Source organism: Psychrobacter sp. CAM01, from assembly GCF_032842965.1.
Lineage (GTDB): Bacteria > Pseudomonadota > Gammaproteobacteria > Pseudomonadales > Moraxellaceae > Psychrobacter > Psychrobacter celer.
In genome coordinates this window covers 1-57,671 of the sequence record NZ_JAWJBL010000003.1, presented here as the reverse complement: position 1 = coordinate 57,671, position 57,671 = coordinate 1, and the positions used below count along the sequence as shown (strand labels likewise).

48 protein-coding genes are annotated in these 57,671 nt (G+C 48.2%); 23 read left to right on the top strand and 25 right to left on the bottom strand.

Features of this window, described 5'->3' with window-relative positions:
* Window positions 1–131 precede the first annotated feature (131 nt).
* Window positions 132–1,766, top strand: a complete 1,635-nt coding sequence (locus R0I52_RS01435) for a DUF4139 domain-containing protein (protein WP_317052852.1) — start codon at window positions 132–134, stop codon at window positions 1,764–1,766.
* Window positions 1,767–1,863: 97 nt separating this feature from the next.
* Window positions 1,864–2,691, top strand: coding sequence for an NRDE family protein (locus R0I52_RS01430; RefSeq protein WP_317052851.1), 828 nt, complete (start codon window positions 1,864–1,866; stop codon window positions 2,689–2,691).
* Between the two features lie 98 nt (window positions 2,692–2,789).
* On the opposite strand, the gene R0I52_RS01425 is transcribed toward R0I52_RS01430, so the two are convergent.
* Window positions 2,790–3,308 carry an RNA pyrophosphohydrolase gene (locus tag R0I52_RS01425; protein ID WP_075101928.1) on the bottom strand — a complete coding sequence of 173 codons (519 nt, stop codon included), beginning with the start codon at window positions 3,306–3,308 and terminating at the stop codon, window positions 2,790–2,792.
* 464 nt (window positions 3,309–3,772) lie between these two features.
* On the opposite strand from R0I52_RS01425, the gene R0I52_RS01420 reads away from it, so the two are divergent.
* Together R0I52_RS01420 and R0I52_RS01415 are read left to right on the top strand one after the other, a co-directional pair.
* Window positions 3,773–4,186, top strand: coding sequence for an OsmC family protein (locus tag R0I52_RS01420; protein WP_317052850.1), 414 nt, complete (start codon window positions 3,773–3,775; stop codon window positions 4,184–4,186).
* Window positions 4,187–4,200: 14 nt separating this feature from the next.
* Window positions 4,201–4,626: an MAPEG family protein gene (locus R0I52_RS01415; protein ID WP_317052849.1), complete on the top strand. Its 426-nt coding sequence runs from the start codon at window positions 4,201–4,203 to the stop codon at window positions 4,624–4,626.
* Between the two features lie 80 nt (window positions 4,627–4,706).
* Here the strand turns inward: R0I52_RS01415 and R0I52_RS01410 are convergent, their stop codons facing one another.
* The 7 genes from R0I52_RS01410 to R0I52_RS01380 all read right to left on the bottom strand — a co-directional run bounded on the left by R0I52_RS01410 (window position 4,707) and on the right by R0I52_RS01380 (window position 11,213).
* The gene (locus R0I52_RS01410; RefSeq protein WP_317052848.1) at window positions 4,707–5,759 is read right to left on the bottom strand and encodes a tRNA dihydrouridine synthase; all 1,053 of its coding nucleotides are present in this window, start codon (window positions 5,757–5,759) and stop codon (window positions 4,707–4,709) included.
* 71 nt (window positions 5,760–5,830) lie between these two features.
* Window positions 5,831–7,330, bottom strand: coding sequence for a UvrD-helicase domain-containing protein (locus R0I52_RS01405; RefSeq protein WP_317052847.1), 1,500 nt, complete (start codon window positions 7,328–7,330; stop codon window positions 5,831–5,833).
* Window positions 7,331–7,583: 253 nt separating this feature from the next.
* Window positions 7,584–8,456, bottom strand: a complete 873-nt coding sequence (gene tatC, locus R0I52_RS01400; RefSeq protein WP_317052846.1) for a twin-arginine translocase subunit TatC — start codon at window positions 8,454–8,456, stop codon at window positions 7,584–7,586.
* On the bottom strand, window positions 8,456–9,079 hold the full coding sequence (gene tatB / locus R0I52_RS01395; RefSeq protein ID WP_317052845.1) for a Sec-independent protein translocase protein TatB: 624 nt from the start codon (window positions 9,077–9,079) through the stop codon (window positions 8,456–8,458). Before tatB ends, tatC begins: the two co-directional genes overlap by 1 nt.
* Before the next feature lie 62 nt (window positions 9,080–9,141).
* Window positions 9,142–9,408, bottom strand: a complete 267-nt coding sequence (gene tatA / locus R0I52_RS01390) for a Sec-independent protein translocase subunit TatA (RefSeq protein ID WP_317052844.1) — start codon at window positions 9,406–9,408, stop codon at window positions 9,142–9,144.
* A 400-nt stretch (window positions 9,409–9,808) separates the two neighbouring features.
* Window positions 9,809–10,651 (bottom strand): bifunctional phosphoribosyl-AMP cyclohydrolase/phosphoribosyl-ATP diphosphatase HisIE, encoded by an 843-nt coding sequence (gene hisIE, locus R0I52_RS01385; RefSeq protein ID WP_317052843.1) that lies wholly within the window; start codon window positions 10,649–10,651, stop codon window positions 9,809–9,811.
* A gap of 130 nt (window positions 10,652–10,781) precedes the next feature.
* Window positions 10,782–11,213 (bottom strand): thioesterase family protein, encoded by a 432-nt coding sequence (locus R0I52_RS01380; protein ID WP_317052842.1) that lies wholly within the window; start codon window positions 11,211–11,213, stop codon window positions 10,782–10,784.
* 497 nt (window positions 11,214–11,710) lie between these two features.
* Here R0I52_RS01380 and rpmI point away from each other — a divergent pair, with 497 nt between their 5' ends.
* The 5 genes from rpmI to R0I52_RS01355 all read left to right on the top strand — a co-directional run bounded on the left by rpmI (window position 11,711) and on the right by R0I52_RS01355 (window position 16,860).
* Window positions 11,711–11,908 carry a 50S ribosomal protein L35 gene (rpmI, locus tag R0I52_RS01375; protein ID WP_011281253.1) on the top strand — a complete coding sequence of 66 codons (198 nt, stop codon included), beginning with the start codon at window positions 11,711–11,713 and terminating at the stop codon, window positions 11,906–11,908.
* 131 nt (window positions 11,909–12,039) lie between these two features.
* Window positions 12,040–12,396 carry a 50S ribosomal protein L20 gene (gene rplT, locus R0I52_RS01370; RefSeq protein WP_075101938.1) on the top strand — a complete coding sequence of 119 codons (357 nt, stop codon included), beginning with the start codon at window positions 12,040–12,042 and terminating at the stop codon, window positions 12,394–12,396.
* A 340-nt stretch (window positions 12,397–12,736) separates the two neighbouring features.
* Window positions 12,737–13,792: a phenylalanine--tRNA ligase subunit alpha gene (pheS, locus tag R0I52_RS01365; RefSeq protein WP_317052841.1), complete on the top strand. Its 1,056-nt coding sequence runs from the start codon at window positions 12,737–12,739 to the stop codon at window positions 13,790–13,792.
* 102 nt (window positions 13,793–13,894) lie between these two features.
* On the top strand, window positions 13,895–16,312 hold the full coding sequence (gene pheT / locus R0I52_RS01360) for a phenylalanine--tRNA ligase subunit beta (RefSeq protein ID WP_317052840.1): 2,418 nt from the start codon (window positions 13,895–13,897) through the stop codon (window positions 16,310–16,312).
* 248 nt (window positions 16,313–16,560) lie between these two features.
* Window positions 16,561–16,860: an integration host factor subunit alpha gene (locus tag R0I52_RS01355; protein ID WP_317052839.1), complete on the top strand. Its 300-nt coding sequence runs from the start codon at window positions 16,561–16,563 to the stop codon at window positions 16,858–16,860.
* 214 nt (window positions 16,861–17,074) lie between these two features.
* On the opposite strand, the gene R0I52_RS01350 is transcribed toward R0I52_RS01355, so the two are convergent.
* A complete protein-coding gene (locus tag R0I52_RS01350; RefSeq protein ID WP_317052838.1) occupies window positions 17,075–17,434 on the bottom strand; it encodes a hypothetical protein in 360 nt (119 codons plus the stop codon).
* A 579-nt stretch (window positions 17,435–18,013) separates the two neighbouring features.
* Here R0I52_RS01350 and R0I52_RS01345 point away from each other — a divergent pair.
* Window positions 18,014–18,901 (top strand): neutral zinc metallopeptidase, encoded by an 888-nt coding sequence (locus tag R0I52_RS01345; protein WP_317052837.1) that lies wholly within the window; start codon window positions 18,014–18,016, stop codon window positions 18,899–18,901.
* A gap of 465 nt (window positions 18,902–19,366) precedes the next feature.
* Here R0I52_RS01345 and R0I52_RS01340 read toward each other — a convergent pair whose 3' ends face one another.
* From R0I52_RS01340 to trxA, 3 genes are all read right to left on the bottom strand, one after another.
* Window positions 19,367–19,606 (bottom strand): hypothetical protein, encoded by a 240-nt coding sequence (locus R0I52_RS01340; protein WP_075101944.1) that lies wholly within the window; start codon window positions 19,604–19,606, stop codon window positions 19,367–19,369.
* Between the two features lie 618 nt (window positions 19,607–20,224).
* Window positions 20,225–21,493: a transcription termination factor Rho gene (gene rho / locus R0I52_RS01335; RefSeq protein WP_093071228.1), complete on the bottom strand. Its 1,269-nt coding sequence runs from the start codon at window positions 21,491–21,493 to the stop codon at window positions 20,225–20,227.
* Window positions 21,494–22,045: 552 nt separating this feature from the next.
* On the bottom strand, window positions 22,046–22,411 hold the full coding sequence (trxA, locus tag R0I52_RS01330) for a thioredoxin (protein ID WP_256713761.1): 366 nt from the start codon (window positions 22,409–22,411) through the stop codon (window positions 22,046–22,048).
* 288 nt (window positions 22,412–22,699) lie between these two features.
* On the opposite strand from trxA, the gene R0I52_RS01325 reads away from it, so the two are divergent.
* Window positions 22,700–23,413 carry an RluA family pseudouridine synthase gene (locus tag R0I52_RS01325; protein ID WP_317052836.1) on the top strand — a complete coding sequence of 238 codons (714 nt, stop codon included), beginning with the start codon at window positions 22,700–22,702 and terminating at the stop codon, window positions 23,411–23,413.
* Between the two features lie 193 nt (window positions 23,414–23,606).
* Here R0I52_RS01325 and R0I52_RS01320 read toward each other — a convergent pair whose 3' ends face one another.
* Window positions 23,607–24,557, bottom strand: a complete 951-nt coding sequence (locus tag R0I52_RS01320; protein WP_317052835.1) for a D-2-hydroxyacid dehydrogenase — start codon at window positions 24,555–24,557, stop codon at window positions 23,607–23,609.
* A 310-nt stretch (window positions 24,558–24,867) separates the two neighbouring features.
* Between R0I52_RS01320 and rapA the strand changes: the two genes are divergently transcribed.
* A complete protein-coding gene (gene rapA, locus R0I52_RS01315; protein ID WP_317052834.1) occupies window positions 24,868–27,756 on the top strand; it encodes an RNA polymerase-associated protein RapA in 2,889 nt (962 codons plus the stop codon).
* A 439-nt stretch (window positions 27,757–28,195) separates the two neighbouring features.
* Window positions 28,196–29,098 (top strand): acyl-CoA thioesterase, encoded by a 903-nt coding sequence (locus tag R0I52_RS01310; protein ID WP_075101950.1) that lies wholly within the window; start codon window positions 28,196–28,198, stop codon window positions 29,096–29,098.
* 96 nt (window positions 29,099–29,194) lie between these two features.
* On the opposite strand, the gene mutY is transcribed toward R0I52_RS01310, so the two are convergent.
* From mutY to R0I52_RS01285, 5 genes are all read right to left on the bottom strand, one after another.
* Window positions 29,195–30,460, bottom strand: coding sequence for an A/G-specific adenine glycosylase (mutY, locus tag R0I52_RS01305; RefSeq protein ID WP_317052833.1), 1,266 nt, complete (start codon window positions 30,458–30,460; stop codon window positions 29,195–29,197).
* A gap of 91 nt (window positions 30,461–30,551) precedes the next feature.
* Window positions 30,552–31,481, bottom strand: coding sequence for a GIY-YIG nuclease family protein (locus tag R0I52_RS01300; RefSeq protein ID WP_317052832.1), 930 nt, complete (start codon window positions 31,479–31,481; stop codon window positions 30,552–30,554).
* A gap of 23 nt (window positions 31,482–31,504) precedes the next feature.
* Complete coding sequence (gene ylqF / locus R0I52_RS01295) at window positions 31,505–32,461, bottom strand: ribosome biogenesis GTPase YlqF (protein WP_317052831.1); 957 nt, start codon at window positions 32,459–32,461, stop codon at window positions 31,505–31,507.
* A gap of 228 nt (window positions 32,462–32,689) precedes the next feature.
* Window positions 32,690–35,764: a DUF2339 domain-containing protein gene (locus R0I52_RS01290; protein ID WP_317052830.1), complete on the bottom strand. Its 3,075-nt coding sequence runs from the start codon at window positions 35,762–35,764 to the stop codon at window positions 32,690–32,692.
* 184 nt (window positions 35,765–35,948) lie between these two features.
* Window positions 35,949–36,686, bottom strand: coding sequence for a dienelactone hydrolase family protein (locus R0I52_RS01285; RefSeq protein WP_317052829.1), 738 nt, complete (start codon window positions 36,684–36,686; stop codon window positions 35,949–35,951).
* A 267-nt stretch (window positions 36,687–36,953) separates the two neighbouring features.
* On the opposite strand from R0I52_RS01285, the gene R0I52_RS01280 reads away from it, so the two are divergent.
* Window positions 36,954–37,427, top strand: a complete 474-nt coding sequence (locus tag R0I52_RS01280; protein WP_317052881.1) for a YcgN family cysteine cluster protein — start codon at window positions 36,954–36,956, stop codon at window positions 37,425–37,427.
* Window positions 37,428–37,474: 47 nt separating this feature from the next.
* Here the strand turns inward: R0I52_RS01280 and R0I52_RS01275 are convergent, their stop codons facing one another.
* On the bottom strand, window positions 37,475–38,653 hold the full coding sequence (locus R0I52_RS01275) for a DUF4105 domain-containing protein (RefSeq protein ID WP_317052828.1): 1,179 nt from the start codon (window positions 38,651–38,653) through the stop codon (window positions 37,475–37,477).
* Between the two features lie 355 nt (window positions 38,654–39,008).
* Here R0I52_RS01275 and R0I52_RS01270 point away from each other — a divergent pair, with 355 nt between their 5' ends.
* The 5 genes from R0I52_RS01270 (at window position 39,009) to R0I52_RS01250 (ending at window position 46,681) form a co-directional block, all read left to right on the top strand.
* Window positions 39,009–39,908 (top strand): HlyC/CorC family transporter, encoded by a 900-nt coding sequence (locus R0I52_RS01270; protein WP_317052827.1) that lies wholly within the window; start codon window positions 39,009–39,011, stop codon window positions 39,906–39,908.
* 350 nt (window positions 39,909–40,258) lie between these two features.
* A complete protein-coding gene (gene lnt / locus R0I52_RS01265; RefSeq protein WP_317052826.1) occupies window positions 40,259–41,833 on the top strand; it encodes an apolipoprotein N-acyltransferase in 1,575 nt (524 codons plus the stop codon).
* Between the two features lie 180 nt (window positions 41,834–42,013).
* Window positions 42,014–42,439 (top strand): hypothetical protein, encoded by a 426-nt coding sequence (locus R0I52_RS01260; RefSeq protein ID WP_317052825.1) that lies wholly within the window; start codon window positions 42,014–42,016, stop codon window positions 42,437–42,439.
* Window positions 42,440–42,882: 443 nt separating this feature from the next.
* On the top strand, window positions 42,883–44,445 hold the full coding sequence (locus tag R0I52_RS01255) for a peptide MFS transporter (RefSeq protein WP_317052824.1): 1,563 nt from the start codon (window positions 42,883–42,885) through the stop codon (window positions 44,443–44,445).
* A 418-nt stretch (window positions 44,446–44,863) separates the two neighbouring features.
* Window positions 44,864–46,681, top strand: coding sequence for an aminopeptidase P family protein (locus tag R0I52_RS01250; protein ID WP_317052823.1), 1,818 nt, complete (start codon window positions 44,864–44,866; stop codon window positions 46,679–46,681).
* Between the two features lie 222 nt (window positions 46,682–46,903).
* On the opposite strand, the gene R0I52_RS01245 is transcribed toward R0I52_RS01250, so the two are convergent.
* The 3 genes from R0I52_RS01245 to R0I52_RS01235 all read right to left on the bottom strand — a co-directional run bounded on the left by R0I52_RS01245 (window position 46,904) and on the right by R0I52_RS01235 (window position 50,731).
* Window positions 46,904–47,746 carry a hypothetical protein gene (locus R0I52_RS01245; protein ID WP_317052822.1) on the bottom strand — a complete coding sequence of 281 codons (843 nt, stop codon included), beginning with the start codon at window positions 47,744–47,746 and terminating at the stop codon, window positions 46,904–46,906.
* A gap of 124 nt (window positions 47,747–47,870) precedes the next feature.
* The gene (gene fabF, locus R0I52_RS01240; RefSeq protein WP_317052880.1) at window positions 47,871–49,142 is read right to left on the bottom strand and encodes a beta-ketoacyl-ACP synthase II; all 1,272 of its coding nucleotides are present in this window, start codon (window positions 49,140–49,142) and stop codon (window positions 47,871–47,873) included.
* 203 nt (window positions 49,143–49,345) lie between these two features.
* Window positions 49,346–50,731, bottom strand: a complete 1,386-nt coding sequence (locus R0I52_RS01235) for an anhydro-N-acetylmuramic acid kinase (protein ID WP_317052821.1) — start codon at window positions 50,729–50,731, stop codon at window positions 49,346–49,348.
* 239 nt (window positions 50,732–50,970) lie between these two features.
* Here R0I52_RS01235 and tyrS point away from each other — a divergent pair, with 239 nt between their 5' ends.
* Complete coding sequence (gene tyrS / locus R0I52_RS01230; RefSeq protein WP_317052820.1) at window positions 50,971–52,182, top strand: tyrosine--tRNA ligase; 1,212 nt, start codon at window positions 50,971–50,973, stop codon at window positions 52,180–52,182.
* A gap of 263 nt (window positions 52,183–52,445) precedes the next feature.
* The gene (locus R0I52_RS01225) at window positions 52,446–52,676 is read left to right on the top strand and encodes a DUF1653 domain-containing protein (RefSeq protein ID WP_317052819.1); all 231 of its coding nucleotides are present in this window, start codon (window positions 52,446–52,448) and stop codon (window positions 52,674–52,676) included.
* 80 nt (window positions 52,677–52,756) lie between these two features.
* Here R0I52_RS01225 and R0I52_RS01220 read toward each other — a convergent pair whose 3' ends face one another.
* Window positions 52,757–53,734, bottom strand: coding sequence for an alpha/beta hydrolase (locus R0I52_RS01220; RefSeq protein WP_317052818.1), 978 nt, complete (start codon window positions 53,732–53,734; stop codon window positions 52,757–52,759).
* Between the two features lie 187 nt (window positions 53,735–53,921).
* On the opposite strand from R0I52_RS01220, the gene R0I52_RS01215 reads away from it, so the two are divergent.
* Window positions 53,922–54,572, top strand: a complete 651-nt coding sequence (locus tag R0I52_RS01215; RefSeq protein WP_317052817.1) for a hypothetical protein — start codon at window positions 53,922–53,924, stop codon at window positions 54,570–54,572.
* Window positions 54,573–54,596: 24 nt separating this feature from the next.
* Here R0I52_RS01215 and R0I52_RS01210 read toward each other — a convergent pair whose 3' ends face one another.
* Together R0I52_RS01210 and upp are read right to left on the bottom strand one after the other, a co-directional pair.
* Entirely contained in the window at window positions 54,597–55,349 is a 753-nt protein-coding gene (locus R0I52_RS01210; RefSeq protein ID WP_317052816.1) for an SDR family NAD(P)-dependent oxidoreductase, read from the bottom strand.
* Window positions 55,350–55,423: 74 nt separating this feature from the next.
* On the bottom strand, window positions 55,424–56,071 hold the full coding sequence (gene upp / locus R0I52_RS01205) for a uracil phosphoribosyltransferase (protein ID WP_317052815.1): 648 nt from the start codon (window positions 56,069–56,071) through the stop codon (window positions 55,424–55,426).
* Between the two features lie 446 nt (window positions 56,072–56,517).
* Here upp and R0I52_RS01200 point away from each other — a divergent pair, with 446 nt between their 5' ends.
* Window positions 56,518–57,180 (top strand): DNA glycosylase, encoded by a 663-nt coding sequence (locus R0I52_RS01200; RefSeq protein ID WP_243456383.1) that lies wholly within the window; start codon window positions 56,518–56,520, stop codon window positions 57,178–57,180.
* Window positions 57,181–57,671 lie beyond the last annotated feature (491 nt).

The window sequence follows — 57,671 nt, the reverse complement described above, 5'->3', positions numbered from 1 at the left end:
ACGACAGAAAACCGCTAAGATATAAAAAAGCTGCTAATGATACATACCTCAATATTTTCAGAAGCATGAGCGGATATGGGCTGGCGCTAATAAGCCGTATGAATGGATAAACCGTATTTTAAGGATAGATTATGCAAGCTGATGTATCAAAAGTAGAAGCAGCCACTGAGTACCGTTGGGCAAAAAAAGGCCCGATCTTGCTCAGTCTACCCAGTCTGCTGGCACTATCCCTGACGCCTGCATATGCAGCAAGTAGCAGTATCGAGCAAGTCACCATTTATCAAGGCTTGGCCAGTGTCACCCGCGCGCTACCTGTCAAGGGTAATGGAGAGCAGACGCTGGTGTTTTCTTGCTTGTCTCCTTATATCGACAAAGACAGCGTGAGCGTGCAGGCCGTCACAGGCGTCAATCTCGGTGAAGTCAGTATCGAGACGCTAAGCGGTGAGCAAGCAGCGCAGTGTCAGTATGAGGGCGATGCCAACGTACAATCGCAACAAGCCGCGCTTGCTAAAATCAATGCCGAGCTAGAAGCCGCCAATCTGGCAAAAGCCTATCTACAAAACCTCACCAAGGTCAGTCAACTCAGTACAGAGGGCACAGTGGCCAATAACGCCCGTGATATAGAAACACAAGCGGCAAGTATCAATAAACGCATATGGGATATCAAGCAGCGGCAAGCGCGGGCACAGGCCGCGCTTAATCAAACGATGGCGGGCAGTAGCACATCGACGCAAAGTCGCGTGACACAGGTCAGTGTGCGTACTGCCAGCCGCAAGCCTGCCGCGGTAAAGCTCCATTATCAAGTGCGCGGCGCAGGTTGGCAGCCGACTTATCAGGCGCGTCTGGATACCAATACCGAGCAGCTTAGCATCACCGCATCAGCCATCATCGCCCAGCAGACCGGAGAGAATTGGCAAAACGTCCCTGTCGTACTCAGCTCAGTCAACCCCAATCAACGCACCACAGGCCAGCTGCCAAATGTGGCGCGCCTGTCTTTGTATGAAAAAGAGCCAGCATCACGTGCTAGGGTTGCATCATCCATGATGGAGCCTGCTCCCATCGTCGTCTCAGAAAGAAGTGGCGATGACAGAAAAGCAGCGGCACCGACGACGGCATCGCTGCCAAGCTTTAGCGTGAGTCGTCAAAACAAAAACGGCATCATTGAGTACCGGTTGCCGCAGCGCGTGAGCCTGCCAAGCGATGGCAGGCATGTGCGTACGGTCATCGATGAGCAGTCTGGGCGTAGCAAGCTTTGGATCCGCAGTACGCCAAGTGTTGAGCAAACGGCTTATTGGTATGCATCGGCACCATTTTTGACACCTGCATGGGCCGAGGGAGCGCTTCAGCTCTACCGTGATGATAACTATATTGGTCAAGCGCGCTATCAGTATCAAACGCTCAAAGAGCAGGGTATCGGCTTTGGCGTTGATCCAAATATCCTCATCAAACAAATAACCGACGAAGATAAGCAAGGCGATAAGGGCGCGTTTAATCGTAAGCAAACCTTAAGTCGCACCCAAGCTTATCAATTGACCAATCAGCATAGCCGCACCAGACGCTTGCAGGTACTGGGCAGTGAGCCTATCAGCCGTGATGACAGTCTTAAAGTAACCACTGTGCATACCCCGCCCGTCACTGAACGCGACTGGAATGACAATACTGGCATGGTCGCTTGGGAGTTTGATTTGCCAAGTAAACAATCAAAAGTGATTCAATCGACCACACAGATTAGCTATCCTGCTGATAAAAAGCTCCGCACCAATTGATATAAGAATAGAAAGATGCAGGCCATTTTGAACGACGCTTTTTTATCTTAAAAAGATTACCTATTAAAAAGACTATCAATCCCATAAAAGGAAAACTATGTGTATCGTCGCCATCGCTTGGCAGTTGTTTGATGAGATGCCGCTGGTGCTCTTATCCAACCGAGATGAGTTTTTGCAGCGTCCGACTGAGCCACTGCACCAGTGGCCTGATAAGCCGATTTATGCAGGTCGCGATCAGCAAAGTGGCGGTACTTGGCTGGGTATTCACCAAGTCATGCACGACGGTCTTTATGAGCAAAATGGACGCTGGGCGGCGGTGCTAAATTTTCGTGATGGCGTGCAGGCAGGGGCAGATGAGCGCTCGCGCGGGGCACTGGTTACAGATTTTTTGACCAGTGATAGAAGCCCGATGGACTTTGCGCGGCAAATTGAGTTGCAAGACTATGCAGGTTTTAACCTAATCATTGGCGATGCGCTGCAAGCAGTGATGGTCAATAATCGCGGCCATGCGCCCGCGCCACTGTATGCAGGATTGCATGTGGTCTCAAACGGTCAGCCAGACGATGGCTGGTTCAAAACCGAAAAACTGCGTGGTAGGCTGCGTCAGGAAGTCCTGCCACTTATCGCCGAAGACAGCTCGCCTGCTTACTGGCAGGACGCTGCCTATGCGGTGCTATCTGATAACCGACAAGCCCCCGCCGATCAGCTACCCGATACCGGCATGAGTAGGGAGGTTGAGCAGATGCTGTCCTCTATCTATATCGAGCCTGTGGCATTTGATCAGCGGCAGGCATCTCTTCCTATTTATGGTACCCGTACTCAAAGCATCTTAACCTTGCGCCAAGACAAGCATAAAGGGGCAAGTAGTAAAACCACCGCCACACTCGTTAGCCGCGAAGCAAGCGCGGCTGCAACCGGCGCATAAAAATGCTCACGGTGATTCCATAACAGTATCACGGTGAGCATATTGAGCATATGATAGTTAATTAGCGATGCCTAAATCACACCAAAACTATGTCAAAGTCATGCCAGCAAATGGTTGTCCTGTTCCGGAAGGATCAGCTCTTGTTTTAGGGGAAGCTCGCGCACCAGCTCTTGCAAGGCGCGGCGATATACCCCACGTTTAAAATGAATCACTTGTCCCAGAGGGTACCAATAACTGACCCATTGCCAATGGTCAAATTCTGGTTTACCTTCATCAAAGCGAATGTGTTGAGTATTTGGCTCATCTAAGCGCAGCAAAAACCATTTTTGTTTTTGCCCAATACACAAAGGGTGCTGTCCATGGCGTACATAACGCTTAGGCAGACGATAGCGCAGCCAATCTTGAGTGACGGCCAATAAGTCTACATGACGCGGATGTAGGCCGACCTCTTCCCAGAGCTCGCGATACATCGCATCCATCGGCGTCTCCCCGCGGTCGATACCGCCTTGCGGAAACTGCCAAGCGTTGTGACCAATGCGTTTTGCCCACAGTACTTGCCCTTGTGTATTTGCCAAGATGATGCCGACATTGGCGCGAAAGCCGTCTGCATCTATCATGACTAACCCTTTTAATTTGTTTAAAAATAGCTTATTTCAAACCGATACTATGATGACTATCTTAATTATTATAAGTCGATTGTCACCTATATTTGGCCAAAATAAGATTCATTACCGTTATTAAACCAAGAAACAAGCAAAATGTGTAACAGTATTTTGCTATAAAATGTTTCACGAGTTTTACCTATTAAAATCAATGGCTTATAAATAGACTTTTGTAAGTTTTTTTTCTTAAGGTAATTTTGATAAACATGACCAAACACGGGTTGGGTTTGTTAACTATTGCTTAATAACAAGGTACGTAAGGTTATGACGGTACGTTGCCGCCAAATAAATACAGATGATTGCTGCTTTACCAGGTCTTTATAAAATCTGGTTTTGGCTTGTGCTACACTAACCATATTGTGTGTATTATTGAAAATAATAATCAGATCATTTGCCAATCAAAATAAGGAAAAACCAACATGTCAGAATCAAAAGCAAGTGTCACGTGGCAAGAGAAAAAAGCGTTTTTGGGCGTCTCACCCTCAGGGCATAATGTGCAAATCGACGCCGACAAAGAAAATGGCGCAAGCCCGATGGAGCTGATCTTACTCGGCTTGGGCGGCTGTGCCAGCTATGATGTGGTGTCTATCTTACAAAAATCACGTCAGGAGGTCACGGATGTACGTTGTGAGCTGACCGCAAACCGCGCTGAGACCGTCCCTGCTGTCTATACCGACATTCATATGCACTTCATCGTGACCGGTCAAGACATCAAGGACAAACAGGTAGAAAAAGCGGTGAACCTATCAGCAGAAAAATACTGCTCGGCCAGTCGTATGCTGGTACAGGGCGGGGTGAATGTCACGCATGATTTTGAAGTGGTTGCAGGGTAGAGGCGAGAGCGCGCATGAATGTATTTTTTGGATTGATTCCTGATACCGCCGCATCTGCGATTTGGGCGATGGTGGTGGCAAGTTTACTGCCACTGTTGATGGCGCTGAGTGCAAAAGCCCTTGGCGGCTTTCGACTGGCTGACAACGCCCATCCGCGCCGTTTTTTGCAAGAGACAACGGGCGCCGCCGCGCGCGCCAATGCCGCTCAGCAAAACAGCTATGAGACGTTGCCGGTATTTTTGGCAGCAGTGCTGGTGGCGATGTTGTTTTTTGTGCCTCAGCTGATTGTCAACGTGTTGGCTTGGTTGTACGTACTGACTCGTATTGGCTTTTGCATCGCTTATATCAGCAATTTAGCGACGTTTCGTTCGATACTGTGGACGCTGTCGATGGCGTGTCCACTCATGCTGTTTTATTTAGCAATACGTGTGAGCGTCTAGCGCTAGGGCTTATAAACAATTAGCCGCCGCGGCGAGCTTCTGTTTTATGATAAAAGACGAGCCGTTATTGTCTTTGCTGTTTATGCCGTCGCTGATGAGACGCTGATGATAAGAGCATCGATGATGACGGCTTTGTCTTTTTCACGCTTGATGCGCTCCCACACCGGCTGCGCCTCATCATAGCCTTTGGTCAGCATCCCCAGCCACTGTTTATAGCGGCCCACCAGTACCACATCGTTTTTTGCTGCCCCTTCCAAAAACTTAATTTGATGCGGTATGAGCGCGTGCCACGTCAAGATCTGGCTATCTGCTCTAACGCTGGCCGCCGCTCTCTCATCATCATAGCCACTATCGACACGGGCAATCAAGTCAGGACGGGTCACAGCGCCGCGTCCTAGCATCAGGTGCGGCGTGCCTGCCTGCCTCATGCATTGCTGTGCTTGCTCACTGTTCCAAATCTCGCCATTGGCAATCACTGGGATATCAAGCTTATTAAAATTTTGGATTTTGTCCCAATAAGCGGGCGGCTTGTAGCCTTGGGTTTTGGTGCGGGCATGAATGGTCAGCCAGTCTGCGCCACTAGCCCCAATCGCACCTCGGATATCGTCCATACGGTTGGTATCTGTGTAGCCCAAGCGAATCTTTGCTGAGACGGCAATATGGGCAGGCACTGCGCGGCGTACGGCACTGATAATATCATACATGACCTCTGGCTCATCGAGCAGTACTGAGCCGCCGCGGTGGCTATTGACGGTCTTAGCAGGGCAGCCAAAATTGATATCAATCGCTGGCGCGCCAAGCTCACAGGCGTACGCGGCGTTTTCTGCCATTAGGCTAGCGTCACTGCCGAGTAGCTGGATATGTATGGGCGTACCAGCAGTCGTTTTGGTGTCTTGATGTAGCTCTGGCACATATTTATAAAACACATGTGCGGGCAGTAGCGTTTGAGTCACCCGTATAAACTCACTGACTGACCAATCATAAGGGCGACCTAAGTCGGCGGCAATTTGCGTTAAGATTTGCCGCATTAACGGATCGGTCAAGCCCTCCATTGGAGCGAGTAGGCGCACAGGATGGGCAAATAGTTGCTGCAGGGTACGCTGGCGTATTTCGAGAGATGAATGTTGAGTCATGATTGAGGCTTAGTATCTAAATAAAAGGCGATATGAAGGGCGATAACGTGATCGAATAGAGCGGGGCGGTGTTAGGTATTGCCAAAGATGACCTTTTTCCCCGTTTGCAATCCGATGATCAAGTCTTTGATATGATGAATGTCGAGATTGCTTTGCGCGCGTGTACAGGCAACGTAGAGCAAGCGCAGCTCCTCTGGACTGATCTTGACTGCATTGGTGGTCACGTCGTAATAAAAATCGTCATCGAGCTGTACGCGCCCCCATTCAAGCCCTTTGGCTTTGTGCGCGGTAGAGATGACATAATCGGCGTTATCGATGCTGGTCAAACTGTTGACCGCTTGGCTTAAGACGTTGGTACCGTGATCATCGACCAGCTTGACCAATGTTTTAAGGTCGCTGCCTTCATTGGTTTCAGAGTACTCTTGCACATCACCCCAATTATAAAAATACGCCAGCTCTGGTACGCCGTAAGCTGATTTGCCGTTTTTTAAGTTCTCAGCCGCTTGGCAGAATTTCAGCATACGATCGGTATCGGCTTGCAGAGCCACGCGGTGCCCAAGCTTGAGTCCCGTCAATAGCTGCGCCATGGCGGCGGCATTGGTGCGACAGAGGATGGCGTCTTTTTTACTATGGACCATGCCTTTATCGGTAGAGGACTGCTTAGCAGGATTGCCCTTTAGTGGTACTTCTTCTTGTAAAGCTTTGAGTAGGGTGTTGGCCACCTCAGCGATAGGCTCGCCAAAGCGAAACGATTGTGTCAATAGGGTTTGCGGTAGTGGTAGTTTTTTCATCGCGTTCACCGCACCGCGCCATTCATAAATCTGCTGATGAGCGTCGCCCACATAGATGACTTGCCGTGGCTGCTGGGTCAAAATTCCCATCATCAACGGATCAGCATCCTGCGCCTCATCAAACAAGATAAAATCCGCTGGGATACTGGGCTTGGAGAGTGCCCATAATTTGAGATAAATATCATGGCCGATACCAGCAGGATGGCGGGCATCGATAGACTGTAGCCAGCGCTGCTCGACGGCAGGGTAGAGCATCTCACGCAGCTGCTCGCTATCTGACGCATCGAGCCAGCTAGGAAATAATAGATGCCTAGGCGCAGGGTAGCTGGCATGGGTGCTACAAAAATGACTGACTGCATCGCTGACAAACCGCGCAAGGCGGGCTGGGGTCAAAGTGATGTATTTATTTATCCCATCCATTTGCCGACGTACTTGCACCGCTTGTAGCCCCAAATCATCGCCCAAACGCTTGGGTGAAAACCGTGGCAAGGACAATTTGGCAGTGATATCACGCGCGACATGGCGATAAGCAAGTGAGTGAAATGTACGGCAGTCCACGTGACTGGGGAATTTTTGCCGAGCATCATTGGCGATCGCTTTGTTGAAGGCCAAATACAAGCCGCGCCCGCGCAGACGCTCACCGATGAGCTTGAGCGTTGTGGTTTTACCCGCGCCAGCATACGCCACCACTTTAAACGACTTGTGGTCCATCGCCATATTTAGCGCATTTAGCTGCTCATCGGTGGGGTCGCTCATATAAGCGGGCATAGATGCGGACATAAAAGCTACCTAAAATACTAACGGTATCAGCATCTGCTGACACGATGGATGAGTAAAAAGTGATCGAAAAATATGCGGACAAATAAGACAGGACAACAGCTCTAAGAGCAAAGCCATAGGGTCAAAAACCATAAAGGCAAAAAAAGCCACTGCATAAACAATGGCTGGCGATGAGGTCGATGGCGCTTGTCAAATACCGATAGTTGTCAGGGGCGTAGCTTATCGTCAACGGCGTTGTTTGTTGCCTAAGGTATTACTTTTTATCAAGTTGACTCTCATTTGCCAGAGCAGGGCGGCGCTCTTCTTTAATCAAAATCTTCGCCAAAAACAGCCCCAGCTCAAACAGCAGCCACATCGGAAAAGCCAGCATCAACATCGACACCCCATCCGGCGGTGTCACCACGGCCGCGATTGCAAAGCAGCCAACGATGATATAACGGCGTTTATCCTCTAGGCTATCAATGGAGACGATGCCGGCCAATATCAACAGTAAGGTGACGACTGGTATCTCAAAGGTCAAGCCAAATACCATAAAAAGCTTTAATGCAAAGCTCAAATAACTGTCGATATCTGTCATGGGTAAGACGTTTTGCGGCGCAAAGGTAATAAAGAATTTCAAAACTCCTTTGAGCACAATAAAATAAGAAAACGCCACCCCAGCATAAAACAATACGATAGAAGACATCAGCACTGGAATGGCGACTTTTTTTTCTTTTTTGTACAGACCTGGGGCGACAAATGACCAAATTTGATACAAGATATAAGGCATGGCCACAAAGGCGGCGACAAAGATACTCAAGCGTATCGGCGCCATGAAGTTTGAGGTGATATCGGTGGCAATCATTGTCGAGTTGGCAGGTAACTGCGCGACCAATGGGTCCGATAACAGGTTATAAAGCTCGCGTGAAAACCCAACCAAGGCCAAAAATACCACCAGCACCGCCACGCATATTTTGATCAGATGACGGCGTAAATCAATGAGATGCTCGGTGATGGGCATATCGCCAAGCGAGCTTAACATATCTCCATCATCGCTATCATAAGCCATATCGACTGAGCGGGTTTTTTCTGTTCCTGTATCACCGATTTTTTCTTGTCGGCTTTTTTTGCGTTCAAACAAATCCATCAGTCGGCCTCCTGCATCTGGGCAGATGCTTGTGAGGCGATAGGATTGGCAGGTGTGCTATTTAATAGAATGTCTGCTTGATAATTGGGGAGATAGGGGGCAGCGGGTAGGCGCCGCGCTTTATCATAATCACCGAGGCGAAACCACATGTTTTCCCAAGGTTTGGTCATGAGGGGCGGCGCTGCTTGCTGATCGATGCCGTCAGAGGGCTCATTACGCTCATAGGCGTGCGCAAATGCGGTTGCCGCCTCAGGCTGCTCGTTTACGGTATTGCGCGCAGTATCATCCTTAATCACAGGCTGATGCTCTGCATGCGGATCGACTGTTAGAGCGCGATTCTGTGACGACTCAAACTCTTGCATACTGCCGCGCATCTCTGCCATTTCACGTCTCATCTCCGCCTCTGTCTGACGGATTTTTGCCAGCTCTTTTTGCATTTGTTGCCGAGTCTCGGCCAAGTCTAGCTCAGCCTCTATTTCCGATTGTAGGGTAGAGACAGTACGGCGAATTTTGGCATACCACTGCCCAGCCGTGCGCGCCGCTTGCGGCAGCTTTTCGGGGCCCAAGACGATCAAAGCAATCACGCCAAAGAGCAGTAATTCAGAAAACCCAATATCAAACATAATGGTGGATTGTCACTATCTGGATGCTAGTGGCATTATACCTAGCATGGTATTTGCTATGATCAATGATGCTTATCGTCAGTAGGGAGCGTGTTGCTATGCTCATCGACTTTATTAGGTGCTCGGCGCTCTGCTGGATGAGCTGCGTCGTCGTGATCGAGTACCACTTGCTTTTTGGCATGCTCAGCATTTTCGTCTTTGACTGCGTCTTTAAAGCCTTTGACCGCACCGCCCAAGTCTTTGCCGGCATTTCTAAGCTTTGAGGTGCCAAATACCACCACCACCACCACCAGTAATATCAGCCAATGCGTAATAGAAAAACTGCCCATAATGATATCCTTAATGTCTGAGACCTCATGTCTGAGATTTCTGAGTGTGAATGCTGCTCTTTAGTTGTTGGCATCAGTATTGCCGCCACCGCCCTACTGTTATTTTATAGAATATTGATCTATTTGACAAAAATACAGACATAACGCTGACGTAAAAATACTATTATACCTTGCCGTTATGACAAAAAGGTGAAAGTCGCAGCAATCACACAGAGTAAATAGGTAGTGGCACTTTTATTTTCGACATATAGTCGATTCTAAATAAAACAGATACATTATATATCAACGTGAAACTGGTCTAAATTTTCCTTGCGTGCTGTGCCTATGCAGACAGAGGCTGCGAAAAATTTATCCCAGTCCCACTGTATCGTTTTTTATACTGAACTTACTATATGATAGGTTATCTTGACGCTTTTTCATCGATGCCTGAGAGACCAAAGCGCCGGCCCAGCTCGTGTAAGATGGCGTCTGACTCGATATCAAACCATGCCAGCCCGACCAACGTATGAAACCACACGTCAGCCACTTCATAGATAAACTCATGACGTGCGTCGTTATAGTGTGCTTGGTCGCCAGAAACGTCGCAGATGGCCAAGTCCTTGGCGGCGATGATGCTCTCGGTGCTCTCTTCGCCCACTTTTTCTAATATCTTGTTTAGGCCTTTTGCATACAAGCTTGCCACATAAGAGCTGTCAGCATCGGCGTGTTTGCGCTCTGCTAATACCTGATCTAATTGCTGTAAAATCGAGCGGGTATCGATCTGAGCAGTCTCTTTTTTAGTAGTCCCTTTAGTGCTGGCATCGTGACGTTGGGGGTCAGAGACGGCTTCGGCCGCCGAAGTAGACGCGTAAATCTCTGCCGGATCTTTTAATACTTTATCCACTGTTTGCCATTGAGGCTGCGCGCCTGATAAGTCTAAACGCTGATAAAAACAAGACTCACGTCCCGTATGACAGGCGATGCCGCCCGCTTGTGTCACGCTCAGCACAATCACATCTGCATCGCAGTCTAAGCGGATATCATGGACTGTCTGGGTGTGGCCTGACGACTCTCCTTTGTGCCACAACTGACCACGTGAGCGCGAAAAATATACCGCTGTCTTTGTCTCGGCGGTAAGCTGGAGGGCTTCGCTATTCATCCATGCCATCATGAGGATACGCCCAGATTCATGGTCTTGAGCAATAGCAGGAATCAAACCATCAGCATTAAATTTTATGGCGGTAAGCCAAGCAGGTAAAGTCATAATATGTCTGTCTTGTGATGAGAAATAGGAAATAGATAGTTAGTGGGGCTGCGCTCGTCCCTATATATGATATTTTGGCCTAATGGTGGTAGGAGTACAGAGCGTCAAGGGAAGGATATCACAGCCGAAATCAATGCGGATATAGCGCCGATTTTGTGTCTTTATCCAAAACGGCGGTTTTGTTGAGGCGAAAATCGTAGTTGATAAAATGGATCCGCGCCTTTGCCACCACCTCGCCACCATACATACGCGATATTTTGATGAGCATATGGCCGCCATTATCATACAGTGGCTCGACCCCCACCTCAAACAACAGCTCTTCACGCGCCCGTACACGGCTATTGGTGATTAGCTGTATGCCATCGATGATTAGTCCTCGATGGTCCGCATTGATTTTTTGTATGCCTTTTGCATGCAAAAACCTATGCCGCGCCTCACAAACCAGAGCGGTCAACGCTTCAAACGAGATATGCTGACTCCTATCGATTTCAGTATGACGCACTCGCATCACTGTCTCAAATACAAATAGGCCGTCATCAAAGTCTAACTCTTGATTTGACACGTTATCTCCTAGAGTGATGGCAGGCAATGATGGGGGTTGCCAATCATGTTATAGGTGTACAGCGTCAGGACGGATTATGCTCATAAAATGGATGAGCACAATACCGAGTCAATGGCTATCGTTACTGGCATACAATTCGTGCACGATAAGCAATCAAGCCAAACCTCTACTTAAGCACAGCTTTGTCTCACATTCAATCTATTTGCAAAAAAATCCCCGATTTTATGACTCGGCCTTATAAAGTATATCGTCGTCTTTGAGGCAGGCTATTTGGCGGAGTGTAGGGAGCCATAGTGATATGCGCTTACTAAAAGCGCTGGCTGTATAAACAGCTGAGCGCTTGGGCGAAAATTCACTTGGCAAAACAGGGCGCTATCTGCTAAAATAGCGCCTCCCACCTCGAGGCAAATAACAGTTTAGTGGTTGTTTTTAAAGCCACTATTTATGACTGACGATTTGACGACCAGGTTCTATCAAAGATAAAGAGGCAACTCATCATGAAAGTTAAGATGAAAACCAGAAGCGGTGCCGCTAAACGCTTCAAAAAAACAGCGAATGGCTTTAAGCGTAAGCAAGCCTTCAAAAGCCATATCTTGACCAAGAAATCAGCTAAGCGTATTCGCCAGTTGCGCGGTCTAAAGATGGTGGACAAGTCTGACGAAGCAGCAGTTCGTCGTATGTGCCCATACATCTAATAGCCTATGGTCACTTAGCTTTAATGTATTAAAGGTATTTGACTTTGCAATCTGATAACGATGTCTGGTATTCACTTATATAACGACATCGTGATTCGTTTAATAATGATTAAAAAATCTTGGAGTAATTTATGGCCCGTGTAAAACGTGGTGTACAGGCAAATCGCCGTCACAAAAAAATCTTAAAGCGTGCTAAAGGCTACTACGGTGCCCGTTCACGTGTTTACCGCGTAGCGGTACAGGCAGTGACCAAAGCTGGTCAATATGCTTATCGTGACCGTCGCAACAAAAAACGTACTTTCCGTCGTCTTTGGATCGCACGTATCAATGCTGGTGCTCGCATCAACGGCTTAAGCTATAGCCGCTTTATCAATGGCTTGAAAAAAGCAAACATCGCAATCGATCGTCGCGTCTTAGCTGACATCGCTATGCATGATGCAGCTACTTTCACCGCATTGGTCGAAAAAGCAAAAGCGGAATTGGCCTAAATATTACCCTTTCCGTTAGGTAGCCTGCTTTTTTAGCAAGTACCTAGATGGATCGGACTAATATTGATTAATAGTACGATATTAATAAAAGCTACCGCTGGTCGGTGGCTTTTTTTATAGTAAATTATTTTGGCATCACCACTATTGCGGTTAAGCACACGCATTTTTGCTAAATATCTATTTTGCTAGATATATATGTCTACATATTCAAGCCATTAGCATCACTCATGATCATCGTGAGATAACCGAGCAAATGGTTTGCAATATTTGGTCAAATCCCTACAATTACCAAGCACCATACTTACTTAATAGTCCGTTTAAATCAGGAATAATGCGTCTTATGACTACCCCTGCTGCTATCACCGATTTGTCGGCGCTACCGACCTTGTCCTCAGAGCTTGATGAGTTAAATGAAGCACAGCTCAATGAGTTTGCCAGTGCTGCTGAAGCACTAATTTTGCAAGTAAACGACGCGCGTACCCTACAAGACTTGCGTGTACAGCTAACGGGCAAAAAAAGCTCGCTTACCGGCTGGTCAAAACAGATGGGTAAGCTTGGTAGCGATGACAAAAAAACCTACGGCGGCTGGTTGCACAGTGTGCGTAGCCGTATCGGACAGGCGCTCACCGAGCAGCAGCAGCAGCTAGAAGTCGCTGCATTGAATGCCAAGCTTGCAAGCGAGAGTATCGATATCACCCTGCCGGCGCGCGGTGGCCAAAAAGGCCATTTGCATCCAGTGACGATGGTGACCCAGCGTATGCAGCAGTACTTTGTGCAGGCAGGTTTTAATGTTGCGACAGGCCCTGAAGTTGAGAGCGATTACTATAACTTTGAAGCGCTTAATATTCCTTCCCATCACCCTGCACGCGCGATGCACGATACCTTTTATTTTGATGCACACTATTTGCTGCGTACGCACACCAGTCCGGTACAGATTCGCACCATGGAAAAGAACGAGCCGCCGATTCGTATCATTTGCCCAGGCCGCGTCTATCGTAACGACTCAGACCAAACGCATTCACCGATGTTTCACCAGCTAGAAGGGCTGATGGTGACCGAGTCGAGCACCTTTGCTGAGCTAAAGGGTTTGATCAGTGAGTTTTTAGAGGCGTTTTTTGCCAAAGAGTTGACTGTACGTTTTCGTCCGTCATTTTTCCCATTTACCGAGCCTTCAGCCGAAGTGGATATCTTAGATGACAATGGCAAATGGCTAGAAGTCATGGGCTGCGGTATGGTGCATCCGCAGGTGCTGACCAACTGCGGTATCGATAGCGACAAATACACCGGTTTTGCCTTTGGTATGGGTATTGAGCGCTTTGCCATGCTGTATTATGGCATCGATGACTTGCGTTTGTTTTTCCAAAATGACGTGCGCTTTTTAAAGCAATTTGGCTAGAGTGCTTTTTTTATATAAAAAGCGTGCCTTGTTGATACAACAAGTGTATGTGCCAAGCTTTACTCCAACATCTTTATTACAAAATTCTGATCCGAGATATTTATGAAAATTAGCGAACAGTGGCTACGTCAATGGGTGAACCCCAATAATACCAGTGAGCAATTGGCCGAACAGCTGACCATGGCAGGGCTTGAGATTGATGATCGCTTTGCCGTTGCCCGAGCCTTTAGCGGTGTGGTGGTCGGTGAGGTCATCAGTGTCGAGCCGCATCCTGATGCCGATAAGCTGCGCGTCACGCAGGTAAATATTGGTGAGTCTGAGCCATTACAAATCGTCTGCGGCGCGCCGAATGTGACGGTCGGTATGAAAGCGCCCGTGGCAACCGTTGGGGCGGTACTGCCAAGTGATGATGCCAGTAATGGTAAATCAGGCTTTAAGATTAAGAAAAGCAAGCTACGCGGCGTGGCCTCAAACGGCATGCTATGCGGTGCTTCTGAGATCGATCTGGTTGACGACATCGACGGTTTACTGGAGTTACCTGAAGATGCACCAATCGGCACTGATATCCGTGACTATCTAGGTTTAGACAATCAAATACTCGATATCTCTATCACGCCAAACCGTGGCGACTGCTTTAGCGTCCGCGGTATTGCCCGTGAGATATCAGTGATCAATGATCTGCCGATGCAGCAGCCGGAGATTGCTACTGATGTAGCGGTAACGAACAGTGATGCAACGCCTGCGGTCACCGTTAGTGCCATTGAGGCTTGCCCACGCTATCTCTTACAATCAATCAGCAATATTGATCGTAGTATCGGCACGCCAAAATGGATGGCTGATGCTCTGGTGCAGTCAGGACTACGCTCGCATAACTTTTTGGTGGATGTGACCAACTATGTATTGATGGAGCTTGGTCAACCATTACATGCGTTTGATGCCGATACCATTCAAGGCGATATCGTGGTGCGTTTGGCGCAGCCTGCAGAGACATTGACGCTACTAAATGAGCAAACCATTACCCTAACTGGTGATGAGCTGGTGATTGCCGACGATGAGGGCGTGCTTGCCTTAGCGGGAATCATGGGCGGAAAGCGCAGTAGCGTCACCGATAGCACTACCAATATTATTTTAGAAAGTGCATTTTTCAATCCGCTGGCTATCGCGGCGCGCGCGCGTCGCTTTGGTTTGCATACCGATGCCTCACAGCGCTTTGAGCGCGGGGTGGACTTTGAGCTGCCAGCGCTTGCTTTGGCGCGTGCTGTTGATTTGATTACTAGTGTCGCAAGCGGGCAAGCTGGGCAAATAGTAAAAGTAGAAAATAGCGAGCACTTGCCAGCTCGTACACCGATTACCTTGCCAATCAGCAAAGTCCGTGAGGTCGTCGGTATCGAAATCGAGCCTGCGGTCATGGTGCGTATCTTAACCCAGCTGGGCTTTGAGGTCGCGCAGCAAGCGGATAGTCTAATCTGTACGCCGCCGTCGTATCGTTTTGATATGAGCATTCGCGAGGATCTTATCGAAGAGATTGCCCGTATCTACGGTTATGACAATATTCCAAGCGTCCTACCGCATCTGCAAGTCAGTATGGATTATGACGATACGGCTGATTTGACACATGAGATGAAGCTGGCACTCGTCAATAATGGCTATATGGAAGCGATTAGTTTTAGCTTTAGTGATGCCAAACTTGAGACGCTACTTGATGATGAAGCGTTAGGTGAAGTGTTGGCATTGGCCAATCCGATCTCAAGCGACCTGGCGGTCATGCGCCGTACTTTGCTTTCAAGCTTGTTGCCTTGTGTACAATACAACCTCAATCGTCAGCAGCCGCGTGTACGTTTTTTTGAAACGGGTCTGAGCTTTGTCGGTCAGAGTGTCAGTGACTTGGTGCAGACGCCGAGCATGGCGCTGGTCGCGGTTGGCGATATTTGGGATGAACAAGCTTACCAAAATCGAGCTTTAGATTTTTATGACCTTAAGCACGATATCGAGCAGCTACTTCCAGCCCAAATCGATCGTGCGCGCGTACGCTACGAGCGTAGTCAGCTAGCGTTTTTGCATCCTGGTCAAAGCGCCAAGCTGTATATCGATGATATCTATGTCGGCTGGTTGGGTCAGCTGCATCCGAGCACTGCAAAACAGCTGGATCTGCCTGCCACTTGGGTTGCCCAGTTATCGCTTGCACCGCTGCTTAACTTGGCCCGCGAGCAGCATGACATCACCACGCCAAGTAAGTTTCCACAAGTGCGCCGTGATATCGCCATCTTGGTAGATACCGAGATTAGCCTACAGACGCTAGAGTCGACGGTACGCCGTGCTGCTGGGGCCTTGTTGAGTGATATGTGGTTATTTGATGTCTATCAAGGTGACAAAGTACCGACAGGTCAGCGCTCGCTCGCGTTTGCTTTGATATGGCAAGATGTGGCACAAACCCTATCTGACGAGGCAGTAAAAACTGCCACTGATAAAGTCGTTCAAGCCTTGATTGAGCAGCATTCAGTACAGCTGCGTGACAGCTAACCTCTATACCCGAAAACAGATAACGCATCATAGCCTTTTTTAATTAAAAGGCTGTGGCGTTTTATTTGTCAAAAAAATTATGATCGAGACGTTTTTTTTGTCTAAACAAATGGTAAGTGATTATTAATAAAAGAGATTTTATAACGTCTATATTAAAAAGACCACAAAAAACCTTTATAATAACTGCTATCCCCTCATACCGCTAAACCATGATATTCGACATCACGACATAGCATAGGAGTCGTACTGTGAGCACTTTAACCAAATCTGACATGATTGAGCACTTGATGAGCCACCTTAACCTAACGCGCCAAGATAGCCGCTGTTTGGTAGAGCGCTTTTTTGAGGAGTTGTCAGAGAGTTTGATCGATGGCAAAGAAGTCAAGCTTTCAGGCTTCGGCAACTTTGAGCTAAAAGATAAAAATAGCCGCCCTGGTCGCAACCCAAAAACAGGGGAGCCCGTTGCCGTATCTGCGCGCCGAGTGGTGACCTTTAAGACAGGTCAGAAATTTCGCCAGCAGGTTGATAAGCGTCTTTTTGATGCTTAGTTTATACTTGGGCGCTTCTGAGAAAAAAAGAGAAAAGATAATGCTGCTTAATAGGACTTTTTTAGAAATATCTGATCTACCAGCTTAGCGCAAACAATAGGTGTCCATCTAGTTAGTAGACTCTTCTATTAGCATTTTGTTTAAATAGCAGGCATAAAAAAAGAGAGCATAGGCTCTCTTTTTTACTACAGTGTTTATTGTATGACCAATAAAATTACTGAACTTCTTCAACAACCACTTCGTCAGCTGCATCAACAGCTGCAGTGTCAGTTTCGCTAGCTACATCAACGCTAGTAGTAGTACCATCTACAGGTACTTCAGCGTCCATTTCGTCAGTTGCAGTCGCAGCTTGTGCTTCAGCGATGTCAGCTTCAGCTTCAGCGGCAGCAGCTTCTGCGTCAGCAGGTACAGCTTCGCCGTCAGCAGCAGCTTCATTTAGCTCTTCTTGAGCGTCTTGTACTTCTTCTTGAGCATCAGATAGGTCTTCAGCAGCGTTTTCAGTGTTGCTGTCACAGGCAGTTAGGCCCATAGATGCAGTCATGATACCAGCTAGAGCAAGTAATTTAAGGTTCATAGTTATTTCTCCGAAAAAATGAAATGAGCAGTAGCAGTAACAAAAGCCAAAAAAAGGTCGAAACCTGATGTTTTTCAGAGTTCAACTAATCTTAGTTACAACTACTCAGCTTTCACGCATTCTATATGTTTTCTTTCTGAATGGAAAGAGGGTGTACAATTCAGTAACAATAAAATTGTAAATGTAACTTTACATTTTAAACCTCTTATCTTCTCTTAAAGAGTAACACCGAATAATATGCGTATAATCAATAAGATTAGCTTATTATAAAAGCATGATTGCTGTCTTAGTACTCCTCAACTGTTGGTGTTGTGTAGTGCTTTCATTGAAGATAGCTGGTATTCGGTAATTGGCGTATTGCGGTCAGTAAATTTTACGATAACGTAGTTAATTTCGGCTCTATCTTTGTGCCGTACGCCCTAAAAGCAGCTTGAACTTATAAGACGCAATAAGCAAAAAGCTTGAGAATATCGTAAAAATCTAGGTACGATAATGAGTCAGATAATAAAGACCTAAAGAAAACTTGTATAAGCGGTCGATGGTATGATGGTATAAATCATACATTTAAGGAGAGAAGGTATGAAATGGCAAGGTAGGCGAGGCAGCTCAAACGTGCGCAGCAGTCGTGGCGGCGGTAAGATGATAGGGGGTGGTATCGGCGGTATTATTATCGCGGGTATTTTGTGGTTGGTTTTTGGGGTCAACCCCATGACGGCATTACAGACGGGGCAAGTGGTGGCAGGCGGTGGCAGCAGTACGGCGAGCGAGCCTGCCACCAGTGACGACCGCGATACGCAGTTTGTTAAAGTCGTGTTGGCCGATACAGAAGACGTTTGGCATCAGATATTTAATGAAGCGGGCAGTACGTATCAAGAGCCGTCGCTCATACTGTTTAATGGTCAAGTCAGCTCTGCTTGTGGTAGTGCCAGCGCTGCGACAGGGCCGTTTTATTGTCCTGGAGATCAAACCATTTATCTGGATACGTCGTTTTTCGTGGAAATGCGTCAAAACCTAGGTATCGCAGGCGATCAGCAAGGCTCAGGGGATCAAGATAACCAAGGTAAGGCAGGCGACTTTGCGCAAGCCTATGTGATATCGCATGAGGTAGGCCATCATGTGCAGACGTTACTTGGCATTACCCAGCAGGTGAATGAAGCTGGTCGTCAAGTCAGCCGGGCACAGGCCAATAAACTGTCGGTCATGCAAGAGTTACAAGCGGACTGTTTTGCTGGGGTATGGGCGCAGCGCAATCAGGAGCGCGTACAGTTCTTAGAAGCAGGTGATATCGATGAGGCCATTAATGCTGCAGGTCAAATTGGTGATGATCGCCTCGCTCGCGCAAGCGGCGGCGCGGTTGTACCAGATAATTTTACACATGGTACTAGCCAACAACGTGTGCAATGGTTTACCCGCGGTCTGCAAAGTGGCAATGTACAGGCATGTGATACCTTTAGTGGCGCTCTATAATGCGGATAGATTAGAGTCGATGTACTCTAAGAAAGACATAGCGTTACGGGTATAAGTCTTCCTTGTGTGCTGGGTCGTCTATGCGGCCAGTAGCGGTGCGACCTACATTTAAAGACAGCATCCGAGTCGCACACTTAACGGTATCGTCCTTTTGTTGTGAGTTGGCGCTACTTAATTGAGCGATTTTCTAGCCGTATATCTGATGTATCTGGACTTGACCGTTGTTTAAAATAAAAACCCAAGCTTGCTAGATAGCAAAAGGCCTGCAATGATTGCAGGCCTTTTGTTTGTCTTTACAGACTATTTAGACAGCTTATTAGAAAGCTCACATCAAAGCTCACCTCATTGTCTTTTAAGCTCAAAGCGTCTTTACTTATCTAAGCTTAAAACACTCAGAAGATAAGTCTTTAAAAGGACTTATCTAACCAAATTGCTTGAAGTGCTGCCTATCCGTTATAAACCCGATTATCTGGTTTGGTCTAGAATGTAAGCGCCAGCGCCACCAACAGCAGCACCGCCCAATGCGCCGCGAGCGATATCTTTACTGTCGCCGCCACTTCTGATCAAAGCGCCTGCCGCCGCGCCTGCTGCTGCACCTTTAGCGGTGTTGCTTAAGCCAGAGTTATAGCCATTGGTCGCACAGCCGCCCATGATCAAAGCAGAGCTAGTAATGGCAGTCATTGCGATAGTTTTAGCAAATTTCATAATATCACCTATCAAATTATCAAGTTGGGTCAAAAAAAGAACACGAGATTTTTAGTGCTATGTGTTTGATATAGATGAACCATACCAAGCGGATCCAGCAATTGTCTTAGAATAATCTGTATTGCTATCGCAAGACATAGGATTATATTAAGGATCTTAAACATCTTAATACGTGTGCTGCTATCGTACCGGATAGCAGAGTATATCTATACTAACGCTTATATTAACCCATCCATTCATCTCTAGGCGTAGTAAAAGCGCTAAGCTTTGCAAGTAAGCTGTAAAAGATGTTTCCCCTCTGTATCCTTGGTAGGGGTTTTGCTTAGTGTCATTGTATTTGTATTGATAATACGCTAACTGTTTTTGTCACTGCCAGCGCTATCTATGTTTAAAAATAGGGCAGCTATATCTGCTTTGTGTGATATGGGCGATCCGCTATAGAGGCTGTACTCTTTTTACTTAGCACTTATGATAGCTTGTCGTCTGGCTATATTGCTACGACCCAACGTACAAAAACCGCCCTAAGGCGGTTTTTGGTATTTGTCTTTAATATCTATAATCAATTCATGTCAAAAGTGACATGGTGCTATTGGTATGAGTAAAGCTTATCATCGCACATTAGTTTTGTGATTTACGCTTCATTTGTTCAAAAAACTCATCGTTGGTCTTGGCCTCTTTTAGGCGCTCAAGCAAGAACTCAGTGGCTTGGACACCATCCATTGGTTGTAACAATTTGCGCAAGATCCAGACTTTGCGTAGTTTGTCTTCATCAAGCAGACGTTCTTCGCGGCGGGTACCAGATTTTTTGATATTGATCGCTGGGAAAACGCGTTTTTCGGCCAAGTCACGCTCAAGCGTAATCTCTTGGTTGCCGGTGCCTTTAAATTCTTCAAAGATGACGCTGTCCATTTTGCTGCCGGTGTCAATCAAAGCGCTGGCAATGATGGTCAAGCTGCCGCCTTCTTCGACGTTACGCGCCGCGCCAAAAAAGCGCTTAGGACGCTCAAGGGCATTGGCGTCTAGACCACCAGTCAACACTTTACCAGATGATGGAATGACGGTGTTATACGCACGAGCGAGGCGAGTGATGGAGTCGAGTAAGATGACCACGTCTTGTTTATGTTCGACCAAGCGCTTGGCTTTTTCGATGACCATTTCGGCAACTTGCACATGGCGCTGCGGCGGCTCATCAAAGGTTGAGGCAACGACTTCACCGCGTACCGTGCGCTCCATCTCGGTCACTTCTTCTGGACGCTCATCAATAAGTAAAACGATCAGATAGCATTCGGGGTTGTTGCGGGTGATAGACTGGGCGATCGATTGCAAAAGCATGGTTTTACCGGCTTTTGGCGGCGCGACGATGATAGAGCGCTGGCCTTTACCAATCGGGGCAATCAGGTCGATGATACGGCCTGTCAAATCCTCGGTCGTACCGTTACCTAATTCTAGCTTTAACTGCTCGGTGGGGAATAAGGGCGTGAGGTTTTCAAAAATCAGCTTGTGACGTGAGCGATCGGGGGTATCAAAGTTAATCTCGCCGACCTTTAGTAGCGCAAAATAACGCTCAGAATCCTTTGGTGGTCGAATCGTCCCAGCGATACTGTCGCCTGTCTTTAGGCTAAAGCGGCGGATTTGGCTGGGGCTGACATAAATGTCATCAGGACCTGCCAAGTAGGAGCCCTCTGATGAGCGCAAAAAGCCAAAGCCATCGGGTAAGACCTCGAGCACGCCGTCACCATAGATGGCTTCGCCGTTACGGGCATGGGTTTTTAAGATAGCGAAGATAATGTCTTGTTTACGGCTACGCGCCATATTATCAAGACCCATTTCTTTGGCGATGGCCAATAGCTCAGAGATTGATTTTTTCTTTAGTTCAGTTAGATTCATAGGTAGGTCATTAGCAATTGATCAGATGAGAGATGCCATTAGCAGCACAAGTCACGACATTGATTAAAACAACGATAGTATGGCGATAGAGGGCGCGAGCACAGAGCCAGAGTTATGTAGTTTGGGTATTGCGTGTTGACTTATGTACAAGTTGCAAGAATAGAGTGCAAGGTAATAAGAAATAAAGATACAGAAGGCTACATAAGAGTCTGCGTCAAAAACTCAGTATCAGTAATTGTGTTTAGTCATTTCGTTCAGTAATGGTGTTTATAATGACGATTGTGTTTTTGTTGATAAACACGAGGAGAATAGCGACAAGACACTTAGGAAAACGGTTCGTTTTCTCTTGTCAGCAGACTATACGGTCTTCACAATGGCATTGTCAATAAATTTTGCCAAAAAAGTCGTATTATTGGTTTTTTTGCATAAAAAACGAGCAAAAAACCATTATCTTAGCAGGACAATGGTTTTTTACTGATTGGCGTCTATTATGACGTATAGACACTCGCAGCAGATAGACTGACACGAGTGTATCGACACTGATAGCAGTGCTTATAGATGCTTATCAAGTACTTTGGCAAGCTCTGCTTTTGGCTGTAGGCCCATGACTGAGTCAACTTTTTCGCCGTCTTTAAAGACAAATAGCGTTGGGATGTTACGGATACCAAAGCGGCTAGCGGCTTGTGGGTTGTTGTCGACGTCGACTTTGACGATTTTTACTTTGCCTTGGTACTCGCTTGCTAGATCTTCTAAAATAGGCGCGATGGCTTTACAAGGGCCACACCACGTCGCCCAAAAGTCTACCAATACAGGCAGATCTGATTGCAGAACGTCTTGGTCAAAGTTTGCATCGGTGGTGTTTACGATTAGGTCTGACATAGTTATCTCTCTTGTTTTATTGTCTTTATCGTCGTTCATTAATTTATCGCGGCTTTGTGTAGCTAAAGACCAGCGGTATAAAATAATGATAAGCGGCTAAAGAGTCGTTTCGAAATGGTGAAAATCTGCCATCATATTAACATGTTTGCTCTTACTTGACAGATGCAGGCTGGTTAAATTGTTTAACAATTACGATTAGTACAATAAATCGAAACATAACCACACAGCCAGTGAGTGCGCTGTCACTTGTCACTTTTTGGTTTTTTTTCTATGTCATTGCCTCTATCATGTCATCTTTACTCTCATTTATATAAGTAACCGATTTTTATGCCTTTTACTGAAGAAGAAGTCAACGCCTTAAACCGACAAGAGCGCGCGTATCCGCTGGCGTTTTTTAAAACATTCGCCCAAGACATTACGGTCTATGAAGATGATGATATTTGGGTGGTGGATAAGCCAGCGGGCCTCCTCAGCGTCGATGGCAAAACCCTCAAAGTCAGCTTGCTTGCGCGGCTTGAGCGCGTCAATCCAGCCGTCAAACTCATTCACCGCTTGGATATGGACACCTCAGGGCTGCTGATTTTTGCCAAAAATGCCGCTGCCCAAAGCCATATTAGTAAGCAGTTTATTGAGCGGTTGCCACAAAAAAGCTACCAAGCGCGCGTCTTTGGTCAATGGGAAAGTATTGGGGCGACCGGTAAGATATCGGTGCCGGTACGTTATGAGCCCACGACCAAACCGCGCCATATCGTCGATCACGATTGGCCCAAACAGGCGCTGACTTTATATGAGGTCTTGTCTCACGAAATGTGCAATGATCAGACCGTCACGCGCGTGCTACTAAAGCCGGTCACGGGCCGTAGTCACCAGTTACGTGTGCATATGGTGCATGCCGGTCATGTGATGATTGGTGATCCGATTTATGCCGAAGGGGTGGCACTGACGATAGCCCCGCGGCTAAACTTGCACGCACAGCAGCTACGCCTAAAGCACCCGACACTGGGTGCGTGGATGGACTGGGAGAGTCCGTGCCCGTTTTAATCTGGGCGCTGAACCAGATGATGACTTAACCACATGAGCAATAACGATATCAGTGATCACATCATGCTGACGTATCGCAACACTATCGCAACATAAAGGACGACTGGCTACGGTTTTGCCGTTAGGGCATGTCTGCATTTTTTACCTGCTTTAAAACGAAGAACCGCCCTAGTATCTTGCTCGCCAGCTTTATTTAGGGTTGATGGTAGTGTTCGATAAAGTCGCTCACCTGCTCAGTTAATATCTGCCATAAGGTCTGTTGCGCGCTTTTGCTGCCCCAAGCATTGTGCGGGCTAAATATCACCCGTGGATGCTCGCTGAGGGTGAGTAGCGGATCATCTGCCGTGATCGGCTCTTGCTCAAACACGTCGCTGGCGTAGCCGATGATTTGCTCGTTATGGATGGCAGTTGCCAATGCTTGACTATCGACGATGCCGCCGCGCGCAACGTTGACCAATAAGGGCTGCTTGGTCATTTTGGCCAAGGTGTCCTTATTGATAAGATGCTGGGTTTGTGCGGTCAATGGGCAATGTAAGCTCAATACATCTGACTGCGCCAGTACCTCATCAAAGGCGATATAGTCTGCACTGCGCGGCGCACGCCCTTGATGCTCCGCCCATAACACCGTCATGCCAAAGGCGCGTGCAATCTCGGTGACGCGCTTGCCGATGGTACCGACGCCGATGATGCCGAGCGTCTTGTCTTCTAAGTCGATCAGCGGTATGTCGAGCAGGCAAAAATTGCCATTGTCGCGCCATGTACCATCGGCGACTTTTTGATGATAATGAATGCCTGCTCGCATGGCATTGAGCATCAGCATAAAGGTATGCTCAGGCACGCTTTTGACCGCATAACCTGCGACGTTATAAAGGGTGACATGATGTCTGTCACAAGCGTCTTGATCGACGTTGTTCATCCCTGTGGCAGTCAGCTGAATCAGCTTGAGGTTGGGCAGTTGACCGATCACCTCGGCGTCTATTTGGACTTTGTTGGTGATGATGATATCGGCGTCACGGCAGCGCTCGAGGATGACGTGGTTGTCTTTTGGCGTGTCATGATAAGTCATGTAATCTGTAATCCCAGCTGGGGCTGGCAAATCGATACCGTCCGAAAAAGTACCCTTGTCTAAAAAAACCGCTCGCATAGTGACTCCCTGATGAATTGATTGTTGTATTGATTTTTTCTATGGTTTTAAGGCTTTATGGGGGTGAGGCTTAATGTAGCACGTCGGTGGGTTTAGTCAAAAACCAAACCATAAAAACCTGAGAAGCCAAGCGCTGTCACAATTGTCTACTTGAAAAGTCAACTAAACGCACTCATCTAGCCGCTAACGTTATATAATGGTCTACTTTAGCTGTCGACTAAATGGGTGTCACCCTATGCACAGCCACCATTAGCGGCCATTGCTATCTATTTTATTTCTTATTACCTGAGTACAAAAAAGACATCGCCTTATGACTACCTCTATCGCTTCACTGCACAGTACTGAATTCGCCGTTGGCCAACGTTATTTATCTGATACAGAGTCTGAGCTTGGCTTGGGTGTGGTCATCGATGTAGATGATCGCTGTGTGCATATTTTGTTTCCGCAAAGCGAGGAGACGCGTGTTTATGCCAAAAACTCAGCGCCACTGTCGCGCGTGGTATTTAAGGCGGGCGATAGCATTTATGACCAAGATGGCAACGGCTATACGGTCAATGCGGTAGACGAGGTGATGGGTGTGCTCAAGTACAGCGTCGATGAGCATGAGCGCGGTATCATGGAAACCCGACTCGCGGCCAATATCACGCTTGCCAAGCCGCTTGAGCGCCTGCTCGCAGGTCGCATCGAGCGTGGCGACTGGTACGAGCTGCGCCAAGACATCTTGCGCATGCAGTCGGCGCTGGCAGGGCATCCGCTCAAAGGCCTAATAGGCGCGCGTGTCGATATCATCGAGCATCAGCTGTATATTGCTCACGAGGTCGGCAAGCGTATCGCGCCGCGTGTGCTTTTGGCTGATGAAGTGGGACTGGGTAAAACCATCGAAGCGGGCTTGATCATTCATCAGCAGCTAATCACAGGAAAGGCTGAGCGCGTGCTTATCTTGGTACCAGACAGTCTGCAATACCAGTGGATGATCGAGCTGCGTCGCCGCTTTAACCTAAATTTTGCGTTGTTTGATTTGGTACGTACCGCTGCGATCAAAGAGCATGATCCTGAACAAAACGTCTTTGCCACCGAGCAATGTATCATCGCGGGCATGGATTTGTTGCTCGACCATCCTGATTTGTATGACCAAGCGATGGAGGCAGGATTTGATCTATTGGTCGTCGACGAAGCGCACCATTTGCACTGGGATGAAGAGCAGGGCGGCAATGACAAGTACGATTTGATTGCTGACTTTGCTGAAGAGACGCCTGGGGTGATGCTACTGACTGCAACGCCTGAGCAGCTCGGCGCGCAAAGCCATTTTGCGCGTTTGCGCCTGCTGGATCCAGATCGTTTTGATGATTTGGACGAGTTTATTGATGGGCAAGAAGCCTTTGCTGAAACCGCCGCCGTCGCTGGCGTGCTGATAGAAGACAAGCCGCTAAGTGATGGGCAAATCGCGGCTTTGAGCCATTTATTAGACATTAGTATGGATGAGCTGGGCGCAATCAATGACGATGAGCGCTTGCGTACTTATGCCCTTAACGAGCTACTGGACCGTCATGGTACCGGCCGTATCTTATTTCGCAATACCCGTGAGAGTGTCAAAGGGTTTTATGGACGAAGCCGTCAGCCGTATCCACTACCCTTGCCTGAGGCATGGGTTGATAGCTACCAAACCAAGGGCAAACTGCGTGAGCAGCTGTGGGGCGAAGAAAACCAGCCCGATGGTGGCTGGCTAGAAGATGATCCACGTGTGTCTTGGTTGATTGATATCTTGCGCGGTGAGCTAAAGCATCAAAAAGTGCTATTGATCGCTCGTAGTGGGGCGACGGTTGAGAGTCTTGAGGCGGTACTGCGCCTACATGCAGGCATTAAGACCGCTATCTTTACCGAGCAGATGACACTGCTTGAGCGTGACCAAGCGGCGGCGTTTTTTGCGGATTCCGAGGGCGCGCAGATATTGCTCTGCTCAGAGATTGGCTCAGAAGGTCGTAACTTCCAGTTTGCCAGCCAGCTGATACTGTGGGACTTACCTGCCAATCCAGACACGCTAGAGCAGCGCATAGGCCGCCTAGACCGTATCGGTCAGACGCAGCAGATTATGCTTCATATCCCTTATGTGCAGGGCACCGCGCAGGAGCGTTTATATCATTGGTATGACAAAGCGCTCAATATGTTTAGTCAGATATCACCGACCGCCCAAAGCGTGCAAGAGCAATACATTCAAACGCTAAAACCTGTGCTAGAGAATGCTGATACGCCCGACAACCGTGCCATGCTACAAGACATCATCACCGAAGCGAAAAAAACTCGTCTAGGGCTAGAAGCACAGCTACAAGCTGGCCGTGACCGTCTGCTGGAGTACAACTCGTGTCGCCCACGTGTCGCTGGGCGTATCAAAGATGCCATGATTGACTTTGATAAGCACAATCTGCTGCCACACTTTATGGAGCGATTTTTTGCCTCTGCTAATATCGATCATAGTATCCAGCGCGACGGCTCGTGGGTCATCGCTCCTATTGATAGCACCGAGATCAGTGAGTACATCGATGGTCTGCCACTGGGCGATGAAGACGGGATGACCTTGACCTTTGATCGTGGTCAGGCATTGCTGCGTGAAGATATCGACTTTATTACCCATGAGCATCCGCTGATGCGCGCGATTTACGAGTTGGCCAGCACCAGTACCTTTGGTAATACCACGGTGGCGATGCTAAAAAGCGCGGTCGTGCCACAAGGTATGGTGCTGCTCGAGGTAAACTTCCGTGTCGAGGCCATCGCGCCAAGAGTGCTCAATCTGCCTGCGACTATCACCACGCAAAACATTCGGGTGTTTATCAGTGAGCAGGGCAATGATCTGTCAGCGCGCATCAGTAGCGATATGATCATGCCGCACATCGAGCGACTGGACAAAAACCGCGCCCGTCAAGTCATCAAAGTACGCGGTGATGTGATCGAGCAGCGTTACTACGACGCCGAAGAGATCGCCCGCCAGCAGCTGGCAGAAATCGGTGAGCAAGCAAGCGCCCGTTTCAATCAGCAGTGGTCGCGTGAAATCAAGCGCCTAAAGCATCTCCAAACCATCAACCCCAATGTACGTCCAGAAGAAGTAGAGCGCTTAGAGCAGCTAAAAGCACAAGGCGAGCAGGCATTAGGCAACCTATCGCTGGTGCCAGACTCTATCCGCGTACTGGTAGCGGTCAAGCCATAACGAAGCATAGCAATGAAAACGAGATGCGCCGATCATCTCGTTTTTTATTAGGCCGATGCACTGATGCTGCGATAGATACATCTGCCTCAAGCCTTGTGATAGTCAAGCGCGGGCGTAAGCCATCAGCGGATGTTTTTTGTCATGAGATAAAAAAGGCGGTCAAGACTGGTTGGTAAGCGACTCATAACTGGTCAAAGCGCGGGATATTGGGTAATATGTTTAACCTTTCAGTGGATAATAAATACGTGTATGGCGCTGCTATCGCTGTATTTTTACGCTAAAATTTCGTTCTAACATCTCTCTTGTGTATTTTTAGCAAGTGATTTCATATTATTTTACATTCAAACGCAGCAGGTTTGCCGCTATATCGCCTAGCTATCCTTAGGTGGATTGGTGCAGGCGCGCCGCGTTTTTGATAAAAATAAGGAAACCTATCGTCATGTCTGATTATTCGCAACTGATTGATGAGCTGCTTGCTACCGTATCGCTTATTGAAGTGAGCCCTGATGTCTTTGAGGGGAAAAGCCATGACTATGTGGGCAGTCGTATCTTTGGTGGGCAAGTCTTGGCGCAAGCAATCATGGCAGCTGCCCATACGCTGGATAAAGACAAACCCTGCCATTCACTGCACGGCTATTTTTTGCGTGGCGGTGATATCAACCAGCCAGTGATTTATCGAGTACGCCGTCTACGCGATGGGCGTAGCCTCTCTGCGCGTGAAGTGACCGCGATTCAGTACAAAGAAGTACGCGGCAAAGCACCTATTGAGCAAGTGATTTTTTCGATGATTGCCTCGTTTTCGCCGATGGAGGAGGGACTTGAGTATCAAGAAGATATGCCCGTCTATCCGCCACCAGACGACCTGCTCGCCGAGCAAGATTTAAAAGAAGAGTACGTCGGCAAAGTGCCAGATGCGCTCAAAGCACGTTTTATGCGTCGTCGTCATGTCGAGATTAAGCCTGTCAAACCGCGTGACCCTATCCATCCTGAGCCGATGAAGCCAAAACAAGCCAACTGGCTGCGTATTCGCGAGCTGGGCAATCAGCCGGTGGCGATTCAGCAAGCGCTATTGGCATTTTCGTCTGATTTTTACTTAGTCGGTACAGGGCTGATGTCGCATGGGGTCAGTTTTATGACCAGTGGCTTACAAGCGGCCAGTATCGACCACTCGATGCACTTCCACCGTACCTTTGACCTAAATAATTGGCTACTATACGACATGTGGAGCGATACCACGTCCAATGCAAAAGGGCTGAACCATGGGCAGTTTTGGCAAGATGGCAAACTGGTCGCTACCGTGCAGCAAGAAGGCCTGATGCGCTTGCGCGTACCAAAGTCTTAACCCTAGCCTTAGCACTGTTATTAGCTCTCATTATACTGTCATCATAAAAAAAGCGACTCACTATAGTTAATGAGTCGCTTTTTTTTATGCTAATTTTTATTCTAAGATTTTAATCATCGCACGAGGCAATCCTAGACTGTCTTTCGCTGTTTGTTCGGTGAGCCATTTAAAATCAATCTCAGCCGCTGCTAAGTTCTTATTTAGCTCAGTTATCTGCGTCGCCTCGATCGCCAGTTTACGCGGCGTCAAATACCAATGAAAGTGGGTCAATGAGTGCTTGATAGGCGCATCATCAAGCAATGACTTACTGACGGATTCGGTTACCAATTCATTTTTTATCAGCCACTCATGAATAATCTGCTCAGCCGTGGTAAATTCTGTCTCATAGACTTTTTCATTACTGCGTACGTCATTTGCTATGTTTGATGGCTTATCATCGCTAGCTAGCGTCTTTTTAACAGTAGCCTTAGTGTTCGCTTTACCATCAACCTTTTCTACAAACTGTAAAGGCAAGCTCCATAGTCCGCCCCAAATACCACTGTCAGGGCGCTGTAGCCATAGTATTTTGCCGTCCGTATCTTTGATGATAAGCGCATCGCTAAACTTACTGGGCTTGGGCTGTTTTTTTGCCTTGACTGGATAGTCGGTTTCGCGTCCCTCAGCATGTGCCAAACAATCGGCTTGCAGCGGACATAATAGACAAGCAGGTTTGCTACGCGTACATAACGTTGCGCCCATATCCATCATCGCCTGCGCAAACCGTCCTGAGTCATCGACAGGTGTTAAACGCTCTGCCAACGCCCATAGCGTCTTGGTGGTGGCAGACTTGGTGATATCGCCCTCAATAGCCGCCCAGCGGGTAAGGACGCGTTTGACATTGCCATCACAGATGACGCCATACTTGTGCAAGCCCATCGCCATAATCGCCCCAGCGGTCGACGGCCCAACGCCAGAGATGGCTTCCCAGCCCGCTAGCGTCTGCGGAAAATCACCGGTCTCGTCAATTATCTCGGCCAGTTGCTTTGCGCCTTTATGCAAATTACGCGCGCGTGCATAGTAGCCAAGCCCCGCCCAATGCTCGGCGACCAAGTCCCATTCTGCGGCGGCCAAATCCTGCACGGTCGGAAAGGTGTCCATAAAACGCGCAAAGTAGGGCAGTACGGTGGTGACTTGCGTTTGCTGGAGCATGACTTCAGATAGCCACACGATATAAGGATTGGGCGTATCGGTCTGGTGCTGTTGCCACGGCAGGTCATGACGACCGTTTTCGGCAAACCAATTGAGAAGGCGGGGGGCGAAAGAGTCTAATGCGTCAGTGGGTTGAGAAAAGGGAGCATCGGGTATGGCGGTAGATTGGGTCATAGGCTCTTATAAAATTGGCAATAAGTAAAGGGCGCTTTGGTTACACTTAAGCAAAGCGTTTATCCTATATGGTGGTTATCTGGTTGATTTACTAGCGGTAAATGTCGCTAAGTGTTTGCCCTGAATCATTTTTCCATTCTACCCAGCCATTAGTTGGTCGGCCAGTCACCGCTTGTGCTGCGCCACTTGGCGTTTTAAAAAGCTGGTCTTCTGTGAGTCGATAAGAATCATTATTGTGTTCAACCAATTTGCCATTTACTAACAGCTCGCGTGTTTTGTTAACAGCCCATTTTCCCAGTGATGGCGTATGCCTTTTGCGAAAGAGCGACCCTTTTAACAAAACAAAACCGTCATTATCGTAGTAGCCTTGAGCATCACAGTCTTTGGCTTTGCAATAAAACAGCATTGGTTGCTTGTCAGGTACGACTGCTGGTGTGTCTTGGGAAGACTGGCGGGTATCTGGTATCAGTGTCTGGTAGGCTTTAGTATTAGGAGTCTCAATACCGATTGCTTCAAAAACTGGCTGCCCGAGGGTAGACAGTAAAATATCTAAGGTATGAAACAGCTCTTCGCAGTCTGCTTGCAGCGGTGCTGGCGTATGCGGCTTGCTGCCATTATTGCCATTTTGCAAATCGTAACGCCCGACATCTGTGGCAATTTGAATGGCTTTATGTTCCATATACAGCGCATGCGTCTGGGTAATGGTGTTGTTGGTAGAGAGCATGACAAACACCCTTGTCCAAAAATCTTTACCATTATGATGGCTTTTCAGGCGCTGGGTTAAATCGCCTGTTTGCCCAATATAGAGTAGAGGTTTGTCCGTGCTATCGGTATCACCAATTAGAAAGTATAAGCCTACTTGCTTGGCATCAGGCATATTTAAAAAATCTGCTATATGAATGCGCGGTACTTCAATCAGACGCACGGTGCGTGTGGTCATTTCAGCGACACGCAGCCCACGAGGATTGCCTGTGGGCAGGTAGATTTGAATGGTTTTTGCTGAGGGTATTAATGGATTCATAAAAGCTTATATTGTTGGTCAATCTACTTCCTATTCTTCCGCGTTTTTAATCGGCGTAAGCGCTTTTCTTCTTCGCGGGCTTTCTTTTTTTCTTCTGCCGCCAGACGTTGTTCGGCGACGATGATTTCTTCCGCTTCGATCATCGCTGGAGTCTCAAGGGTAATACGCCCAAGCTTGCCACTACGCAGCTCATTGATCAAAATCTCAGCCATGCGGTAGGTATCAACGACACCGCCTTTTTTGATAAATCCTCGGTTGCGCCCTGCCATTTCAAAAAACTCCCAATCGGTCTTGGGCAGCTCGTCGATTTTATAGCGAGTTTTTAGCAGCTCAGGATAAGCGCTCAACAAATACTCAGCGGTATAGCTGGCGACATCGGCGAAGTCAAACGCGGTATCGCGAATGCCGCCGGTCGCTGCGAGTCGATAGCCAGAGTTTTCGTTTTCGACCTTTGGCCAGAGCATACCAGGGGTGTCATAGAGCATGATGTCATCATCGAGTTTGATCAGCTGCTGCGACTTGGTCACCGCAGGCTCGTCGCCAGTTTTCGCTACTGCGCGCCCTGCTAAGGTATTGATCAAAGTCGATTTACCAACGTTTGGAATGCCCATAATCATGGCTTTGATCTGGCGACCGGTGCCAACTTTATTGGGTACCATTTTTTTGCATAGAGCGATGATGCGCTTGACGTCATCGGCTTTGTTATTGTCGCATGCGATGGCTTTGACGCCCGCTTGCTGCTCAAGGTGCGCCATCCATGCTTGGGTCAGATCAGGGTCGGCGAGATCGGCTTTGTTTAATATTTTGATGACGGGTTTTTCGCCGCGTAGTGCTGCGACCATGGGGTTTTCGCTACTATAAGGAATACGGGCGTCAATCACCTCGATGACCACGTCCATCTGCGGCATGATTTCTTTGATTTCGTTACGGGCTTTGTTCATGTGCCCAGGGAACCACTGAATATTCGCTCTTTTATCCATCTGCTTTCATAACCTTTTATAAAAAATGCTAAAAGTAAGACCATCAGTGTCTACTTTTTTATGATGTTCAGTTTACTACACAACCAACGTCAGCACCCAATGTTATTCAGTCGCCATGTTGCCACGTTACAATTTTATGTCAGGCTTCAGGCAGGCTGTCATGCAGATTTGCGCGTACCTTTATGTTTAGCCTATCTATAGGCTCATCGATTGGGTTGAGAGTACGCCCTAGTCTACTAAATCCTTGCGCGCTGGCGGTAGCGGCGCTAAATAGCCAATGACCAAGATCAAGCTGCCTGCACCAAGGAACGAAATCACCCGCCAAATCGCCTCGGTCTGTGACAAGTCAACCAAGACCAGTTTTAGCACCACCGCGCCCAGTAGTCCAATGCCCATAAACCATAGCGTGCGCTGTCCATGGCGGCTAGCGCTGATGGTCGCGACCAAGGCAATGAGCGTCCACAAAATAGTCAATCCCGTCTGTACTTGCTCGCTGCTCCACGCGCCGCCGGTAACTCCATATACACTGCCAGTCCATAACGGCGTGCCGATAAAGGCATGCAGCGTCCTGACCAACATACTCGAGCCTATCCAAAGGCCAATCAGCGCTAACATAATTAACAGCATATCGTTTTTAGGAATGGCTTTTAATAGATTTCTCGAACCGCTACCATGTGGCTGACGGAGTAAATAAACGCTCAAGCCGTAAAACACCACCAGCCATAAAGTCAGATCATATAAATTAAATAGCGGAACGTAAGGCAGGCCCCAAATCATGCCATCATAAGTAAAATTGGTAAAAATTGCCCAGCCTAAGGTGAGAGGTACAAAGACTTTGGCGCTGTCTAACAGTGCTTGAGGCCAATCAAACCAAGCGAGCGGCAAGGTTGAGGTTGCTGCTTTTGATTGCGTATTTGGCTGCTCATCATGATATTTAGCCATAGCATGCCGCTGTGTCCACCATAACCCAGCCAACATAATGGCAACTGGCACTAAAACAGTCATGACACCTTTTGAGTCAGGTAAGCCATAATGCATGGCTTCTGCTAAAACGATAATGCCCGATCCAAGCCAGCTTGCGCTATCAAAACGTGTTAATTCAGCTGCTTTATGCCATGTCTTTAGCCATAACTGCCCAATGATCAACGCGCCTATCAGCAAAGTAATAAATATCAACCAATGAAAGGTCGACCATTGATAATCAAATTCATATCTTTGCGGTAATTGAAACAGTAGCGTGGCATACAATAACAGCAGTAAACCATGACAAAACTGCCGAATCGCCAACCAAGGACGATATTGATTGACGGCATAATAAATGACAAGGCTGGTTAACGCGGCCAATCCTAGCAGCGCTGTCGTTGCTATGTGCCAGTTGGCAAGCCATTGATCAAGATCGATGACCAATACATACAGAAGCCAGCCCACGGCGGTGAACGTCAAAAAACGACTCAACCTCGGACTGCGCCACATCAGGTTAAACGCCATACTTTGGCTATTGATTGAAGCCAGCCACTGCTTGGTAGCGAGTTCACCGATGCTCAATGTGGTAGCGTATTTCACCAGCGTCTGATCGGTATGACGCTGGCTGTTTGTGTCATCTATAGGGGCGTTGCTGGCACGTAAGACAAACATGGCGGCGAGGTAGCTGAGCGCCGAGATCGTCAAGGCCAGTGTTGGATAGTCTTTGATTGAAAAGACCACAGTTATCATCAACATCGCGATACTCAGCAGCTGTAACACTAGCCCAAATAGCACCGACCAAGCGCGTAGCGAGCGCCGACCAAACCATACCAACGCCAGCCCTTGAACCGACCAGCCAAAGGCAATCCACTCAGCATCGAGAGCCAGCGGAATCACCAACGCCAAAAATCCAAATCCTAACGCCAGCATGCCTTCGGTGATTAAGGCATATCGTTGACTGCGCTGTACAAATATCCAGCCAAGCCCTAAATAAATCACCGCTAAAACAGCACTGGTGAGGGTCAGCGCATGAGGAATAGCGTCTAACAACGCCGCAAATAAACCAAAGGCCAATATCGGCACAGAAAACAATAAACCCGTATCAATGGGGAAGACATAGGTGTTGTTTGCGCTGTTTTTTGTATTGTGGTTTGTGCTGTTGTTCGTACTGGCATCTGTGCTGGGGTTTGTACCGTGAATACTACCTACAGTCATCTGGGCGATATCTGCTTCGTTTAATGTGTTATAAGCGATGATCTGCTGGGCGTAGCGGATGACGACAAACAAATATAGCAATACATGCAGCGTCACCAGCAATACCAATGTCCAGCGCTGCGCCTCAATGGTAGCGCTTAGATTGCTCGTCGCGCCCCAATAGTAGGCCAGTCCAAAGGTGACCAACACGCCGAGCAGATTGAGCATTTTCCAAGTACGGTAGTGAGCAATGACAGCAACGGTGACGTTTAACAGCAGATAATAGCTAAATAAGGCGACCAGACTGCCGGTGTCTTCACCGGTCAATACAGGCGCAAAAAACCCACCAGACAAGGCCAATAAAGCCAGCGGTAAGGCGTTTTGACGCACAGCGAGACCGATGGTGACAGCTGATAAAAGGCCAAGTCCAATAAAGCTTGGCACGCTTGCGAGCACCTGATAGACGCTATAAGCAAAAAAGACGGTCAAATAAGCCGTCGCTAAGCCCGTGCCCTGTAAGGTGATGCCATAAGCAAAGCGGTTTTTTGCCAACTGTATCCCCAACACCGCCAGTCCCAATCCCATCAGGCCAATACCAATAAGCTTTATGGTAATCGGAATCTCGATATAATCGCTCAGTAAGCGCAGCAAAAGCACCACACCGATGAGTAAGACGATTACCCCGACACGCACGACCAAGTTACCGCCAAAAAACCAGCTCTTGATAGAATAAATCAGTGAGGTGACGATAGGTAAGGAGCGCTCATCAGGCTCTATGGTTGCAGTGGCTTGTCGATTTTCTGTCGATAGTGATGAAGCTGCGGGTAAAGGGGGTGTAGGTCGCTCGGATAAAGGCCGGTTTGCTGACTCTGGCAACTCTGGCCGCTCAGAAAGCGCGGGTGGTTGTGACGTTGTCTGCTGATGCTCTGTATCTTGAGAGTCTGTATCTTGAGAGGATGGCTCAGAGTGCGCGTTGGATGCAGCGTTTATACTGTCTTTATATTGCTTGAGCTCAGCTTGTAGCGCTGTCATCTCACGGCGCAACTGCTGGATTTGGCTATGGATACTAATATATAGCACCGAAGCGATGATGAATAAAATGGTAAAAGCCAGCCAGCCCAGCGGATTCATTAACAGATATAGCATCCTCGTCACTCAATTTGCTTGATGATAAGGTGATAATGACGCGATTTGCGTCCGAGTACAAGAAGCGTCATGTACCTAAAGCTGCTTAACCAAAAAAAGAGCCGCTGATTCATAAGCGGCTCTTTTTTCGGTTTATATAGGTTTTATAAAAGCCCTATGATAGTGGCCTTCTCATGATAGCCGTCTATGCTAAGTTACTTTTCATAAACTCAAGCATATTATCCCAGCTTTGCTTGGCGGCAGCTTCGTTGTAGCCGAGATCGACGTCGTTTTTGGCTGCGCGCTCATCGGCATGGGGGTTGGTAAAGCCGTGCTTGGCATTGTCATACACATCGATGGTGTAGTCGACATCGGCCGCATCCAGCTCAGATTTTAGACCTTCTATCGCCTCCATCGATACCATCGAATCATCGCGGCCATGCGCGACCAAGACTTTGGCGGTAAAGTTTTTGTCCGCAGCCTGTTTTGCTGATGGGTTGCCGTGGAATGTTGCGACAGCTTTTAGTGGCATACCATCGCGCGCCATATCAAGCACGACTTTACCACCGAAACAGTAGCCAATCGCGCCTAAGTTGCTACCATCAACGGCCAACTGATCGCTAAAATCATTGAGGATAAGGCGACAGCGATCCATCAGCATGTCTTGATCCGCGAGTACTTGCTCCATCCACATGTTTGCCATTGCCGCATCGCTGGTCAACTTACCTTCACCGTAGACATCCATTGCCACCGCTGCATAGCCTGCTTTTGCCAGACGCTCGACCACAGATTTTGGATGATCGACCACGCCCCACCATTCTGGTGCGACCAAGATGCCAGCCGCTGGGTTTTCTTCCGATGCGTCTTCTGGCAGCGCCACATAGCTGATGAGCTCGACGCCATTTTTGGTGGTGCTGATAAGTTCAAACGTCTTAATTGACATAGTGCTGTCCCTTTTTATGTTATGAATTTTATTTATAGTAAATCGTTTTTCTTACTTTTAGTACCTTAACGCCCATGCTTCGCAAAAACAGCTATAATACTGTAACGCTCTTTATCAAAATGCTACTGCACTTTTATGACACTCAATTTGCTCAACCAACTTGCCGACAGCCAACAATCACAAGCTGGCTCGTCACCGACGCCGCAACCAGCGCCAAAGACTGTTGTGCCCGCCAATACAAGCCTGTTTGCCGATAATAATGGTGAGCTGGCGGCTACTTTACGGCCGCAGTTTTGGTCGCGATTTTCCTTATCAGAGCTGACGCATCCTGAGTGGGAGGCTTTGTGTGATGGCTGCGGTAGCTGCTGCCTGATCAAATATATCGATGATGATGATGCCGAAGCGTTGGTTGAGTATACCGATGTGACCTGTCAGCTGATGGACTGTGCGACGGGTCATTGTCAGCACTATGCCACGCGTCAAGAGTACGTGCCAGACTGTATTCAGCTTACGATGGAAAACCTGCCAAACATGATGTGGCTACCATCACACTGCGCCTATAAACGCTTGTATAAAGGGCAGGAGCTGCCAAGCTGGCATTTGTTGTTGACTGGCGATGCGGCGCGCACCGAGCAGCAGATGCGCGCAGCCAATGTCGGGGTGGCAGGGCGCTGTGTCTCTGAGGTTGGTATGACAGATGAAGAGATGGAAGAGCGGGTGGTGACATGGGTACAGCCCTAGCGGTATCCATTTAGTCTTTTATCGTTAGTTTATGGCGAGTAGTGAGTTTATGGCGCGGCCTGCGCCGCAGATTGTGCTTTGGCTTCAGCTGCCGCTTTTGAGTCAGCCAATGGCGGGATAGGAATATCCTGACGAATCTGCTTGGAGAACTCGCGGCTATTGACTGTGCTGTTGCCTGCTAAATTATCAAAATCACGCACTTTTGGGTTGATGTGAGTGCGCTCGTACCAAGTATCCATCGACCAATTCTGCGCGCCGCTGTTGGGCTTGGCGTCGAGCATACCGACGTCGTATAAATAGTTTGGCAGCCACCCCGATACCCAAATTCGATAATCCCATGGCAAACGCTCGCCACTGACGATACGCGCCATATAAAAAATAATATTGGTACAGTTGCTAATCAACGTGTTGTACCAAGTGGGTTTGGCGTTTAGCTCATCGGCCGCAGTGAGATAGGACTCAAACAACGACTTGACCTCGTGTTTTTGGAGGTGGCTGATAGGAAACAGATACACCTGTTCGCCGCGAGCATTGCTGCGTGCATAGATGATATCGCGCTCTTCTGCGGCGATGAGACTAAGCTCATAACGCCGAAAAAACCCAGCCAGCGCCGAAAAAGACTCGCCTGCTTCTTTACGAATCTCAAATGAGAAGGCAAGCGGTCTGTCATCCTCAAAGCGAAAGCTGACCAAGGTATGAGCAATCAGTGGCCCCATCCAGTATGAGTTGGTGACATCGACGCCCGAGAGTTTGGACATATCAATGGTGCGGGTGTCCCAGCGCTCGGTGGCGTCTGTATCGGTATGCCAGTCAAAATTGCGTACATTTTTGAAGGTGATTATATTAGGGTTGCTCGCGTCTCGCTCATAGGATACTTGCTGGCTGACCTCTGCCATCCAGTCGCGCTGCTGCTTGGCTTCGATAGAAAAAAACCAGCCAACCCCGAGGCACCAAGTCGCAGCGTACATGCCCATAAGCCAAGTGCTGACCGGTTTTTTTATGATGGTATGGTGCTGGGATGAGTGCTGGTAACGGCTACGTAGCAAGGCTGCCAGCAGGCAAACGATGACGATGGTTGCCAGCCAAGTGACGAGCGAGCGCACGCCAAACTGATACCAAATCGCTAATAGCAACCACAGCGCCGATAATAACAGCGCGGTGATGATACACAACTGGACAAGATAATAGCGCCATGTCTTTTTTTTAGGGTGTGTGGCGTCCGTCATTGTTTGGCCGTGACCGCTTGTACCATGAGAGCGCGGCAGGCTAGTTGGACAGAATCGGCGTAAACGAGAAAAAAACGAGCGTAAGGACATGGCGTTTATTATTGATAAATAAAGGCTTTGACCATAGCAAAGTTTATAACACACTGACAATACAATTTGCGTGAATTTATCGTTGAATGTCGGTGAGCCATGCGATAAAGTGAAGCTAATTTAGGCTGGTCTATTTATAGGTATTATTTGGCCGTGGTTGTGATGGCCTAATCATAACACGGCTGTTTTATTTGTTATTTCTATCCCCATCTAGGTTTTTTGCTGTTCTCATTGTTATTAACTAAAGAGGTTAAACCACATCATCATGTCTGACGACACTCCCAGCCCGAGTAGTTGGTCGATGCGCGGCTTAAAACGCTGGCTATCGACCGCCCCCGAAACCCGTGATGAATTGATTCGTTTGGTACAGGACTCTCGTCAGTTTTTAGAGCCTGATACTGTCGATATGTTAGAAGGCGTGCTCGATCTGCCTGCCACTCAAGTCCGCGAGATTATGACGCCGCGCCCGCAAGTGATCGGCCTGCACGAAAGCGCAAGTCTGGCTGAGGTGATGGATATCATCCTCGACACCACCCACTCGCGTTACCCAGTATTTGATAGCCAAGACGATGATGCGGTCATCGGTATCTTGCTTGCCAAAGATTTGATTCCTATCTTAGTGCACATGGTGCGCGATCAAGAAGACAAAATCGACAGCAAGCGTCTCAGAGATCTGGTGCGGCAGCCACTATATATCAGCGAAACGGCGCGCTCTGACACGCTGCTGCGCTCACTGCAGCGTACCCAAGTGCACATGGCAATCGTCGTCGATGAGTTTGGCAACTTTGCAGGGGTGGTCACCATGGAGGATTTACTCGAGGAGATCGTCGGCGATATCGTCGATGAGCATGATGACTTTGATGAAGACAGTGATATCAATAACATTATCGCTGATCCTGATAAACCGCATACTTGGCGTGTACAGGCCTCGACGGTCATCGAAGACTGTAATGATGAGCTTGGCACCCATTTTGATGATACCGATGTCGACACCATGGGCGGCCTTGTCATGCAGACGCTCGGCTATGTGGGCGACTTAGAAGGCGAGAGCGTCATAATAGATGACTGGAAAATCACCATTACCGATGTCGAAGGGCGTTTTATTCATAGCTTAGAGCTGACCAATATGAACGCCGATCAGCAGGTATTGATTGGCAGTCATTGATCGATGATGAGCCGCTTCATCGGTATAGGGTCAGTTTATAATAAAATGGTTATAAAGTTAGGCGTGCTACTAGGAGACTTTTGACAGCACCGTTGCGCCGCCTCATACCAGTCTATAGATAACAAAACACGATTGCGGTCGTGTTTTTTTGTGTCTTGTCGTGGGCTTTTGCGACGCAATTTTACCCATTAATTGCTGTAGGCTGGTATCATGGGCGGGTTTATTTACTGAGTCTTTACTGAACGCTTATCGAGATTGGTCTTTGACCAAGCTTGGTTTTTTATCTTTTTATTTAAGCGTCGCTAAGTGAATGCTTACTATTTTAAAAAATATGGTTCTGGATAACTGCTATGCGCCTGTCTACTCATGATTTACAAAAACGTCTCAATGCCGATAAGCCAAAGGGCTTACCCATGGCACTGACAGTATTGATTGCGTGGTTGGCAGGGGCCGTGTTTATCTTTGCACTTGCGCCTTATAACATCTGGCCGCTAGCACTGCTATCGCCTGCGATATTGTACGCCTTATTGATGCCACAGATGAGCGGCAAACGGGCGTTTTTGATCGGCCAAGCTTACGGTACAGGCTTGTGGTGCGTGGGGGCGTTTTGGCTCTACACTTCCATTCATGTGTACGGCGATACGCCAGCGTGGCTTGCCTTGATTATGATTGCTCTGATGGGTCTGGGCATGGGCTTGTTCCATGGCTTTTTAGGGCTGGTGTTTAATAAGATGGTCGGCAAGCAGCCACTGTCTTTTACCGCGCTTTGGGTGCTGCAAGAGTGGCTGAAGACGTGGTTATTTACTGGCTTTCCGTGGTTGTTTGTCGGTTACGCCTTCACAGAGCAGTATTGGCTGTCGTCACTTGCGCCAGTGGCAGGGGTGTTTGCAGTGTCTTTCGTGGCGGTATTATTGGCAGCCAGCTTAGTCGAGCTACTGCGTCGCCGTGCAGGTTATATGGTGGCTTCGATTGCCCTGCTAGCGCTCAGCACACTATTGTGGCTACTAAACCCGCAGTGGACCAAACCCAAAGGCACCCCTGATGTGTCGGTGTCATTGATTCAGGGTAATATTCCGCAAGATTTAAAATGGCTGACCGAGTATCAAATAGAGACGCTCAAGATTTATGCCACGTTGACCCGCAGTGAGTGGGGGCGTGATATTATCTTGTGGCCTGAGTCGTCGATTCCGATGTTTCAGACCGATGCGATCGGCTTTATCAATGAGATGGTCAAAATGGCCAAAGCCACCAATACCACATGGGTGACCGGTATTCCTTATAAGGATGAAGCGGCATTTGATGAAGCTCAAGATAAGTATCCGCCATTTTATAACAGCGTGATTGCGCTGGGTGCAGAGGCAGAAGGACTGTACAAAAAACAGCGCTTGGTGCCATTTGGTGAGTATATTCCATTTGAAGGGCTGCTCGATATTTTGCCAAACCTTGCAGGTAGTCAAGAGATTATGAGCTATAGTCGCGGCAGTGAGGCGCAGTCGCCGCTACAGGTGCGTGGGCACAATTTGGGCGCTGCCATCTGCTATGAAGTGGCCTATCCTGATACCACGCGCAAAAACGCCATCGGTACAGACTTTTTATTGACCATCTCAAACGATGCGTGGTTTGGTACTTCGGCAGGCCCGCTACAGCACCTACAGATGGTACAAATGCGCGCGCTCGAAAATGGCCGCTGGTTTATGCGTGCGACCAACACCGGTGTCACCGCCATCATCGATCATAAAGGCCGTATCGTTGAGCGCGCCCCGCAGTTTGAGCGCACCGTATTGCGGGGTGATGTGCAAGCGCGGACAGGCAACACACCGTTTATGCGTGTTGGTCATTATCCTGTCTTGTTTGTGGTGGCGCTGCTGCTGTTATTGAGTTATCTGGGCAAACGGGCAACGACAAGAGCGCGCTTGGGTAAGTAGTTTTGCTGTTGCTTCGTCGTTGATGTGCCATTAAAGCAAATAATAACGCTAAGGCGCTCAAGTCGTGGAAAAAAACTGCCCATAATAAATCCTTTAAATACTTAAGGGTTTTAACAAATCGCTATAAATTGCGATATAATGGGTCAATATTTCAAATATTTTGTGCAAGGTGGATAAGATATGTCAGAAGGTATCGTCAATAACAACCCAAAAAAAGAGCTGTTATATGCTCTAGTCGGCACAGCCTTGTTTTTAGGTATTGTCTTACTTATCGGTATTTCTGGATTTTTGCGTCCAGCGGGCGAGCATATCACTGCTGAGACGACCGAAGCTGCAGTCGCCGCTGATGACGCAGCGCCAGTAGCGGCGGCCAGTGCAGAGGCTCAGGACGATGCAGCCCCAGCGGAAACAGCAGAAGCGGCCGCCCCTACGCCAGCGGCAGATGCGACTGTGACGCCAGCGGATGCAGATAGCACCGTGGTAGCAGCGGAAGCAGGCACCGCCACTGCCTCTGGTACGGTCAGCCAAGCGGCGGTTGCCGATGCTGATTTGACCGCAGAGCAAGCGGATGGCGACGTGGAAGCAGGTGAAACCGTCGCACAATAATGTGTTTTTGCTTAGGGCGTTTCCTCATTTTAAAAATGGCGATAAAAATAAGATAAATCGCCGTCAAACAAGGAAAATAGCGCAGATAATATCGAGATATTAGTCAGCTATTTGACACCGTTTGGCCAGATTTAGCCATTTTTAGCCCATTTAGATGGCTGTCGATTGAATTGAGAACACGCCCTAGACACGGGCTGTTTTTTTCTCATTTTGACAGGATCGTTATCTTGTCATAATGACTGATATTTGTCTTTTGGCAATGCCACAAATACTCGCTCTCAGCTACTGAGGGCGATTTTTTTTGTGAGCCATTGTGTAATTATTGACCAATTAATTCTTTACTTGCCGATAGACAGGTGAAACAATATTGCTCCTATATGACCGCTTATCTGAATAAATAGGGGTTTGGTCATTATTAAAGTGGTCTTTAAAGGAATAATTTTATGAGCAAAGAAGCAAGTTCAGGGGTGAGTGCCGCTGAATTAGAATCGCTAGAAAACGGTTTTATGGGGCATCCAAAGCCGCTGCGTCCGTTATTTTTTACGGAGATGTGGGAGCGGTTTTCTTATTATAGTATTCGCCCGCTATTGGTATTGTTTATGGTGGCGACGGTAGGCAGTGGTGGTTTTGGGTTTGATGAAGTCACCGCTTCTGCTATCTATGGTATCTTTGCTGGCTCATTGTATTTGGCGGCCGTCCCTGGCGGCTGGCTGGCAGACAACTGGCTCGGACAAGAGCGCGCGCTGTGGTGGGGTAGTGTCATCATTGCCCTTGGTCACTTATGTATCGCGCTTTCGGCGATGTTTGGTATGACGCTGTTTTTCGTCGGTCTGATCTGTATTGTTTTGGGCTCAGGGTTATTTAAGACCTGTATTTCGGTGATGGTCGGGGCGCTATATACCAAAGGTGATGTGCGCCGTGATAGTGGTTTTACCTTGTTTTATATGGGTATCAATATCGGCGCGTTATTGGCCGCGCTGATCGTTGGGATATTTAAAGAAAAGGGCATGTGGCATGTCGGCTTTGGGGTCGGTGGTTTGGGGATGCTCATCTCGCTACTTATCTATCGTTTTTCTGCCCAAAAAACATTGACCCATTATGCCAAAGCCAAAGGTATCAGTGCTGAGTGGGAGCGCTCTAACGATCGCTATCATAATATCGGACGCTGGGTCGCTGGGTTTGTGGCGTTATTGGTGGCTGTGATTGTGCTGGTCGCCACCGGTATCATGCCGTTTGAGGCAAGCATGGTCGCAGAGTATATGACCTATATCATCGCTGCCGTGGTGATTGGTTATTTTGCCGTGATGTTTGTCTCACCGCGCCTTGATAAAACCGATAAGCTGCGTTTGTTGATTTGCTTTATTTTGATTATCGGCTCGACGCTGTTTTGGTCAAGTTTTGAGCAGCAGCCGACCTCATTTAACTTATTTGCTGATCGCTATACCGACCTTAATGTCTTAGGGTTTGAGATACCAAGTATTTGGTTTCAGTCGCTAAACCCGCTGTTTATTTTATTACTCGCTCCTATTGTCAGTATTCTTTGGGTCAAGCTGGGTAATAGGGGTATCGAGCCAAATAGTATGGTCAAGTTTGCGCTTGGTATGTTGATTACTGCGGCAGGTTTTGGCTTGATGATTATCGCCTCAAAAAATATTTTGACCAATGAGACTGGCCTAGCATCCCCCTTATGGCTGGTCGGTAGCTTGTTGCTGTTGACGCTTGGCGAGCTGGCTCTGAGTCCAGTAGGATTGTCATCGATGACCAAACTTGCGCCAAAAGGTATGCAAGGTCAGATGATGGGGCTGTTTTTTGCTTCTGTCGCCATGGGTAACTTGGTTGCCGCGTTTTTCGGTGGTCATGTCTCAGCGGACAAGATTGAAGGCTTGCCAACGCTATTTACCACGATGACGGTGTTTTTGGTTGTCACTGCTGTGGTGTTGCTGCTATTAGCAAAACCCATCAGTACCATGCTCAAAAATAGCGAACAGTCCGATCATGTCAGCTAAACGACACCAAAAAAGTTAGCGGATGCGTTTGAGCAAATGGTCAGGATAGCCAAGCACTAAGTCCGTGCATCAATAAATAGGCTGATGGTGAGACGTGTTACCATGGTTGGTAGCACGTCTTATCGTTTTTATCCGTGACAGGTCTTGCTCAAGCCATGACATATTTTTGTTCAAGCATTTTTTTATTCCAGTATTGAAAGCTTGTCGTCTGCCCAAACATCTTAATAATATCTGGCTATTTATCACTTCTGCATGGTCAGTATTTGCATCAATTGCTATTGATCATTCAACACGATTCAATGCGCGCTTACTCATTTACCCGCGCCAATAAGACGACTATCCATAGTCGCCGCGTCGTCGTATTTTTTAATACAACCTCGCTTGATCACTGTCTTCAAAACCCATAAGGAAAATTTTAATGAATAAACAACACATTCATGATCGTATCGCAAGTTTACGGGAGCGCATGGCCGCCAAAGACCTAACGGCCATCATCGTACCGTCAGCGGATCCGCATTTATCAGAGTATCTACCAGAGTATTGGCAGGCGCGTTTGTGGTTGTCAGGGTTTACAGGCTCTGTCGGTACTCTAGTGGTCACCGCCGATTTTGCGGGCCTGTGGACGGACAGCCGCTATTGGGTACATGCCGCCGCCCAGCTGGAGGGTACAGGTATCAGCTTAGAAAAACTGGCACCAGCTCAGCCAAACCATATCGATTGGTTGGCGACGCATTTAGCAGAAGGCGATAGTGTGGCGGTCGATGGTAATGTGTTGTCTATCGCGGAGCAAGACAAGCTGTTAGATGCGTTTGATGCCAATGACATCACCCTCATCACCGAGCGTGACGTACTGACAGAGGTTTGGACAGATCGTCCAGCATTGCCATCAGCGAAGCTATACCAGCATGATGCGCAGTTTGTGGCGCAGTCTGCGACCGATAAGCTTGCTGCGGTACGCTCAGGGATGCAGGAGGCTGGCGCGACTCACCATCTACTCTCAAGCTTAGATGACATCGCTTGGCTGACCAATCTGCGCGGCAGCGATGTCGATTATAACCCCGTGTTTTTGGCGCATATGCTCATCAGTGCAGACAGTGCGACATTGTTTGTCGATAACAGCAAAGTCAGCAGCGATATCGCAAAAGCCCTAGAAGACAGCGGTATCACGCTTGCTGATTATGACGCAGTACAAGACGCCTTGAGCGCCCTGACTCCAGAGGATTTACTGCTGCTAGACCCAAATAAAGTGGCGGTGGGTACGCTATCAAAGATGGCCGATGATGTGGGCTTTATTGAGCAAATCGCCCCCAGCACATTACTCAAATCTGTCAAGTCCGATGCCGATATCGAGCATGTCCGTGAAGCCATGCGCCAAGATGGTGCGGCCTTGTGTGAGTTTTTTGCCACGTTTGAGCAGTGTTTAGCAAACGGCGAGCGTCTGAGTGAGCTGGACGTCGATAGTATGCTGATTGAGGTGCGTAGTCAGCAGCCGCATTATGTTTCGCCGAGCTTTCCGACGATTGCAGGCTTTAATGAAAACGGTGCACTACCACATTATCGAGCAACGCCAGAAAAGTTCAGCTACCTTGATGTCGCTGAGGGTGAGGGTGGATTGTTACTGATCGACTCAGGGGCGCAGTACCAAAACGGTACCACCGATATCACTCGCGTCGTCGGTATCGGGCAAGTCAGCGATGAACACAAGCGCGACTTTACCACGGTACTAAAAGCCCATATTGCTTTAGCGCGTGCAAGCTTCCCTGATGGTATTGCCTCACCACTCATCGATGCGATCTGCCGTGCGCCATTGTGGCAAGCACAGATGGACTACGGTCATGGTACTGGGCATGGCGTTGGCTACTTCTTAAACGTCCATGAAGGCCCGCAAGTCATTGCTTATAGTGCCAGTACGCCAAAAGAGCGCGCCATGAAATCAGGTATGATCTCCAGTAATGAGCCAGGTCTATACCGCGAAGGTAAATGGGGTATTCGTATCGAAAACTTGGTGGTCAACACCCCAGTTGCGAACCCTACCGAGAGTGAGTTTGGTGAATTTTTACACTTCGAAACCGTCACTTATTGCCCAATTGATACCCGTTTGCTTGATAAATCATTGCTCGATCAAGTAGAGGTTGAGTGGCTAAACGACTACCATCGTCAAGTTTATGCTGAGCTAAAAGATCGAGTCGAAGGCTCGGCGCTTGATTGGCTAACTGAGCGCACCCAAGCGATTTAATCGACAGCCTTAGGGCGTGTCCTTATTTATAAAATGAGCACACGCTGGTAGACGCCCAACAAATAAGCCCCGTAAACATTTACGGGGCTTATTTGTTGAAATTATCAGCCGATATCTATAGTCCTGGGCTATCTTTGTTGGGCTTATAGCCAACATTCAATACCCTATACCCAAACCACTATAAAACCAAGCCAGTAGCACGCTGGCATAGCCGTACTCTTTTTATTGAGGGTTAACGACAGGCTGATCCAAAGCCTCTTTCTCACCCAACTGCTGTGCCACTTCAGCATGGAGCCATGATTTGAGATTTTCTGACATTAGCATCATCTGCTCACTGAGATAGTCATCGATCTGCACCTCAAGCTCACGGATGAGCGCTTGATGCGCGGCGCTAGATTGATTCTCTTTTAGTGTCAGCTTGATGGCTGTACTGGCCTTATCTTTGATGGCTTTGACCGTTTTGACCGCTTTGTTGACATTGGCATCATGGTTTTCATCATGAGTGGTTTGCGCTTCCTCACCGCTACGTTCAGGGGCGTGGACGGTCTGCGGCTGGCCGCTGGTGGTAGCGTCTTCATTACTTTGTGTCTTTGCTATACCAGCTTGCGCTGTGTCAGTTTTACTATCGGTGTCAGGCGCGTCTGATTTGGTGCTTTGGCTGGGCTCTTGACGGGCGGTTGGGTGGTTATTATTTTCTTTCTTTTTATCAGTTGCTGCCGGCTTATGTGGCGGTTGTTTTTGTGCGGTTTGTGCCTTTGATGCTATCTCTTCTTGTCGTTTTGCGTCTTCTGCTGCTTTTATTTTTTCTTGTTTTGCTTTGGCATCCGCTTGCGCTTGCTTATCGGCGATGGCTTTTGCAATGGCCTGCTCGGCATCGTGGTTGTCGTAGAGCTCATCGACATGAGTGTCCAGATCAGGCGTGCTAAATACAAAGCTTTCAAACGGCGTCTGGGTCTGTAGCAGGGTGATGATGTCTTTTAGCTCTTGGGTGATGGCGGCGCGTACAGGCTCAGGAGCACACGTCCAGCGCTGATAAAACTGATGGGAAAATGAGTAGCTTGACATGGTATCTTCCATAAATGTACAAAAATTACCCCTTATCATACGCAAGTACGATAAGGGGCTGCAAGTGCACAAACGTAGCAAATCTGACACCAAGGTTACAACGCGCCGTAAGAGGCGGTCGTATTTAGACGTTGACAGGCCAACGGGCAAATATCAAAGAGCCATTGGTACCGCCAAAACCAAAGCTGTTGGACACGGCATATTGTAAATTGTCCACTTTGCGGGATTGGTGCGCGACATAATCGAGGTTACAGTTGTCCTCGACATTGTCTAGGTTGATGGTTGGTGGTACATGCTGCTGCTGCAGCGCGCGAACGGTAAAGATGGCCTCGATACCGCCAGCTGCGCCTAATAGGTGGCCTGTCATTGATTTGGTTGAGCTGACCAAAATGCTGTCTTTGACAGGCGCAAAGACGGTTTCGATAGCGATGGACTCCGCGACATCGCCGGCGGGGGTGCTGGTGCCATGAGCGTTGACATAGCCCACTGCGTCAGGCTCGATGCCCGCGTCACTGAGTGCGTTCTTCATTGCGCGAGCGGCACCGCTACCGTCTTCTGGGGGCGCGGTGATATGGCTGGCATCGTCGCTCATGCCAAAACCGACCAGCTCGGCCAATATCGTAGCGCCGCGTGCTTTGGCGTGAGCGAGGCTTTCGAGTACCACCACCCCTGCGCCATCGCCGAGCACAAAACCATCACGGTCTTTATCAAATGGCCGCGAGGCTTTGGTTGGTTCGTCATTGCGTGTAGAGAGCGCATGCATCGCCCCAAACCCTGCCATGCCAAGTGGACTTGAGCCTTTTTCGCTACCTCCAGCGAGCATCACATCCGCATCGCCATAAGCGATCAAGCGTGCCGCGAGTCCCATCGCATGCGTGGCAGTGGTACACGCAGTCGAAGTGGCGAGGTTTGGGCCTTTTAGGGTATGTTTGATCGCAACCAATCCTGCGGCCATATTGACGATCGAGCCTGGGATAATAAAAGGCGATACTCTCCCAGCACCTTTTTCGCGTAGGGTATCGCGGCTGTTTTCGATGGTCTGAATACCTCCGATGCCTGAGCCTAAGATGATACCAAATCGCTCAGCGTCGACGCCTTGTACCGGCGCGTCCGTCGCGCTCACCTCATCGATGAATCCCGCATCTTTTAACGCCATGGCTGAGGCCGCCACACCATAATGCATAAACTCATCATAGCGGCGCGCGTCTTTGGCGTTCATGTATTGTTTGGCATCGAAGTCTTTGATTACTCCAGCGATTTGCGCACGGTAGTCAGTGGCATCAAAATGGCTGATAGGGGTAATACCACTCTCGCCATTGATGAGCTTGGCCCATGAGCTATCGACATCGAGGCCAAGTGGCGTGATAGCGCCCATACCCGTGACCACGACACGCATCTCATCTGGGCGCTGGTAATGTGGCGGCTTTTGGCGCGGTGTTTGCTGGGTAGTGCCAGCATTAGAAGGGGCGGCTTGCGCGTTCGGTGAACTGCTATGTTGGCTCATGCGATATATCCTGTACGTGCGATCCTAAAAAGAAGGTATTTTAACCGTCATTATAAAACACATAAGTGTACGTATGTAAACTAAAATTTGACCCACTAGGCAAAACATACCTGACCCAATACCACGCCCTTTTTGGCGCCTGTTACCGCAGGCAGATTGCCGGTTTCGCCCATCAAGGTTTGCCGTGCCAGCCAGGCAAAGGCCATTGACTCTACCCAAGCTGGATCCAGACCTAAGCTTGCGGTTGTAGTGACATGACAATGGGGCAGGTGTGCTTGCAAGCGTGTCATCAGGTAATCATTTAGCGCGCCGCCGCCGCAGACATACACCGCGCTGTTTTTATGAGACTGTACAAACAGATGAATCTGCGCGCTGGCGCTAATGGCCGTCAGCTCGGTTAAGGTCGCTTGTACATCAGCGGACGAGTAACGAATATGAGCCGATGCTTGATCAAACCTTTGTAGCTCCTCTTGTAGCCATTCTAGGTTGAACTCCTCACGCCCTGTGCTCTTAGGACAAGATCTGGCAAAAAACGGATGCTCTAGCAGCTGATTTAGGAGCGGCTCTATTACTTGGCCAGACTGAGCCCAAGCACCGCCTGCGTCATAATCATTGTCGGTATGTAGCGCGGTCCACGCATCAAGCAATAAGTTGGCAGGGCCAGTGTCATAGCCAACGACACGGCCATGATTATCAAGCGTATCACTATCAGTATAATCATTGTCCGCATGATCGTTGTCAGTATGGTCACTGGCGGGTAAGACGGTGATATTGGCAATACCGCCTAAGTTTAATAACACGCGCGTACTATCAGGATCAGCAAATAATGCCTGATGAAACGCTGGCACCAAGGGCGCGCCTTGCCCGCCAACCGCCATATCACGGCGACGAAAGTCGCTGATCACACTGATACCCGTGCGCTCAGCGATGATATTGGCATCGACCAATTGCAGGCTAAAACCCATTTGTGGGCGATGGCGTACCGTCTGGCCATGACAGCCAATCGCCAACACCGACTCGCTATCGGTATTTGACTGCTGCAATAAATTATTGACCACCTCGCTGGCAAACTCGCCATAGGCTTTGCTCGCCCAGCCAAACCAGTCCAGCTCGCTATTTGGCTGGTTGTTTGGCTCACCAGCGCTCGGCGTCAACGCTTGAATACCATTAGGCTGACACAGAGCGAGCAGCACCTCGCGCAGGCGCGGCGGGAAGTCTTGGCTATAAGTGGCTAAAAGCTGCATCGGCTGCTCTTCATGACTCATGTCGGCGGCAAACTGACAAAGCACCGCGTCCATCCCATCCAAGCTGGTGCCAGACATCATGCCGATATATAGACCGTCATCAAAGCTTTCAAACACCGTTTGCTCTAGCGCATCAGTGAGCGATGCATAATGGGCACTTTCGTCAGCGGTTAAAAGGTCAGCTGCTAAAATCTGATTACTTTCTGCATCATTCTTGGTCTGGATAGGGTTGGCCATGGCAATTTACCTTAAAAAACGCTAGTATATCCCTCAAATTCTAACATCTTTTACTGGCTACGAAACGCCAATCCCGTTTGCAAAAATAGAGTAGCAAGAAAAACGAGTGCAGGTACTAAATAGAGCAGATGCTATATCTAGTAGACTAAACGAATTTGACGCCGCTAATCGTATTTTGGCATTCGGGAGCATTCGTCCAAACGCGTCACCCTTTTAATAAAGACAATAAAGAGAGCATCATGACCACTCAAACCCACACTCTAGAAGAACAACTGGCCCTGATTCAGCGCGGTACGCAAGAAATCCTTTCAGAAGAGGATTTGATTGCCAAGCTAAAACTGGGTCGTCCGCTGCGTATCAAGGCGGGTTTTGATCCTACCGCGCCTGACCTGCACTTGGGACATACGGTATTGATTAATAAACTCAAGCACTTCCAAGACTTGGGTCATGAGATTTATTTTCTCATCGGGGACTATACCGCCAAGATTGGTGACCCCTCTGGTAAAAACACCACGCGTCCGCCACTCAGTGACGAGCAAATCAAAATCAACGCGCAAACCTATGCTGAGCAAGTCTTTAAGATTTTGGATAAAGAAAAAACCAAGATTGTTTTTAACTCTGAGTGGTTCAACGACATGTCGGCAGGGGACATGATTCAGCTATCAAGCCAGTTGACAGTCTCGCGTATGCTAGAGCGTGATGATTTTTCCAAACGCTACGCGGCGCAAACGCCGATTGCCATTCATGAGTTTTTGTACCCATTGGTGCAAGGCTATGACTCAATCGCGCTCAAAGCTGACGTCGAGCTTGGCGGTACCGACCAAACCTTTAACATCCTAATGGGTCGCACCCTACAAGGTCGCTATGGTCAAGAGCCGCAAGTGTGTATCACGGTGCCGATTTTAGAAGGGCTAGACGGCGTCAATAAGATGTCAAAATCTCTTGGTAACTACGTCGGTATCTATGATGCCCCAGGCACCATGTACCAAAAACTGCTGTCGATGCCAGATACCTTAATCCGCCGCTACTTTGAATTTTTAAGCTTTAAGCCGATGGAAGAAGTTGAAGCATTGATGACAGAGATGGAAAACGGTCGCAATCCACAAGAGATCAAACGTATCTTGGCCGAAGAGTTGATCGAGCGCTTCCATGATGCGGATGCTGCTGCTAATGCGCACAAGTCAGCGGGCAACGTACTTGCTGATGGCGAGCTGCCAGTTGACCTGCCAGAGGTGACGTTGGAGCTAGAAGGCGCAGACGCGTTATTTATCACACAGATATTGAACCAAGCAGCCCTCGCCAAAAACAACTCAGCAGCCAAAGACATGGTCAAACGCGGCGCGGTAAAAGTCGATGGCGAAGTCGTTGATGCCGGCTTTAGCTTAACCTCAGGTCAGACAGTGGTTATCCAAGCGGGTAAAAAAGCCTATGCGAAAGTGACGGTGGCCTAATATAGTAGATTCAATTTAAAAATGTTATAGCGCTACTGGTATAAATTTTCCTTGCGTGCTGTATACACAGAGGCTGCGCAAAATTCATCACAGTCGCGCTTTGGAAATGATGACAGTTTTGTTTTCAACTGACTATAAGTGGCTGGAAACAAGTCACTGAAAACAAGGCACTGGGATAAACGATTGATATTTAAAACAAGGTCGACATGATGGTCGGCCTTATTTTTTGTTAGGATAATTTGGCGACATACTAGGACATGCAGATGACAGACAATACAATCCCTCAAGGCATCTACCGTCATTATAAAGGCAATCTCTACCAAGTCTTGCATACCGCGCAGCATTCAGAAACCGAAGAGCTACTAGTCGTTTATCGTTGTCTATACGGTGAGTACCGCGTATGGGCACGTCCGCTTGCGATGTTTGCTGAAACTGTGATGCGTGATGGCAAAGAAATACCGAGATTTGAGCTGATTAAAGCGTTGACTGATTAGTTTGAAATAGAAATCTTGAATAGAAGCTTAAGAGACGCTGTCGTGGGCTGGGTTTTTGACCCAGATTTTTACCATATCGCCTATAGCTCATTTTCCAAAAATCCCTTCAATGCTTTATAAAAGCCAATCGGCTCATCCATCGGTATCGCATGGCCAGAGTGCGGCAATACAATCTCTGTGGCATTGGGTAGCATCCGCGTCACCTGCTGTTGCCACTTAGCGTTATAGAGCTGTGAGCGACCGCCGATTAAGTTCACGACTGGAGTAGTAACTTTTTCTATCACCGCCCGAAAATCGTACTCCAGATTTAAGTATGCTTGCAAACAGCGCATCTTATGCTGCCAAATGCGGTGGTCATAGAGAGCAAGCTTAGGATCGTTCTTATAAGTCATCGCTTGTATAAACGCTTTTGAGCGTCTGCGGTTGACGGATAGTAAGGAAAACTGCCGCTCGACATCAGTGACGCGGCGCTTGAGTGCAAAGGGCAGGTGGGTAAAGCTCTCGAGCTGAATATACGGCAGCGTCATATTCACCACCTCATGAAAGACTGCAAACACCTCGCGCTGCCGCGCACCAAACAAACCGCCTTGCCAGTCAGGCTGGTTATGAATCGCAGGGCTTTGGTCGATGTTTAAATAACGACTGACTCTTGCGCTGCCATAACGCGAAAAATACGCCCACATCACTTGTGCACCCATCGAGATGGCGGCGACGGGCAATGCGTCTATGTTGCGTGCCAAACAAATCTGCTCAATGACGACATGGAGGTCATCGGCGTATTGCCGCAAAAAGTCAAATTCACTCAACTCGACATCCTTTGCGGCACCAAACCCGCGTAAATGTGGCAGATAAAACGTATAGTGACCGAGCAAAGGCAGGATAAATGGCAAAAACTCACGTGCATCCATCCCGTACGCATGGAGCAGTAGCACCGGCTTGCCGTGGCCGATTACTGACATGGGCAGCAGCGTATCTTTTGCCACCTCGATGTTTTTTGTATGTAGCTGATACTGATTGAACAAAGCAGGGCGCGGTACGGCAAATAGGTTGGTTTTCATCAGGCATGATACCTTGTTGCGGAGCAGGGCATCGCGCTGGCGCAAACGTTTTGCCACTGATAAAACCCTGCTATATTAAAACAATTAAACTGACCTTAGCATAAAAAATGCCTAGCGGTAATAGTGGCGAGCAGGTTAAGGAATGAGCGGCCGATCAATGATCATCAGTGACATAAAGGGAGAGGGTATGAGCAAATCGACGTTAGCCTTGCTTGATAGTGGTTTGTATCCACAGCGCTGGCAGCAGCAAACTTTTGCAACCCCGCAGGCGCTACTAGTCGCGATGCTAAGCGCAGAGAGCATGCCTGATGCTCGGGATTTTACACAACAGTTATTAGCCAATGAAGTGTATCAAGACTGGATCAATAGCAGTGTGTTTGGCCGCTACCTGCATCGGAACTTTACCGCTTTTTATCGGCAAAGCGAGGACAGCTTTAATACCGATATGCCCGCATTATTTCGCCGTGAGCTGACGCGGCATGCGCAGTATTTACCGCTGGGGCAAGTGCTGTTTTTTGCAGGTGATATACCAAAGCAGGTACGACAAACCAAGCTGCTAACCACCACGGTCAATCCTGCGACTGCTATCATCGATGCGCAGCCAAGGAGCCGTGCTGAGCAACCTGCACAGACAGTAGTCAATCAGCTAACCATCATTGGCAAACACCTCTTAGGGTTTCCTATTCGCCATAATAAGCGCACCAGTGAGCGCCTCCGAAATGAAGTGCTGGTTTTGGACTTTCAGCAGTTGACGCTGGTCAAAGAAACCCAGATTCAACCCAAAAAAAGAAGCAACATAGATGAGACTATATTGCTTCGGTCTTATGAGTTACGTTAGAGAGCAAAATGGCCGGCTAAGCTTTTAACAGCCTTGCTTCGCAATGGTCAGACCATTATAAGTTTGCGCCACTGGCATCACTTCTAAGCGATTGACATTGATATGGGCGGGCGATTCAATCAACCACAATAAAATATCGCCGATATCTTCACCGGTCATGGTTTTAAAGCCGTCATAGACTTTGGCAGCTTTTTCGTCATCGCCATGATAGCGCACGTTCGAAAACTCAGTGCCCGCGACATTACCTGGCTCAAGATTGGTGACGCGCACCTGCGTGCCGACTAAGTCTGCGCGCAGATTTAAGCTAAACTGTTTGATAAAGGCTTTGGTCGCACCATAGACATTACCGCCAAAATACGGCCAACTGCCAGCGATAGAGCCGACATTGATGACATAACCGCTATCCCGCGCCACCATCGCAGGTAGTATAGCGTGGGTCAGCGCCACCAGACCTTTGATATTGGTATCTATCATACGCATCCAATCATTGAGATCTGCCTCATGGGCAGGCTCGGTGCCGAGCGCTAGCCCAGCGTTATTTACCAAGACATCGATGTGCTGAAAACCAGCCGGCAAGTCAGCAATGATTTGCGGGATAGACGCTGTGTCACTGATATCCATGACCACCGGCAAAAATGCCTCGCCCAATGTAGTTGCCAGTGCATCAAGCTTATCGCGGCGTCTGGCACAACCGATCACTTGGTGACCGCCTGCGACCAAACGCTCTGCCAGCGCCTTACCAAACCCTGCACTTGCTCCTGTGATCAATACGTTCATGTTATGTCCTTATAATTGATATCGTATGTGGCTTTTGTGATATGAGTGGTGCGCTGCTTTGTGGCAGCTTGCGCTTATCTATTAAATAGCTGTTTACCAAAGATTTTGTCGCCTGCATCGCCAAGACCTGGGATGATATAGCCTTGCTCATCTAAGTGGCTATCTAGTGCTGCTGTAAAGATGGTCACATCAGGATGCGCTTCGTTGACCAAACGTACCCCTTCAGGAGCCGCTACCAATACCAACGCCTTGATATTGGTACAGCCGTTTTTCTTTAGCATCTCAATGGTTGCAACCATCGAGCCGCCTGTGGCTAGCATTGGGTCAATGATCAGAGCAGGGCGCTTGTCCATGTGGCTGACGAACTTTTCAAAAAAAGGCACAGGCTGCAAGGTCTCTTCGTCACGTTGTAAGCCGACGACAGAGATTTTGGCCGTAGGAATCAAATCGAGCACCCCGTCTAGCATGCCAATGCCGGCACGTAAGATAGGTACGATGGTTGCCGTCTTGCCGATGATTTGCTCACCTGTGATTTCACCACACCAGCCTTCCATTGGGAAGGTCTCAATTTCGAAATCACGACTTGCTTCGTACGCCATCAAGCGCGCAAGCTCTTTGGTTAATGTGCGAAATTTATAAGTGCTACAGTCTTTTTCGCGCATTAGGCTGAGTTTATGACGGACTAGCGGATGATCGATTACAGTAATTTTTAAGTCACTCATAAGTACTCTCTTGGTTTTGGGTCTGATGCTTGCGCAGTCGCTGCGGTTGCCATTAGTATAAAAGATACAAACACTTACCACACGTTACTCCGCCTTTAGCGCATCCATAGTAAGCTTAGCCTACCTAACAACCGCGCCTAGAGCTTTTACCTCTTGACAGTACGATTCTCTTTGACTACATAAATGGCGACATATATAGACTTATCACAACATGCTTACCAAGCAAAATATCACCAATAAAGTTGAGTTGCTATAGTAAGCGGCCACGTATTGAGCGCATCAATGAGGATGCTATGTTGTATTAAATCGACTATGTTTTACTATTATGGATGGCTATATGACGTCAGGGTCGGTGAAGTAGTGTTTAGGCCTGCTATGATACCAAAAAAACCGCTTTTTTGATGAAGAATCTTATGACCAATCAACCAACTAGCACCCAAAACCCCATGTCTCATACAGAAATCGACGCAGCATTGTCAAAAGACGATGCTTTAGAAGTAGAAACCCATCCGTTTGCCCCAGTACTGCCTGCAAATGCCAGTGTAATGATGATGGGCACGTTTCCACCGACCGCTGATAAATGGGCAATGCGCTTTCACTATCCAAACTTCTATAATGACATGTGGCGTATTTATGGCGGCGTTTTTTTCGACGATATTGATTATTTTAGAGTAGAGGGCGAAAAGCGTTTTGATCCTGAGCGTATTCGCGACTTTTTGTTTGACCGTGGTATTGCCTCATGCCCGACGGTAAAGCAAGCCATTCGTGAGACCGGAAATGCATCGGACAAACACCTAACTGTCGTCACCCCAGTGGATTTAGATAATATCTTGCCGCAAGTACCAAAGGTTAAGACGCTCTTTACCACCGGCGGCAAAGCAACTGAGGTTTTGCTAAGCCTACTAGCGGAGCCACCCGCCAAGTCCAAGCACCCGAAGACCAATCAAAGCATGCAGTATCCTTATCAATGGCAGCATCATGACAAAGACACTGCCGTCAAAGAGCTGACTTTATATCGTCTGCCCTCTACCTCGCGCGCTTATCCTTTGGCGCTAGACAAAAAAATCGCCGCTTATAAAGCTTTTTTTGAAAAAATAGGCAAGCTATAAAGGATATATAAAGAAGCATAGATAGAATAATGTCGTCTGAGGAACCGAGGTGGCTAAACGCTAAAGTAAGGTAATTGAGATTAAAGTAGAGAAATTGAGATTACGGTAAATTATTTTTCCTGTTAACTGTTTGATATATATCAAGTATCAATCATCATGCCAAATAATCTCTTAATTAATAAGCCAGTCCCCTTGACCCCCACCCAAATACGCGTATAATGCCACCCAGTCGAAAGGGAAGGCCGATTAAAGAATGACTCATTTAAACAATGAATCACCATTCTAAAATCCTAGTCTAACCAACTAGTTTAAAATAAACTAAATTAGTTCTTGACTTACCAAATAAAGCGTCTATAATACGCACCTCATCAGGACGAGCTAAGCATTACTAGGGTGAATTACATAGTAACAACGCAGCGAACCTTGAGAAACAAATTAGATAAAAAGCTTGACAAACCAAATCGTTATGATATGATAGTCGGCTCGCTAGA

Excerpts from the sequence above, each read along its gene's own strand:
- R0I52_RS01275 (WP_317052828.1), bottom strand. The coding sequence starts at position 38,653 with ATGACGGACGCCACACACCCTAAAAAAAAGACATGGCGCTATTATCTT.
- R0I52_RS01405 (WP_317052847.1), bottom strand. The coding sequence starts at position 7,330 with ATGTCCGCATCTATGCCCGCTTATATGAGCGACCCCACCGATGAGCAG.
- ylqF (WP_317052831.1), bottom strand. The coding sequence starts at position 32,461 with ATGGATAAAAGAGCGAATATTCAGTGGTTCCCTGGGCACATGAACAAA.
- R0I52_RS01200 (WP_243456383.1), top strand. The coding sequence starts at position 56,518 with ATGTCTCATACAGAAATCGACGCAGCATTGTCAAAAGACGATGCTTTA.
- R0I52_RS01435 (WP_317052852.1), top strand. The coding sequence starts at position 132 with ATGCAAGCTGATGTATCAAAAGTAGAAGCAGCCACTGAGTACCGTTGG.
- R0I52_RS01210 (WP_317052816.1), bottom strand. The coding sequence starts at position 55,349 with ATGAACGTATTGATCACAGGAGCAAGTGCAGGGTTTGGTAAGGCGCTG.
- R0I52_RS01415 (WP_317052849.1), top strand. The coding sequence starts at position 4,201 with ATGAATGTATTTTTTGGATTGATTCCTGATACCGCCGCATCTGCGATT.
- tatC (WP_317052846.1), bottom strand. The coding sequence starts at position 8,456 with ATGGATTTGTTTGAACGCAAAAAAAGCCGACAAGAAAAAATCGGTGAT.
- pheT (WP_317052840.1), top strand. The coding sequence starts at position 13,895 with ATGAAAATTAGCGAACAGTGGCTACGTCAATGGGTGAACCCCAATAAT.
- R0I52_RS01290 (WP_317052830.1), bottom strand. The coding sequence starts at position 35,764 with ATGCTATATCTGTTAATGAATCCGCTGGGCTGGCTGGCTTTTACCATT.
- mutY (WP_317052833.1), bottom strand. The coding sequence starts at position 30,460 with ATGACCCAATCTACCGCCATACCCGATGCTCCCTTTTCTCAACCCACT.
- R0I52_RS01325 (WP_317052836.1), top strand. The coding sequence starts at position 22,700 with ATGCCTTTTACTGAAGAAGAAGTCAACGCCTTAAACCGACAAGAGCGC.
- R0I52_RS01235 (WP_317052821.1), bottom strand. The coding sequence starts at position 50,731 with ATGGCCAACCCTATCCAGACCAAGAATGATGCAGAAAGTAATCAGATT.
- R0I52_RS01250 (WP_317052823.1), top strand. The coding sequence starts at position 44,864 with ATGAATAAACAACACATTCATGATCGTATCGCAAGTTTACGGGAGCGC.
- rplT (WP_075101938.1), top strand. The coding sequence starts at position 12,040 with ATGGCCCGTGTAAAACGTGGTGTACAGGCAAATCGCCGTCACAAAAAA.
- hisIE (WP_317052843.1), bottom strand. The coding sequence starts at position 10,651 with ATGACTTTACCTGCTTGGCTTACCGCCATAAAATTTAATGCTGATGGT.
- tyrS (WP_317052820.1), top strand. The coding sequence starts at position 50,971 with ATGACCACTCAAACCCACACTCTAGAAGAACAACTGGCCCTGATTCAG.
- R0I52_RS01425 (WP_075101928.1), bottom strand. The coding sequence starts at position 3,308 with ATGATAGATGCAGACGGCTTTCGCGCCAATGTCGGCATCATCTTGGCA.
- R0I52_RS01345 (WP_317052837.1), top strand. The coding sequence starts at position 18,014 with ATGAAATGGCAAGGTAGGCGAGGCAGCTCAAACGTGCGCAGCAGTCGT.
- tatA (WP_317052844.1), bottom strand. The coding sequence starts at position 9,408 with ATGGGCAGTTTTTCTATTACGCATTGGCTGATATTACTGGTGGTGGTG.
- lnt (WP_317052826.1), top strand. The coding sequence starts at position 40,259 with ATGCGCCTGTCTACTCATGATTTACAAAAACGTCTCAATGCCGATAAG.
- R0I52_RS01410 (WP_317052848.1), bottom strand. The coding sequence starts at position 5,759 with ATGACTCAACATTCATCTCTCGAAATACGCCAGCGTACCCTGCAGCAA.
- R0I52_RS01220 (WP_317052818.1), bottom strand. The coding sequence starts at position 53,734 with ATGAAAACCAACCTATTTGCCGTACCGCGCCCTGCTTTGTTCAATCAG.
- upp (WP_317052815.1), bottom strand. The coding sequence starts at position 56,071 with ATGAGTGACTTAAAAATTACTGTAATCGATCATCCGCTAGTCCGTCAT.
- R0I52_RS01320 (WP_317052835.1), bottom strand. The coding sequence starts at position 24,557 with ATGCGAGCGGTTTTTTTAGACAAGGGTACTTTTTCGGACGGTATCGAT.
- tatB (WP_317052845.1), bottom strand. The coding sequence starts at position 9,079 with ATGTTTGATATTGGGTTTTCTGAATTACTGCTCTTTGGCGTGATTGCT.
- R0I52_RS01270 (WP_317052827.1), top strand. The coding sequence starts at position 39,009 with ATGTCTGACGACACTCCCAGCCCGAGTAGTTGGTCGATGCGCGGCTTA.
- rpmI (WP_011281253.1), top strand. The coding sequence starts at position 11,711 with ATGAAAGTTAAGATGAAAACCAGAAGCGGTGCCGCTAAACGCTTCAAA.
- R0I52_RS01260 (WP_317052825.1), top strand. The coding sequence starts at position 42,014 with ATGTCAGAAGGTATCGTCAATAACAACCCAAAAAAAGAGCTGTTATAT.
- R0I52_RS01245 (WP_317052822.1), bottom strand. The coding sequence starts at position 47,746 with ATGTCAAGCTACTCATTTTCCCATCAGTTTTATCAGCGCTGGACGTGT.
- R0I52_RS01300 (WP_317052832.1), bottom strand. The coding sequence starts at position 31,481 with ATGAATCCATTAATACCCTCAGCAAAAACCATTCAAATCTACCTGCCC.
- pheS (WP_317052841.1), top strand. The coding sequence starts at position 12,737 with ATGACTACCCCTGCTGCTATCACCGATTTGTCGGCGCTACCGACCTTG.
- R0I52_RS01285 (WP_317052829.1), bottom strand. The coding sequence starts at position 36,686 with ATGTCAATTAAGACGTTTGAACTTATCAGCACCACCAAAAATGGCGTC.
- R0I52_RS01420 (WP_317052850.1), top strand. The coding sequence starts at position 3,773 with ATGTCAGAATCAAAAGCAAGTGTCACGTGGCAAGAGAAAAAAGCGTTT.
- rho (WP_093071228.1), bottom strand. The coding sequence starts at position 21,493 with ATGAATCTAACTGAACTAAAGAAAAAATCAATCTCTGAGCTATTGGCC.
- R0I52_RS01215 (WP_317052817.1), top strand. The coding sequence starts at position 53,922 with ATGAGCAAATCGACGTTAGCCTTGCTTGATAGTGGTTTGTATCCACAG.
- trxA (WP_256713761.1), bottom strand. The coding sequence starts at position 22,411 with ATGAACGACGATAAAGACAATAAAACAAGAGAGATAACTATGTCAGAC.
- R0I52_RS01225 (WP_317052819.1), top strand. The coding sequence starts at position 52,446 with ATGACAGACAATACAATCCCTCAAGGCATCTACCGTCATTATAAAGGC.
- rapA (WP_317052834.1), top strand. The coding sequence starts at position 24,868 with ATGACTACCTCTATCGCTTCACTGCACAGTACTGAATTCGCCGTTGGC.
- R0I52_RS01430 (WP_317052851.1), top strand. The coding sequence starts at position 1,864 with ATGTGTATCGTCGCCATCGCTTGGCAGTTGTTTGATGAGATGCCGCTG.
- R0I52_RS01340 (WP_075101944.1), bottom strand. The coding sequence starts at position 19,606 with ATGAAATTTGCTAAAACTATCGCAATGACTGCCATTACTAGCTCTGCT.
- R0I52_RS01310 (WP_075101950.1), top strand. The coding sequence starts at position 28,196 with ATGTCTGATTATTCGCAACTGATTGATGAGCTGCTTGCTACCGTATCG.
- fabF (WP_317052880.1), bottom strand. The coding sequence starts at position 49,142 with ATGCGTGTCGTGGTCACGGGTATGGGCGCTATCACGCCACTTGGCCTC.
- R0I52_RS01255 (WP_317052824.1), top strand. The coding sequence starts at position 42,883 with ATGAGCAAAGAAGCAAGTTCAGGGGTGAGTGCCGCTGAATTAGAATCG.
- R0I52_RS01350 (WP_317052838.1), bottom strand. The coding sequence starts at position 17,434 with ATGAACCTTAAATTACTTGCTCTAGCTGGTATCATGACTGCATCTATG.